This window comes from Meiothermus ruber DSM 1279, from assembly GCF_000024425.1.
GTDB classification, from domain to species: Bacteria; Deinococcota; Deinococci; order Deinococcales; family Thermaceae; genus Meiothermus; species Meiothermus ruber.
Window position 1 is genome coordinate 1 of the sequence record NC_013946.1, and the last position, 52622, is coordinate 52622.

Annotated in this window: 61 protein-coding genes and 1 CRISPR repeat array (1 of these 62 running past the window's edge); of the genes, 37 read left to right on the forward strand and 24 right to left on the reverse strand. The window is 64.0% G+C overall.

The window, feature by feature from the left end; translation table 11 throughout:
• Window positions 1–36: 36 nt before the first annotated feature.
• From dnaA to MRUB_RS00045, 9 genes are all read left to right on the forward strand, one after another.
• On the forward strand, window positions 37–1356 hold the full coding sequence (gene dnaA, locus MRUB_RS00005) for a chromosomal replication initiator protein DnaA (protein WP_013012302.1): 1320 nt from the start codon (window positions 37–39) through the stop codon (window positions 1354–1356).
• A 505-nt stretch (window positions 1357–1861) separates the two neighbouring features.
• Complete coding sequence (gene dnaN / locus MRUB_RS00010; RefSeq protein WP_013012303.1) at window positions 1862–2947, forward strand: DNA polymerase III subunit beta; 1086 nt, start codon at window positions 1862–1864, stop codon at window positions 2945–2947.
• A 166-nt stretch (window positions 2948–3113) separates the two neighbouring features.
• Window positions 3114–4388 carry a phosphopyruvate hydratase gene (gene eno, locus MRUB_RS00015; protein WP_013012304.1) on the forward strand — a complete coding sequence of 425 codons (1275 nt, stop codon included), beginning with the start codon at window positions 3114–3116 and terminating at the stop codon, window positions 4386–4388.
• A gap of 17 nt (window positions 4389–4405) precedes the next feature.
• Complete coding sequence (gene pyk / locus MRUB_RS00020; RefSeq protein ID WP_013012305.1) at window positions 4406–5830, forward strand: pyruvate kinase; 1425 nt, start codon at window positions 4406–4408, stop codon at window positions 5828–5830.
• A gap of 24 nt (window positions 5831–5854) precedes the next feature.
• Entirely contained in the window at window positions 5855–6997 is a 1143-nt protein-coding gene (locus MRUB_RS00025) for an alpha/beta hydrolase family protein (RefSeq protein WP_013012306.1), read from the forward strand.
• 106 nt (window positions 6998–7103) lie between these two features.
• Complete coding sequence (locus MRUB_RS00030; RefSeq protein ID WP_013012307.1) at window positions 7104–7295, forward strand: hypothetical protein; 192 nt, start codon at window positions 7104–7106, stop codon at window positions 7293–7295.
• On the forward strand, window positions 7292–8032 hold the full coding sequence (locus tag MRUB_RS00035; RefSeq protein ID WP_013012308.1) for an AzlC family ABC transporter permease: 741 nt from the start codon (window positions 7292–7294) through the stop codon (window positions 8030–8032). Before MRUB_RS00030 ends, MRUB_RS00035 begins: the two co-directional genes overlap by 4 nt.
• Before the next feature lie 54 nt (window positions 8033–8086).
• Window positions 8087–8410 carry an AzlD domain-containing protein gene (locus MRUB_RS00040; RefSeq protein ID WP_013012309.1) on the forward strand — a complete coding sequence of 108 codons (324 nt, stop codon included), beginning with the start codon at window positions 8087–8089 and terminating at the stop codon, window positions 8408–8410.
• A complete protein-coding gene (locus MRUB_RS00045; RefSeq protein ID WP_013012310.1) occupies window positions 8407–9276 on the forward strand; it encodes a DMT family transporter in 870 nt (289 codons plus the stop codon). Before MRUB_RS00040 ends, MRUB_RS00045 begins: the two co-directional genes overlap by 4 nt.
• 5 nt (window positions 9277–9281) lie before the next feature.
• Here MRUB_RS00045 and MRUB_RS00050 read toward each other — a convergent pair whose 3' ends face one another.
• Both MRUB_RS00050 and MRUB_RS00055 read right to left on the reverse strand, forming a co-directional pair.
• On the reverse strand, window positions 9282–10352 hold the full coding sequence (locus tag MRUB_RS00050) for an LLM class flavin-dependent oxidoreductase (protein WP_013012311.1): 1071 nt from the start codon (window positions 10350–10352) through the stop codon (window positions 9282–9284).
• Window positions 10353–10410: 58 nt separating this feature from the next.
• Complete coding sequence (locus tag MRUB_RS00055) at window positions 10411–11421, reverse strand: polyprenyl synthetase family protein (protein ID WP_013012312.1); 1011 nt, start codon at window positions 11419–11421, stop codon at window positions 10411–10413.
• Window positions 11422–11833: 412 nt separating this feature from the next.
• Window positions 11834–12306: direct repeats of the CRISPR family, unit length 35 nt; unit sequence GTTGCAAACAAAAAGCCCCGTAAGGGGATTGAAAC.
• Window positions 12307–12400: 94 nt separating this feature from the next.
• Between MRUB_RS00055 and MRUB_RS00060 the strand changes: the two genes are divergently transcribed.
• Together MRUB_RS00060 and MRUB_RS00065 are read left to right on the forward strand one after the other, a co-directional pair.
• Complete coding sequence (locus MRUB_RS00060; protein WP_013012313.1) at window positions 12401–12622, forward strand: hypothetical protein; 222 nt, start codon at window positions 12401–12403, stop codon at window positions 12620–12622.
• Window positions 12623–12796: 174 nt separating this feature from the next.
• Window positions 12797–13459, forward strand: a complete 663-nt coding sequence (locus MRUB_RS00065) for a PspA/IM30 family protein (RefSeq protein WP_013012314.1) — start codon at window positions 12797–12799, stop codon at window positions 13457–13459.
• 78 nt (window positions 13460–13537) lie between these two features.
• On the opposite strand, the gene MRUB_RS00070 is transcribed toward MRUB_RS00065, so the two are convergent.
• Window positions 13538–14296 (reverse strand): hypothetical protein, encoded by a 759-nt coding sequence (locus MRUB_RS00070; protein WP_013012315.1) that lies wholly within the window; start codon window positions 14294–14296, stop codon window positions 13538–13540.
• Between the two features lie 25 nt (window positions 14297–14321).
• On the opposite strand from MRUB_RS00070, the gene MRUB_RS00075 reads away from it, so the two are divergent.
• The 5 genes from MRUB_RS00075 (at window position 14322) to MRUB_RS00095 (ending at window position 18491) form a co-directional block, all read left to right on the forward strand.
• Window positions 14322–14795 (forward strand): hypothetical protein, encoded by a 474-nt coding sequence (locus tag MRUB_RS00075; protein ID WP_013012316.1) that lies wholly within the window; start codon window positions 14322–14324, stop codon window positions 14793–14795.
• 9 nt (window positions 14796–14804) lie between these two features.
• A complete protein-coding gene (locus MRUB_RS00080; protein WP_013012317.1) occupies window positions 14805–15485 on the forward strand; it encodes a hypothetical protein in 681 nt (226 codons plus the stop codon).
• A 104-nt stretch (window positions 15486–15589) separates the two neighbouring features.
• The gene (gene dxs / locus MRUB_RS00085) at window positions 15590–17449 is read left to right on the forward strand and encodes a 1-deoxy-D-xylulose-5-phosphate synthase (RefSeq protein WP_013012318.1); all 1860 of its coding nucleotides are present in this window, start codon (window positions 15590–15592) and stop codon (window positions 17447–17449) included.
• Window positions 17450–17644: 195 nt separating this feature from the next.
• On the forward strand, window positions 17645–17830 hold the full coding sequence (locus MRUB_RS00090; protein ID WP_013012319.1) for a hypothetical protein: 186 nt from the start codon (window positions 17645–17647) through the stop codon (window positions 17828–17830).
• 37 nt (window positions 17831–17867) lie between these two features.
• Window positions 17868–18491 carry an MBL fold metallo-hydrolase gene (locus MRUB_RS00095; protein ID WP_013012320.1) on the forward strand — a complete coding sequence of 208 codons (624 nt, stop codon included), beginning with the start codon at window positions 17868–17870 and terminating at the stop codon, window positions 18489–18491.
• Window positions 18492–18501: 10 nt separating this feature from the next.
• On the opposite strand, the gene MRUB_RS00100 is transcribed toward MRUB_RS00095, so the two are convergent.
• Complete coding sequence (locus MRUB_RS00100) at window positions 18502–18861, reverse strand: rhodanese-like domain-containing protein (protein WP_013012321.1); 360 nt, start codon at window positions 18859–18861, stop codon at window positions 18502–18504.
• Window positions 18862–18964: 103 nt separating this feature from the next.
• Between MRUB_RS00100 and pdo the strand changes: the two genes are divergently transcribed.
• Genes pdo through MRUB_RS00115 form a run of 3 tightly spaced genes read left to right on the forward strand, consistent with a single transcriptional unit; the run spans window position 18965 to window position 20308 of the window.
• Complete coding sequence (pdo, locus tag MRUB_RS00105) at window positions 18965–19642, forward strand: protein disulfide oxidoreductase (RefSeq protein ID WP_013012322.1); 678 nt, start codon at window positions 18965–18967, stop codon at window positions 19640–19642.
• Window positions 19639–20007, forward strand: a complete 369-nt coding sequence (locus MRUB_RS00110) for a rhodanese-like domain-containing protein (RefSeq protein ID WP_013012323.1) — start codon at window positions 19639–19641, stop codon at window positions 20005–20007. Before pdo ends, MRUB_RS00110 begins: the two co-directional genes overlap by 4 nt.
• 13 nt (window positions 20008–20020) lie before the next feature.
• Window positions 20021–20308, forward strand: a complete 288-nt coding sequence (locus tag MRUB_RS00115; protein ID WP_013012324.1) for a metal-sensitive transcriptional regulator — start codon at window positions 20021–20023, stop codon at window positions 20306–20308.
• 151 nt (window positions 20309–20459) lie between these two features.
• Here the strand turns inward: MRUB_RS00115 and MRUB_RS15680 are convergent, their stop codons facing one another.
• On the reverse strand, window positions 20460–20921 hold the full coding sequence (locus tag MRUB_RS15680; protein WP_041654022.1) for a GGDEF domain-containing protein: 462 nt from the start codon (window positions 20919–20921) through the stop codon (window positions 20460–20462).
• The gene (locus tag MRUB_RS15685; protein ID WP_013012325.1) at window positions 20909–22066 is read right to left on the reverse strand and encodes a hypothetical protein; all 1158 of its coding nucleotides are present in this window, start codon (window positions 22064–22066) and stop codon (window positions 20909–20911) included. Before MRUB_RS15685 ends, MRUB_RS15680 begins: the two co-directional genes overlap by 13 nt.
• 139 nt (window positions 22067–22205) lie before the next feature.
• Here MRUB_RS15685 and MRUB_RS00130 point away from each other — a divergent pair, with 139 nt between their 5' ends.
• Window positions 22206–22688, forward strand: a complete 483-nt coding sequence (locus tag MRUB_RS00130; RefSeq protein WP_013012326.1) for a tRNA (cytidine(34)-2'-O)-methyltransferase — start codon at window positions 22206–22208, stop codon at window positions 22686–22688.
• Here MRUB_RS00130 and MRUB_RS00135 read toward each other — a convergent pair.
• A complete protein-coding gene (locus MRUB_RS00135; protein WP_013012327.1) occupies window positions 22681–23748 on the reverse strand; it encodes a [LysW]-lysine hydrolase in 1068 nt (355 codons plus the stop codon). The two genes, MRUB_RS00130 and MRUB_RS00135, sit on opposite strands and share 8 nt — an antisense overlap.
• Before the next feature lie 163 nt (window positions 23749–23911).
• On the opposite strand from MRUB_RS00135, the gene MRUB_RS00140 reads away from it, so the two are divergent.
• Window positions 23912–24151, forward strand: coding sequence for a ferredoxin (locus tag MRUB_RS00140; RefSeq protein ID WP_013012328.1), 240 nt, complete (start codon window positions 23912–23914; stop codon window positions 24149–24151).
• A 47-nt stretch (window positions 24152–24198) separates the two neighbouring features.
• Here the strand turns inward: MRUB_RS00140 and MRUB_RS00145 are convergent, their stop codons facing one another.
• Window positions 24199–25482 carry an MFS transporter gene (locus tag MRUB_RS00145; RefSeq protein WP_013012329.1) on the reverse strand — a complete coding sequence of 428 codons (1284 nt, stop codon included), beginning with the start codon at window positions 25480–25482 and terminating at the stop codon, window positions 24199–24201.
• Window positions 25483–25773: 291 nt separating this feature from the next.
• Between MRUB_RS00145 and MRUB_RS00150 the strand changes: the two genes are divergently transcribed.
• The 3 genes from MRUB_RS00150 to MRUB_RS00160 all read left to right on the forward strand — a co-directional run bounded on the left by MRUB_RS00150 (window position 25774) and on the right by MRUB_RS00160 (window position 28434).
• A complete protein-coding gene (locus tag MRUB_RS00150) occupies window positions 25774–26199 on the forward strand; it encodes a hypothetical protein (RefSeq protein WP_013012330.1) in 426 nt (141 codons plus the stop codon).
• Between the two features lie 268 nt (window positions 26200–26467).
• A complete protein-coding gene (locus MRUB_RS00155; protein WP_015586593.1) occupies window positions 26468–27142 on the forward strand; it encodes a response regulator transcription factor in 675 nt (224 codons plus the stop codon).
• A gap of 20 nt (window positions 27143–27162) precedes the next feature.
• Entirely contained in the window at window positions 27163–28434 is a 1272-nt protein-coding gene (locus MRUB_RS00160; protein WP_013012332.1) for a sensor histidine kinase, read from the forward strand.
• On the opposite strand, the gene MRUB_RS00165 is transcribed toward MRUB_RS00160, so the two are convergent.
• Window positions 28422–29762, reverse strand: coding sequence for a sensor histidine kinase (locus MRUB_RS00165; protein ID WP_013012333.1), 1341 nt, complete (start codon window positions 29760–29762; stop codon window positions 28422–28424). The genes MRUB_RS00160 and MRUB_RS00165 overlap by 13 nt on opposite strands.
• Window positions 29759–30421, reverse strand: coding sequence for a response regulator transcription factor (locus MRUB_RS00170; protein WP_013012334.1), 663 nt, complete (start codon window positions 30419–30421; stop codon window positions 29759–29761). Before MRUB_RS00170 ends, MRUB_RS00165 begins: the two co-directional genes overlap by 4 nt.
• Window positions 30422–30590: 169 nt before the next feature.
• Between MRUB_RS00170 and MRUB_RS00175 the strand changes: the two genes are divergently transcribed.
• From MRUB_RS00175 to MRUB_RS00200, 6 genes are all read left to right on the forward strand, one after another.
• Complete coding sequence (locus tag MRUB_RS00175; RefSeq protein WP_013012335.1) at window positions 30591–31055, forward strand: hypothetical protein; 465 nt, start codon at window positions 30591–30593, stop codon at window positions 31053–31055.
• A 110-nt stretch (window positions 31056–31165) separates the two neighbouring features.
• The gene (locus MRUB_RS00180; protein ID WP_013012336.1) at window positions 31166–31426 is read left to right on the forward strand and encodes an SHOCT domain-containing protein; all 261 of its coding nucleotides are present in this window, start codon (window positions 31166–31168) and stop codon (window positions 31424–31426) included.
• 95 nt (window positions 31427–31521) lie between these two features.
• Entirely contained in the window at window positions 31522–32235 is a 714-nt protein-coding gene (locus MRUB_RS00185) for an intradiol ring-cleavage dioxygenase (RefSeq protein ID WP_013012337.1), read from the forward strand.
• A gap of 80 nt (window positions 32236–32315) precedes the next feature.
• Window positions 32316–33224 carry an FAD:protein FMN transferase gene (locus MRUB_RS00190; RefSeq protein ID WP_013012338.1) on the forward strand — a complete coding sequence of 303 codons (909 nt, stop codon included), beginning with the start codon at window positions 32316–32318 and terminating at the stop codon, window positions 33222–33224.
• Window positions 33221–33757, forward strand: a complete 537-nt coding sequence (locus MRUB_RS00195) for a DUF2271 domain-containing protein (protein ID WP_013012339.1) — start codon at window positions 33221–33223, stop codon at window positions 33755–33757. The genes MRUB_RS00190 and MRUB_RS00195 overlap by 4 nt, the downstream gene beginning before the upstream one ends.
• The gene (locus MRUB_RS00200) at window positions 33741–34367 is read left to right on the forward strand and encodes a PepSY-associated TM helix domain-containing protein (RefSeq protein WP_013012340.1); all 627 of its coding nucleotides are present in this window, start codon (window positions 33741–33743) and stop codon (window positions 34365–34367) included. Before MRUB_RS00195 ends, MRUB_RS00200 begins: the two co-directional genes overlap by 17 nt.
• Here the strand turns inward: MRUB_RS00200 and MRUB_RS00205 are convergent.
• The 6 genes from MRUB_RS00205 to tsaE all read right to left on the reverse strand — a co-directional run bounded on the left by MRUB_RS00205 (window position 34357) and on the right by tsaE (window position 40051).
• Window positions 34357–36069, reverse strand: coding sequence for a glycoside hydrolase family 125 protein (locus MRUB_RS00205; RefSeq protein ID WP_013012341.1), 1713 nt, complete (start codon window positions 36067–36069; stop codon window positions 34357–34359). The two genes, MRUB_RS00200 and MRUB_RS00205, sit on opposite strands and share 11 nt — an antisense overlap.
• A gap of 8 nt (window positions 36070–36077) precedes the next feature.
• Entirely contained in the window at window positions 36078–36269 is a 192-nt protein-coding gene (locus MRUB_RS00210; protein ID WP_013012342.1) for a hypothetical protein, read from the reverse strand.
• Window positions 36270–36339: 70 nt separating this feature from the next.
• Entirely contained in the window at window positions 36340–37152 is an 813-nt protein-coding gene (locus tag MRUB_RS00215) for a carbohydrate ABC transporter permease (protein WP_013012343.1), read from the reverse strand.
• The gene (locus MRUB_RS00220) at window positions 37152–38066 is read right to left on the reverse strand and encodes a carbohydrate ABC transporter permease (RefSeq protein ID WP_013012344.1); all 915 of its coding nucleotides are present in this window, start codon (window positions 38064–38066) and stop codon (window positions 37152–37154) included. Before MRUB_RS00220 ends, MRUB_RS00215 begins: the two co-directional genes overlap by 1 nt.
• Before the next feature lie 138 nt (window positions 38067–38204).
• Window positions 38205–39449 carry an extracellular solute-binding protein gene (locus tag MRUB_RS00225; RefSeq protein WP_013012345.1) on the reverse strand — a complete coding sequence of 415 codons (1245 nt, stop codon included), beginning with the start codon at window positions 39447–39449 and terminating at the stop codon, window positions 38205–38207.
• 176 nt (window positions 39450–39625) lie between these two features.
• The gene (gene tsaE, locus MRUB_RS00230) at window positions 39626–40051 is read right to left on the reverse strand and encodes a tRNA (adenosine(37)-N6)-threonylcarbamoyltransferase complex ATPase subunit type 1 TsaE (protein ID WP_013012346.1); all 426 of its coding nucleotides are present in this window, start codon (window positions 40049–40051) and stop codon (window positions 39626–39628) included.
• 74 nt (window positions 40052–40125) lie between these two features.
• On the opposite strand from tsaE, the gene MRUB_RS00235 reads away from it, so the two are divergent.
• Complete coding sequence (locus MRUB_RS00235) at window positions 40126–41331, forward strand: TCR/Tet family MFS transporter (protein WP_013012347.1); 1206 nt, start codon at window positions 40126–40128, stop codon at window positions 41329–41331.
• Here MRUB_RS00235 and MRUB_RS00240 read toward each other — a convergent pair.
• Window positions 41328–41819, reverse strand: coding sequence for a macro domain-containing protein (locus MRUB_RS00240; protein WP_013012348.1), 492 nt, complete (start codon window positions 41817–41819; stop codon window positions 41328–41330). The two genes, MRUB_RS00235 and MRUB_RS00240, sit on opposite strands and share 4 nt — an antisense overlap.
• A gap of 62 nt (window positions 41820–41881) precedes the next feature.
• Here MRUB_RS00240 and MRUB_RS00245 point away from each other — a divergent pair, with 62 nt between their 5' ends.
• Together MRUB_RS00245 and MRUB_RS00250 are read left to right on the forward strand one after the other, a co-directional pair.
• Window positions 41882–42160: a hypothetical protein gene (locus MRUB_RS00245; protein WP_015586590.1), complete on the forward strand. Its 279-nt coding sequence runs from the start codon at window positions 41882–41884 to the stop codon at window positions 42158–42160.
• Window positions 42157–42591, forward strand: a complete 435-nt coding sequence (locus MRUB_RS00250) for a PIN domain-containing protein (RefSeq protein WP_013012350.1) — start codon at window positions 42157–42159, stop codon at window positions 42589–42591. Before MRUB_RS00245 ends, MRUB_RS00250 begins: the two co-directional genes overlap by 4 nt.
• Here MRUB_RS00250 and MRUB_RS00255 read toward each other — a convergent pair.
• Together MRUB_RS00255 and MRUB_RS00260 are read right to left on the reverse strand one after the other, a co-directional pair.
• Window positions 42588–43682, reverse strand: coding sequence for a C45 family autoproteolytic acyltransferase/hydrolase (locus tag MRUB_RS00255; protein ID WP_015586589.1), 1095 nt, complete (start codon window positions 43680–43682; stop codon window positions 42588–42590). The two genes, MRUB_RS00250 and MRUB_RS00255, sit on opposite strands and share 4 nt — an antisense overlap.
• 19 nt (window positions 43683–43701) lie before the next feature.
• Complete coding sequence (locus MRUB_RS00260; RefSeq protein ID WP_015586588.1) at window positions 43702–44487, reverse strand: metallophosphoesterase family protein; 786 nt, start codon at window positions 44485–44487, stop codon at window positions 43702–43704.
• 25 nt (window positions 44488–44512) lie between these two features.
• On the opposite strand from MRUB_RS00260, the gene MRUB_RS00265 reads away from it, so the two are divergent.
• Both MRUB_RS00265 and MRUB_RS00270 read left to right on the forward strand, forming a co-directional pair.
• Entirely contained in the window at window positions 44513–45106 is a 594-nt protein-coding gene (locus MRUB_RS00265; protein ID WP_015586587.1) for a chromate transporter, read from the forward strand.
• Window positions 45093–45617, forward strand: a complete 525-nt coding sequence (locus tag MRUB_RS00270) for a chromate transporter (RefSeq protein WP_015586586.1) — start codon at window positions 45093–45095, stop codon at window positions 45615–45617. Before MRUB_RS00265 ends, MRUB_RS00270 begins: the two co-directional genes overlap by 14 nt.
• 10 nt (window positions 45618–45627) lie before the next feature.
• Here MRUB_RS00270 and MRUB_RS00275 read toward each other — a convergent pair whose 3' ends face one another.
• From MRUB_RS00275 to MRUB_RS00295, 5 genes are all read right to left on the reverse strand, one after another.
• The gene (locus tag MRUB_RS00275; protein WP_013012355.1) at window positions 45628–46428 is read right to left on the reverse strand and encodes a GNAT family N-acetyltransferase; all 801 of its coding nucleotides are present in this window, start codon (window positions 46426–46428) and stop codon (window positions 45628–45630) included.
• A gap of 129 nt (window positions 46429–46557) precedes the next feature.
• On the reverse strand, window positions 46558–47445 hold the full coding sequence (locus tag MRUB_RS00280) for a GNAT family N-acetyltransferase (protein ID WP_013012356.1): 888 nt from the start codon (window positions 47443–47445) through the stop codon (window positions 46558–46560).
• Window positions 47446–47644: 199 nt separating this feature from the next.
• On the reverse strand, window positions 47645–48610 hold the full coding sequence (locus MRUB_RS00285; RefSeq protein ID WP_013012357.1) for a GNAT family N-acetyltransferase: 966 nt from the start codon (window positions 48608–48610) through the stop codon (window positions 47645–47647).
• Window positions 48607–49599: a GNAT family N-acetyltransferase gene (locus MRUB_RS00290; protein WP_013012358.1), complete on the reverse strand. Its 993-nt coding sequence runs from the start codon at window positions 49597–49599 to the stop codon at window positions 48607–48609. The genes MRUB_RS00285 and MRUB_RS00290 overlap by 4 nt, the downstream gene beginning before the upstream one ends.
• Window positions 49600–49618: 19 nt before the next feature.
• On the reverse strand, window positions 49619–50602 hold the full coding sequence (locus MRUB_RS00295; RefSeq protein ID WP_013012359.1) for a GNAT family N-acetyltransferase: 984 nt from the start codon (window positions 50600–50602) through the stop codon (window positions 49619–49621).
• 271 nt (window positions 50603–50873) lie between these two features.
• Between MRUB_RS00295 and MRUB_RS00300 the strand changes: the two genes are divergently transcribed.
• Both MRUB_RS00300 and MRUB_RS00305 read left to right on the forward strand, forming a co-directional pair.
• Window positions 50874–52025, forward strand: coding sequence for a GAF domain-containing protein (locus MRUB_RS00300; RefSeq protein ID WP_244403982.1), 1152 nt, complete (start codon window positions 50874–50876; stop codon window positions 52023–52025).
• Window positions 52026–52053: 28 nt separating this feature from the next.
• On the forward strand, window positions 52054–52622 hold the start of the coding sequence (locus MRUB_RS00305; protein WP_013012361.1) for an HD domain-containing phosphohydrolase. 829 nt of this gene lie beyond the right edge of the window; only the first 569 of its 1398 coding nucleotides appear in the window; the start codon lies at window positions 52054–52056; its stop codon lies off the right edge, out of view.

The following is a 52622-nucleotide window of genomic DNA, read 5'->3' on the forward strand; positions in this document are numbered from 1 at the left end:
GTAAAATGTACAAACTTGTATAGGGGAGGAGCGGCCTTGACCCAAAACACTGTCTGGCAGAATGTGCTCGAGTACGTGCGCCAAAGTATCACCGAGGTGGAGTACCACACCTGGTTCGAGAAGATTCAGCCGCTGGGGGTGGTCAACGGCTCACTCGAGCTAGGGGTACCCACCAGCTTCTTCAAAGGCTGGATTGAGGACCACTATGCCGAGCTGCTCACCGAAGCACTGGCCCGTCTGGGGGCCCAGGCACCTCGCTTCGAGCTCAAGGTAATTCCAGGAAAGCCTGTTCAGGAGGATATTTTTTCTGCATCCACCCCCAACAAACCCCAAGAGGCGCGCGCCCGGCTCAATCCCAAGTACATCTTCGAGAATTTTGTGGTGGGGCAGAACAACAACCTTGCCCACGCGGCGGCAGTCGCGGTCGCCGAGTCTCCCGGTAACGCGTACAATCCGCTATTCATCTATGGTGGCGTAGGCCTCGGCAAAACCCACCTGATGCACGCGGTGGGGCACTCGGTAGCCCAGCGTTTCCCTGATAAAAAAATCGAGTATGTCTCCACCGAGACCTTTACCAACGAGCTTATCAATGCCATCCGCGAGGACCGCATGAGCGAGTTCCGCGACCGCTACCGCTCGGTGGATCTGCTGCTGGTAGACGATATTCAGTTTATCGCCGGCAAGGAGCGCACCCAGGAGGAGTTTTTCCATACCTTCAACGCTCTTTATGAGGCCCGGAAGCAGATTATTCTGTCGTCAGACCGGCCCCCTAAAGATATCCTGACCCTCGAGGCCCGCCTGCGCAGCCGCTTCGAGTGGGGATTGATTACCGATATCCAGCCCCCCGACCTCGAGACCCGGGTAGCCATCCTCAAGATGAACTCCGAGTATCGCAATATGCGCGTTCCTGAGGAGGTACTGGAGTACATCGCCAGGCAAATTACCTCCAACATCCGCGAGCTCGAGGGCGCCCTGATGCGGGTGATCGCCTACGCCTCACTCAACGGCGTACAGCTCAGCAAAGCAGTAGCCATCAAGGCTCTGTCCGATGTGTTTGCAGCCACTGAGAGTGGCCTGGCTCCAGAAGAAATCCTCAAAGCTGTGGCCGAGCATTACAACCTCAGGCCGGAGGAGATACGCGGTGCAGGCCGACGTAAAGAGGTCGTGATTCCTCGTCAAATTGCCATGTACCTGATCCGCGAAATGACCCATGCCTCGCTACCGGAAATTGGGCAGTTCTTCGATGGGCGCGACCATACCACAGTGCTGTACGCCATCCAAAAGATTCAGGAGAGCCTGGATACCGAGCCTAACCTCCAACAAACCCTCAAAAGCATTCGTGAGCGCTTGCGTTAGGTTAGCCAACTGCTTCTCGTATCGGCTGGGTAATTAAATAACATAATCACCAGGCCTGGAACTGTGGATAAATTAATTAGCCCTGTGGATAACTCTGTGGATAACTTGTGGATAACCCTGTGGATAGACCTGTGGATAAGTGCGTCTACGCCGAGCCTGTGGATAAGTGCCCTGTTTTTCCACAGCTTGTCCACAGGTTATGCACAATTTTCCACACCTTTTATCCACAGGCCAAATTCGATACCCATGCGGGTTTAGAAGCCCTTATCCACATATCCACAGCCCCTACTACTACTACTACTGATTTTAAAAATTTTTAAGAGAAGTAGGATTCTTAAATTTCAGCGTCGACCAGTTTTCACAAACCCATACCCACTCAAGAAGGCCCCGCAGGAAGCACCAACCCAATTTCGGCGAACAGGGTTGGCTGTTAGAATAACTAGGCTGACCGGGGCCGTACTTCACACCCAGCGCCCCGACCAGATCGCCCAGCACGGAGGCCAGCGTGGAAGTTCGCATCCCCAAACGTACCCTTGCCGAAGGACTATCCATTCTAGAGCGGATCATCCCCAGCCGCAGCTCCAACCCTATTCTGACCTATTTACCCATGGAACTTTCCGATCAGGGCCTAATTTTGCGCGGAACCAACGGCGAGGTGGATATCGAAGTTAAGCTACCCGCCGAGGTACAGGGCACGGGTCAGGTGCTGGTACCGGCCCAGACCTTTGTGCAGATTGTGCGCAGCGCCCCAGGTGAACTGGTGGAGTTGATCTTTGGGGGCAAGGAGCGCCTAGAACTGCACTCGGGGGCCTTCAACACCCAGCTTGCCACCACCGGCCCGGACGGTTACCCCGAGCTATCGTTTGGCCCGCCAGGCCCTGAAAAAATCGCGGCTTCTCGCCTGGCCCAGGCCATCACCCGTGTGCGCTACGCGGCCAGCACCGAGGAGTTCCGGGCCATCTTCCGTGGGGTGCAGATCGAGATGTCTCCCACCAGTTTGCGGGCAGTGGCCTCCGACGGCTACCGTCTGGCCTGTTACGACCTGCCCATGCAGCTTCAAACCCGCAAGCTGGTTATTCCGGCTCGGAGTGCCGACGAGATCGTGCGGGTTTTCAAGGATGCCCAGGGCGAGGTGGCCCTGGCGGTGGCCGAGGGCACCCTGACGCTGGTGGGTGAGGCGGTGCGGATGTCGGTGAAGCTGATGGAGGGCGAATTCCCCGACTATGGGCGGGTCATTCCGCAGAGCTTTGTACTGGAGGCCACCTTGCAGGCCGAGGCCTTGCGCGAGAGCCTAAAGCGGGTAGCGGTGCTGTCGGATCGCAACAACCACCGCGTCAATCTTCTGTTTAATCACAACAAGCTTGATATCGATGCCGAGGGCGATTATGGCCGGGGCAGGGAAGAGCTCGGCATAGAGGCCTCGGGTGAACCCCAGCTAATGGTGGCTTACAACGCGCAGTTCTTGATTGATGCCCTGGCCCCCATCGAGGGGGCGGTGCGGATCAAACTATCCGGCCCTACCAGCCCCAGCTTGGTGCAGGCGGTGGAGGATAGTGGCTACTTAGCGGTGGTGGTGCCGCTACGGGTCTGAATCCCTGTGCGAAGCAAGGGCAGGTCATCCCGAATTTTTGAGCCGTGTGTTGGTGGGATCGCCAGGTTTGCAGGTCTTTGTCATGTGAGGGCCCTCAGGCTTGGGTGTAAACTTGTAGGCGGCTTGTTAGGCAGTAGAAGCGTTTCCAGCAAGGAGGCACATACCAATGACCACAATCGTTGAGATCAAAGGACGGGAAGTACTCGACTCGCGCGGCAACCCCACCGTCGAGGCCGAGGTGGTGCTCGAGTCGGGGGCCCGTGGGCGGGCCATGGTGCCTTCGGGTGCCTCTACCGGGGCCCATGAAGCGGTGGAGCTACGGGATGGCGGGCCCCGCTTCGGGGGCAAGGGGGTGCTGCGGGCGGTGGCGGCCATCAACGAGCGCATCGCCGACGAGGTGATCGGGCTGGACGCGCTTAATCAGGAGGCCGTGGATAAAACCATGCTCGAGCTCGACGGCACCCCCAACAAAGGCAACCTGGGGGCCAATGCCATTCTGGCGGTCTCGCTGGCCACGGCCCATGCGGCGGCCAGCGGGCTGGGCTTGCCGCTCTACCGCTACCTGGGGGGGGTGCAGGGGGTGACCCTGCCGGTGCCCTTGATGAACGTGATCAACGGGGGCAAGCACGCCGATAACAACGTGGACTTCCAGGAGTTCATGCTGGTGCCCGGTGGGCTGCCCACCTTCTCGGAGGCCCTGCGGGCCGGGGTCGAGACTTTCCACGCCCTGAAATCGGTCTTGAAAGCCAAAGGCTACAATACCAATGTGGGGGACGAGGGGGGGTTCGCCCCCGATCTCAAGTCCAATGAGGAGGCGGTGGAGGTGCTGCTTACGGCCATCGAGAAGGCCGGCTACAAGCCTGGCCAGGAGATCGCCATCGCCCTCGACCCGGCCAGCTCGGAGTTTTACCAGGAGGGCCGCTACGTGCTCGAGGCCGACGGCAAGTCGCTCTCCGGCCCGGAGATGGTGGCCTACTGGGAAAACTGGGTGAACCAGTACCCCATCGTCTCCATCGAGGACGGGCTGGCCGAGGATGACTGGGAGACCTGGAAACTCCTGACCGAGCGGCTGGGCCGGCGCATCCAGCTCGTGGGCGACGACCTTTTTGTAACCAACCCAGCCATCCTGAAGCGCGGCATCGAGCTGGGGGTGGGAAACTCCATTCTGGTCAAGGTCAACCAGATCGGCACCCTCTCCGAAACCCTGGAGGCCATCCGGCTGGCCCACCGCTCCGGCTACACCACCATCCTCTCGCACCGCTCGGGTGAGACCGAGGATAACACCATTGCCGACATCGCCGTGGCGGTTAATGCCGGCCAGATCAAGACCGGCTCGGCCAGCCGCTCGGATCGCCTGGCCAAGTACAACCAGCTTTTGCGCATCGAAGAGGAGCTGGGCACGGGGGCGCGATTCCTGGGCTTTGGGGCCTTCAAAAAATAAGGCCTGAGACCGAGATTATGGGACTCTTGAAACGAACCAAAATTGTGGCCACCCTGGGGCCCGCCTCGCGTTCGCCCGAAGTGATACGGGCCCTGATCGAGGCCGGCGTCGATGTTTTTCGCCTCAACTTTTCGCATGGCGTGCCCGAGGACCACCGGGCCTCGGTGCAGATGATCCGGGAGGCCTCGAGCGCCCTCGGCCGCACCGTGGCCATCCTGCAAGACCTGCAAGGCCCCAAGATTCGCTGCGGGCGCTTCCGCGAGGGGGCGGTGGAGCTTCAGCCAGGGCAAAAATTCATCATCACCGCCGAGCCCGTCGAGGGGGATGAAACCCGGGTCTCGACCACCTACCGGGGTCTGCCCAACGATGTGACCCCAGGACAGATTCTGCTTCTGGATGATGGGAACATCCGACTGCGGGTGGACGAGGTTCGCATCAACGACATCCACACCACCGTGCTGGTAGGGGGGCGGCTTTCCAACAACAAGGGCATCAACATCCCCGGGGCCGACCTTTCGATCCCAGCCCTGACCGATAAAGACATCGACGATATCGCCCTGGGCGCCGAGCTCGAGGTGGACTGGGTGGCCATTAGCTTTGTGCGCAGCCGCGACGACCTGCTGCTGGCCCGCCACTACCTGACCCGCCACAACTCCCGCGCCCGGCTGATGGCTAAGATCGAGAAGCCCAGCGCGGTGGCCCGCTTCGACGAGATCCTCGAGGAGGCCGACGGCATCATGGTGGCCCGCGGCGACCTGGGGGTGGAGATGCCGCTGGAGGAGGTGCCGGCGGTGCAGAAGCGCATCATCCTCAAGTCGGTGCAGGCTGGCAAGGCCGTAATTACCGCCACCCAGATGCTGGAGTCCATGATCAAAAACCCCAGCCCCACCCGCGCCGAGGCCTCGGATGTGGCCAACGCCATCTTCGACGGCACCGATGCGGTGATGCTTTCGGCCGAGACCGCTGCGGGCCAGTACCCGGTCGAGGCGGTCTCGTTCATGACCCGGGTGGCCAAGACCATCGAGGCCACCCAGGAGTACAAAGACCGCCTCAACGCCCTGCGCCCGCCGGCCACCCGCACCGTGCAGGACGCCATCGCTCGAGCTGTGGACGATGTGGTGGAGTCCACCGGGGCCAAGGCCGTGGTGGTGTTCACCTCCAGCGGCGGGGCGGCCCGCCGGGTGGCCCGCACCCGGCCCCCGGTGCCGATTCTGGCCCTGACCCCCAACCCCCACGTGCGCAACCAACTGGCCCTGGTCTCGGACGTGCTGCCCCTGCTGGCCCCCGACCCCAAAGACACCGACGATATGGTGCAGATTGCGGTGGCCAAGGCCAAGGAAACCGGCCTGGCCGAGGTGGGCGAGTATGTGGTGATTGCCGCCGGGGTGCCCTTTGGGGTGCGGGGTACCACCAACATGATCCGGGTGGAGCGGGTTAGCTGAAGCCGGAAGGAATCTGTGCAAGGGATGCTGAAGCGCCTGGCAATGGTGCTGCTTTTGAGCGGCATCGCGATGGCCCAAGGAGTGAACGTGAAACGCCCGGATGCCCCACCCCTGGCAGCTCGAGGCAGTGCGGTGGTGGGGGTCAGAACCCTGCAACTCACCGACCCAGGCCGCCAAAACCGAAGTATTACGGTTGAGGTCTGGTACCCTGCCAGCGGAATCCAACAAAACACGGTCTACCCGAGCGTGATTGGGCAGACCCCGGTTCAGATTGCCGGGCGCGCCAACCGGGACGCCGCGCCTGCCAGTGGTAAGTTTCCACTGATTGTGGCCTCGCACGGCCAGCCCGGTACCCGCTTTCAGTTTGCTTATCTAAACGAGCACCTGGCCAGCCAGGGCTTTGTGGTGGCCGCGCTCGATCACCCCGGCTCGACCTACCAGACCCTGACCCAGCCAAACTACATCAGCAGCATTGTGGACAGGCCGCTGGATATTCTGTTTGCCATCGGCGCGGTGGCCCAGCAGATTCCGAACGCAGACGCTGGCAACGTGGGGCTGCTGGGCTATAGCTACGGCGGCTACAGCGTAATCAATGCGGCCGGTGCGGGGCTGGACGGCGCGGCCCTGAGCGAATACTGCCGGGCCAGCAACAACGAGGGGCCCTGTTTTGCCCTGCCCTTCTTTACCCAGCTCGAGGCCCAGCGCGGCCTGAACGCTGTCAAGCCCGATGCCCGCATCAAAGCGGTGTTCGCCATGGCCCCCTACGGCCAGCCCTGGATAGGGGCCCGCTCGCTGGCGAACCTCAGGGTTCCTTTGTTTGTGGCGGCGGGCGAGGACGACGATGTGGCCACCTACCGGCGCGACGCGCTGGAGTACTTCCGCCAGGCGGGTTCGCAGGATAAGTACCTCCTGAGCCTGGCCGCCGCCCAGCACAACCCCTTTGTGGAGTGCCCCCCCGAGGTGCGGGGTAGGGAAGAGGACTACTGGCGCTGCTTTGAGCCGGTGTGGGACATGGAGCGCGCCCACGACCTGGTCAAGCACTTTGCCACCGCTTTTTTCAGACGCTTTTTGCTGAATGACAACGAGGCAGGGCGCTTTTTGAACCCCAGTCTGCCCGGATTCAAACCGCGCACCACCGTAGGGGTCAGGCTGGAAACCGCGAGGTGAGGGGGCTGCCGACGCCCTAGCGGCAGGGCGCTGGACTTACGCCTGGCTGTAAAGCGTGATACAACAGCTTTAGGGGTCGGAGGGCCTTGAGTTGGGAGCACCAGCCATGTCACACCACCTGCAAATCGAACGCCTCCTCGAGGCCAGCCGCCGCATCGATCCGGTTTTCCTGCACACCCATGCCGGCGCGGCAGGCCTGGCCGTGCCCTTCCAGTACGACCATCTCAAAGGCCGGCGGGTTGCTGCGGTGCTGTGCGGCTCCAACCTGACCCCAGCGCAGATGGAGGCGTGGCTGTGAACCCTTCCCTCAACAGCCCGAAAGCCGCCTTCTGGCGGGGTTTTGTGGAGATACTGCCGATGACCATCGGAGTGATTCCCTTTGGGCTGGTCACCGGCATCGCCGGGCTCCGGGCGGGGCTGAGCACCCTCGAGATCACCCTTATGTCGGCCCTGGTGTTTGCGGGGGCCTCGCAGCTGGTGGCGCTGCAGCTCATGCACTCGGGGGCGGCAATCCCCCTGGTGTTGCTGGCCGGGTTGGTGGTGAACCTGCGCTACGTGATGTACTCCTCGGCCATCGCCCGGCACCTGGAGCCCTTCCGGGGCTGGCTCAAACCCCTGGCGGCCTTCCTGTTGGTGGATCAGAACTTCGCCCTCACCATGGAGCGCTATCAACGGCTGGGCCCCCGGTGCACGCCGTGGTACTTTCTGGGCGGGGGGGTGCCGCAGTACATCACCTGGGTGAGCAGCACCTACCTCGGCGCGTTGCTGGGGGCGCGGGTTCCCGAGCGCTGGGGCCTCGAGTTCGCCATCCCCCTGGGTTTTATGGTGCTCCTGATCCCTGCCCTGCGCGACCGCCCCAGCCTGGCTGCCGCCCTGGTGGGCGGTCTGGTGGCCACCGCCCTGGTCAGCCTGCCCTACCGCTTGGGCCTGTTTATTGGCGCGCTCGCGGGCATCGCGGCGGGGGTGTGGCTGGAGAACCGCAAGAGGGGCCGGGCGTGGGAAGATGCCCCGAAAGAGATCAAAGAAGGGCCCTGACGAAGCAAAAACCCTAACGGCTTCAGAGCACGGCTGCTTTTACCTGAATAGGACATGACCTCGCTCGATATCTGGCTCAACATCCTGGGGCTCGCCCTGATCGCCTTCGCGGTGCGCTACTACCCCATGGCCCTCCTCGAGCGCTTCAGGCTGCCCCCGCTGGTGCGGCAAGGCCTGCGCTACGTGCCTGCTGCGACCCTGGCGGGGCTGGTTTTCCCGGCCTTGCTTACGCACAACGGCCGGTGGGCCGGGCTGGCACACCCCGAGTTGTGGGCCGGGCTGGTCGCTGCCTTGGTGGCCTGGCGCTTCAAGAACGCGCTGCTCACCATTGGGGTGGGGCTGCTGGCCCTGTGGCTGCTGCGCTCGGTGGGGTTATGAGGCTTGCGTTTTGGGCCCCGATTATCTTTGTGCTGCTGTGGAGCACCGGCTTCGTGGGGGCCAAGTTTGGGCTGCCCTACGCCGAGCCCTTCACCTTTTTGTGGGTGCGGATGCTGATTGTGGCGGGGTTGCTTTCGGCGCTGGCCGGGGTGCTGCGCTCGGCCTGGCCCAGGGGCTGGGCCCTGAACCTGCACATCGGGGTCTCGGGGCTGCTGCTGCACGCGGGCTATCTGGGCGGGGTGTTTTTTGCCATCTCGAGGGGGATGCCGGCCGGGCTGGCGGCCCTGATTGTGGGTTTGCAGCCCATCCTGACCGCCCTCCTGGCCCAGCCGTTGCTGCGTGAGCGGGTGAGCGCGGTGCAGTGGGCCGGGTTGCTGCTGGGCTTTGGCGGGGTGGGGCTGGTGGTGGGGGAGAAGGCCCTGAGCGCCCGAATCCTGCACATCGAGCCCTCGGCGTTTGTGGCCATCGTCCTGGCCCTGCTCTCCACCACCCTGGGCACGCTGTACCAGAAGCGCTTTGCTGCGCAGATGCCCCTGATTGGCGGGACGGTGGTGCAGTACCTGGCGGCGGCAGCGGGGTTATTTGTCCTGTCCCTGCTCTTTCGCGAGACCATGCAGATCCGGTGGACGCCGCAGTTCATCCTGGCCATGGCCTGGCTGGTGCTGGTGCTCTCGGTGGGGGCCATTCTGCTCCTGATGTACCTGATCCGGAACAACTCGGCCAGCCGCGTGGCCAGCCTGTTTTACCTGGTGCCCCCGGCCACCGCGCTGGAAGCCTACGTTCTGTTCGGCGAGCGGCTCGGGGTACTGGCCCTGCTAGGGATGGGCCTGACCGCACTGGGGGTGGCCCTGGTGGTGCGGCGCTGAAGCGTTCAGGTCGTGGCAACGCTGGGGTTGCTTTTGGAGGCGATCTCCTTGCGCACCACCGGCGCTACCTCGGTGCCGAGCAGCTCGATGGCCCGCAGAACCTTGCGGTGCGGGAGGGTGCCCACGGTGAGCTGGAGCAGGAAGCGCTGGTGACCAAAAATTTTGTGCTGGAACAGGATTTTCTCGATTATCTGCTCGGGGTGGCCCACAAAGTTGGCCCCGCGCAGGCCGGTGGAGGCCTCGTACTGGGCGCGGCTCTGGGGGGGCCAGCCGCGCTCCTGTCCGATGCGGTTCATGATGTAGCTGCTGCTGGTGTAGGCCAGCTCGAGGGCCTCCCGGGGGTCGTCGGCGATAAAGCCGTGCGAGTTGATGGAAAGGGGCTGGGGGGCGTGGCCCAGCCGCCGGGCGGTCTGGCGGTAGAGGTCGAAGAGGGGGGCAAAGCGCTCGGGCATCCCGCCGATAATGGCCAGGGCCATGGGCAAACCCAGCGTGGCGGCCCGTACCACCGACTGGGGCGTGCCGCCCACCGCCACCCAGACCGGCAGGGGGTTCTGCACCGGACGGGGGTAAACCGGCTGGTCGTGCAGGGCGGGGCGGAACCGGCCGCTCCAGGTGACGCGCTCCTGCGCGCGGATTTTTAGCAAAAGCTCGAGCTTCTCTTCAAACAGCGCGCTGTAATCGTCCAGGTCGTAGCCAAACAGCGGAAACGACTCGATAAAAGAACCCCGCCCGGCCATAATCTCGGCCCGGCCCCCTGAGAGCAGGTCCAGGGTGGCGAACTGCTGGAAGACCCGCACCGGGTCGTCGGAGCTGAGCACGGTGACGGCGCTGGTGAGCCGGATGCGCCGGGTGCGCGCGGCAATGGCGGCCAGAACAACCGCCGGGGCCGAGGCCAGGTACTCCTCGCGGTGGTGCTCGCCCACTGCAAACACGTCCAGCCCCACCTGATCGGCCAGATGGGCCTGCTCGAGCAAGTCCCGCATGCGCTGGGCGGGGTCTTGAAGCTGACCGGTGTAGGGGTCGGGGGTGTTTTCTACGAAGGTGTAGAGGCCAATTTCAAAGGGTTTGGGTTCCATGCTGGCAGTTTACTTTTTATAGCACTAGTAAACCTGGACTGGATTACCATGGGCGGGCTCAGGCCTCCCGCCGCACCAGGCTTTGCAGGATTTCCAGCACCAGCGCCCCATACGCGCCCCGTGGGGCCCCGCGCAGCACCGGCTCGAGCGCCTCCAGCCCCTCGGCCAGCAGCCGCTCGGCCACCTGCTGGGCCTGGGCCACCGCCCCCGACTGCAACAGCCGCTGGTGCAGCCACTGCACCTCCGGGGCGGGCTTTTGCTCCCTGGGAATGCGCAAAAGGGCCTCGGCCCGGCGGCGCTCCTCGGGGCTGGCCTGCTGCAAAAAGCGCAGCAAAATAAGGGTGCGCTTGCCCTCCCACAGGTCGCCGGCAATTTCCTTGCCGTACTTGGCGGGGTCGCCCATCAGGTTGAGCACGTCGTCCACAATCTGAAACCCGATGCCGAGCTTCAGCCCGGCCTCGCTGAAGATAGCGGGCGGCTCTGCCCCGGCGGCCAGTGCCCCCAGCCGCAGCGGGGCCACCGCGGTGTAGTAGGCGGCCTTCTGGCCCACCATCTCCAGGTAGTCCGGCTCGCCTAGGTCGAAGCGCTGCCCCTCCATCCAGCTCATCTCCAGGTGCTGGCCCTGGGCGGTTTGTTCCACCATGCGCACAAACTCGAGCAACACCGCCCGGGAAGCCCCCGCCTCCACCAGCAGGGCCCACTGCCGGGCGTGCAGCGCGTCGCCCGCGTTGAGGGCCAGCGGCACCCCGTACAGCTTGTGCAAAGCCGGTTTGCCGCGCCGTTCGTCGGAGGCGTCCTCGATGTCGTCGTGAATCAGGGCCCAGTTCTGGAAAAGCTCGAGCGCCGCCGCAACCGGCAGCACCCCCTCCAGCGAAGCCCCGTAGGCCAGCCCGGTGTACACCAGCAGCGTACCCCGCAGCATCTTGCCGCCGCGCTCGGGGTAGTCGCGCAGCATCCGGGCAAACTGGGCCAGCTCGAGGCGGGTAGCCGCCTCGGGCTTGGGCAGCGCGTCCAGCAGGTACTGCTGAATGGCCGCCCGCACCTGGGCCGGAGAAATATCGGCAACCATGCCCAAATACTACCCCCACCCGCCCCCGCCCGACACCCGTTACAAAGAGCGTAAACCCCGCCCAACCCGCCAAAAATGCCTGCGCGATCGCACCCCACCTCACACAAAACCCAACCCGAAGCCAGTCCAGCACAGCACGGAAACCCTTTCACCAAATAACCCATTATGTTTTGCGCAAAATGCTATAATACTTTCGTCGAGCAATTCGACAGCGCACTTTGAAAGCCAGGTTTTGCGATGAATAAGGCAAACCCACGCCACAAAAAATCTAAAAGTGCGGGAAAGTAAGCCCTCATCGCAAAAAACGCACTTTTTACCCCAGTTATCCACAGGGGGGCTGTGGATAACTCCAGTTTCTCATAAATACCCCCTCCAGCACCCCTGTACAGCACGGTGTTTAACGGGGTATGCTGTTGCAAACAAAAAGCCCCGTAAGGGGATTGAAACGCATCCATCACGCCCAACTTGTTGATTTCGATTTGCACTAGTTGCAAACAAAAAGCCCCGTAAGGGGATTGAAACGAATTGCAGGTGAAGCCTGTGTACTTTGGCGACCTTTTGGGGTTGCAAACAAAAAGCCCCGTAAGGGGATTGAAACGATGGTTAGCAGCGCCAGGCGAATATTACACTATGGCACGAGTTGCAAACAAAAAGCCCCGTAAGGGGATTGAAACGTGGCGTGAACGCGTTTGCACGTGCCCTTGGTTCCGTTGCAAACAAAAAGCCCCGTAAGGGGATTGAAACAGATAACGCAGTTTGCTCTTCATATCTCCTTCCTCCTGTTGCAAACAAAAAGCCCCGTAAGGGGATTGAAACGCCAGCCCGCCTGCTCGCCGCTTGCTGCTGCCAGGTTGCAAACAAAAAGCCCCGTAAGGGGATTAGAGTCACTCCCAAATGGCTGCCTTGGTGAGCTCGGCTGCTGTTTGGGGATTTGGCTTTATTACCAACAAAGCTTCTAAAAATGGAGTAAGTTTTAAAAATGGCAAAATTGGTTCGGAAATACAACCCCTACACAAATAAATTCGAGATGGTTCCAGAAGACTGGGTTTTGCGGTACAACCCTTTCCAAAACCGCCACGAGTTTGCCCCAGCGGACAACAGGTTCTCGTATCTGCCAACCAACGGCGAGTTTTCGGCCATTCCTGCGCCGCCGAAATACAACCCGCACCAGGAGACCTTTTCTCCCGGCAAGCGGGACTGAGAGCCGGTGTACAACCCGCTCGAGGGCGAGTTTGAAATACGGCCAACAAAAAAGGACGACCCCGAGTGGTGAAGTGCCGTTTGGGGCGTTTGTCCGGCAAAACCCGGCTTTGTGCGCGGTGGAGGTTGTGAGGGGGGTGGGGGTGCGCTACACTGGGTTACAGGAGGAACCAACATGGGCATTCTCGACCGCCTTTCCCGCCTGATTCGGGCCAATATCAACGATTTGATAAAGCGGGCTGAAGACCCGGAAAAAATTGTCGAACAGGCCCTGGAGGATATGCGCTCTGCGCTGCGCGAGGCCCGGATGGAGGTGGCCGAGGCCATGGCCGAGCTGAGGAAGCTCGAGCGCGAGCAGCAAAGCTACGCCGAGCAGGCGCGGGCCTGGGAGCAAAAAGCCGCCGAGGCCCTCAAGGGCGGGCGTGAAGACCTGGCCCGTGAGGCCCTCAAGCGCAAACAGCAGGCCCAGGCCCTGGCCGATGGCTTTGCCCAGCAGGTGGCCCAGCAACAGACCCTGGTCAACCAGCTCACCACCCAGCTCAAGGCCCTGGAGGGCAAAATTCAGGAGTCCGAGGCCAAGAAAGCCCTGCTCATAGCCCGCAAGAAAGGCGTGGAGGCCGCCGAGACGGTGCGCAGGTTCGAGTCCAAGGTAGACGCCCACAGCGCGGTGGAGGCCTTCGAGGACATGGAACGCCGCATCGAGGCCATGGAGGACAAGCACGCGGCCCTTTCGGAGCTGGATAAAAGCGACGTGGAGAAGGAGCTGGAAAGCCTGGGCAGCAACAAGGCTGTCGAAGACGACCTGGCCCGCCTCAAGCGCGAGCTGGGGATGGCGTAGGGCGCTTTACATTCACCGATTGCGGATAGTTGAAAGCAGGCAGAACCCCCGAGCAAATCGGGGGTTATTGCTTTTGGACTAGCTAGAGTTGTGGGTGGTGGCTTCGGCTAAAGCTAAAGCCAAACCGGCTTTAGGTGAGAGTCCCAGCGGCGGGTAGCCCAGGGCCTGCGCGGCAGGGTCGCCCTCGAGGGCTACCAGCAGGGTGGGGTAGTGGGTGCTGTCCAGGTGGGGCTCGAGCACCGCCCGCGTGTAGGCCAGCTCCTCGTCGTCGAGCCACTGCACCGCACCAGCAAACCGCAGGGCCTGGCCCTCGTAGACCAGGATTTCTCGTAGCGTTTTCGGTATCGCCTGGTGGTACGACCAAGCTGCTTGATAGAGGTGCAGCCGGGTCTGCTGGCGGATGTACTCGGGGGAGGGCTTCTCGGAAGTCCAGCAAGGAATTGAGACCCAGCCGTAGCGGTGGGCGAGGGCCAGCTCCCGCTCGCTCAGCCCCCATAACCCTTTTTGGGTGGTGTAGCGGTGGGTCCAGCCGCCCCTGGCATCGTCCAGCACCGTGAGCGAAACCTTGAGCTGGGCCTGAACTGGGGGTAGCTGCTGGGCGGCTTCCTCCATTGCAGCCTGGGCCAGGGCCTCGGCCTGCAAGGCCAGCAGTTCCTGCACATAGGCCAGCGCGTGTTCTTTGGCCATGGGGTTGGCGGCAATCAGGGGCACCAGCTCCACATCGTCGCCCTGGGCGTTCAGTACCTTGGCGAGATAGGCCCGGAAGCGCGTGAGGTCTCGAGGCTTCCGATAGAGCTCCTCCAGGTGGTGCAGCAGGGGTACGTACTGCCAGGGCATACCTATAGCGTATCCTTAAGGCACCATGGCCGGTATTGCCCTGTTGGAGCTGATGCTCTTGTTGCTGGCGGTGGGGCTTTTGCTCTGGGTGTTTGGGGCCAGCCGGAACCTGCCGCCCGCGCAGGAAGAGCAGGCCCACCGGCTGGAGGCGGCCCTGGCCGAGATTGGACGGCTAGGGGGGCGGCTGCCCCATCTGCACGATGCGCTCAAGCCGGCCCAGCAGTACGGGCGAGACCTGCGTAAGCTGCTGCCGCAACTGGCCGAGCTCGAGCGCTTTTTAGCCAAGCCCAGCACCGAAGGCCCCACCCGCGACCGCCTGCTGGTGCGCCACCACGAGCTTTTGCAGGGCTTTGAGCGGGGTGTGGAGTACCTCGAGCGCCTGGGGGCCGAGCTGTTGCTGATCTCGGGTTCCGAAGAGCCCCCGGCCCTGGCCGAGCTGCCGCAGCTCTTAATCGAATTGCGCGAGATTTTACATCCACTAAGCCCCACCCGAGGGTAAATTGGGGCGATGCGACGAATCGCGCTGCTGCTACTGCTGCTGCTGGGGGCCTGCGCGCCCCGCGCCACCGAACCCCAGAGCAATACCGCCCTCATTCAGGGCCCGGTGGGCTTCTACCCCTCCCAGCCGGGGCTGGACTGGGTCTATCTCCCGCCTCGGGCTTCCCTGGGCGACCCGCCGGTGCGTTTATCGGTGCTGGGCCCCACCACCTTTGAGGGCCAGCCAGCCATCCGCTACCGCCTGAGCGGACGGGGCCTCGAGCGCTCCTACTACCGCCAGGTGGATGCCGCCGGGGTGCGGCTTTTGGGCATGGAAGACTTCGACCGGCTGCAGGTGACCCGCTACACCCCCCCCATCCAGGAATACCCCCCCCAGGCCAGCCTGGTGGTGGGGGCCCGCTGGGGCGGTCAGACCCGCGAGGTTATCGAGCTGCGCGCGGGTAACAACGTCACCCGGGTGAGCGACCGGGTGCTGGACTACACCTACACGGTGCTGGGTAAGTCCAACGTGACCGTACCGGCGGGCAGCTTCGAGGTGTTCCGCATCGCCTGGGAGGTGCGCGATCCCCGGAACCCCAACCTGCGCGAGGGCTTCGAGATCTGGTTTTACCCTGGGGTGGGCGAGATCTACAGCTCGGTGAACTTTGGCGAACAGGGCGGGCTCTCGCTGATTGACCGCAACTTCAAATAGGCCCCTTTGTTCCCTGGGGTACTGCAACCGACCCACGAACCCCTAAAGTTTAGAACAATGCGCGCGGCGGTCGGGTCATCGCCGGGTCGTTTTGGGAGGCGCCTGTGATATTGCAAAAGGTCAACCAGCCGCAAGACCTCAAAACCCTCACGCAAGAAGAGCTGCTGCAACTGGCCCAGGAACTGCGCAGTGAGATTATCCGGGTGTGCGCCCAGAACGGCGGCCACCTGGCTTCCTCGCTGGGGGCGGTGGAGCTGATTGTGGCCCTGCACCGGGTGTTTGACTCGCCCAGGGATCGCCTGTTGTTCGATGTGGGTCACCAGGCTTATGCCCACAAAATCCTGACCGGGCGCAAGGAGGTCTTCCACACCATCCGCCAGGAAGGGGGCATCTCGGGCTTTACCAAGGTCTCGGAGAGCGAGCACGACGCCATTACGGTGGGCCACGCCTCCACCTCGCTGGCCAACGCCCTGGGCATGGCTATTGCCCGCGATACCCTGGGCGAAAACTACCATGTGGTGGGCATCATCGGCGACGGGGCCCTGACCGGCGGGATGGCCCTGGCCGCGCTCAACGTGATTGGCGAGCGCAAGCCCAGGCTGCTGATGATTCTGAACGACAACGAGATGTCCATCTCCGAGAACGTGGGGGCCCTGAACCGCTACTTCAAGGAGTATCAGACCAAGAAATGGGTACAGGACACCCAGAAGTGGGGTAAGCAGGTCTTGGAGGGCATCTCACCCCGGCTCTTTAGCCTGGTAGACCGGGCCAAGGAGGCCGCCAAGCTGATGCTGCACCAGGAGAACCCCTTTTACGCCTGGGGCATCCGCTATGTGGGGCCGGTGGACGGGCACGACCTGCCGGGCCTGATTCACATCCTCGAGCAGATCAAAGAACTCGACGGCCCCACCCTGCTGCACATCGTGACCCAGAAAGGCAAGGGCTACGGGGTGGCCGAGGAAGACCCCATCTACTGGCACGGGCCGCCCGGCTTCAACCCCCAAAAACCCGAGAAGGTGAGCAAGGGTTACTCCTGGTCGGCGGCCTTTGGCGACGCGGTGACCGAGCTGGCCCATAAGGAGCCCCGGCTTTTCGTCATCACCCCGGCCATGCGCGAGGGTTCGGGGCTGGTGAAGTACTCCCAGACCCACCCCGAGCGCTACCTGGACACCGGCATCTGCGAGGATGTGGCGGCCACGGTGGCGGCGGGCATGGCCCTGCGGGGCCTCAAGCCGGTGCTGGCTATTTACTCGACCTTCATGCAGCGGGCCTACGACCAGATCATCCACGACATCGCCATCGAGAACCTGTCGGTGGTGTTTGCGGTGGATCGAGCCGGGATTGTGGGGGGCGACGGGGCTACCCACAACGGCGTTTTCGACATCGCCTACCTGCGCACCGTGCCCAACGTGCAGATTGCCGCCCCCAAGGATGCTCTGGAGCTTCGGGCCATGCTCAAGAAGGCCCTGGAGCTGGGCGGGCCCATCGCCATCCGCTACGCCCGCGACAACGTGGAAAAAGCCCCCGAGGGGGTCTGGCCCGAGATCGAGTGGGGCCGCTGGGAGGTGCTGAAGGAGGGCTCCAAGGCTTATATCCTGGCCTTTGGCAAGACCCTAAAGTATGCCCTCGAGGCCGCCCAGGATCACCCCGAGATTGGCGTCATCAACGCCCGCTTCCTCAAGCCGCTGGACAAGGGGATGCTGGAAGCGCTGGCCCTGGAGGGCTACAAGCTGGTGACCACCGAAGACCACCAGAAGATGGGGGGGTTTGGCAGCGCGGTGCTGGAAGCCCTTAATGAACTGGGCCTGAAACCCGATATCCGCGTGCTGGGCCTGCCGGATGTCTTCTTTGACCATGGCTCCATTCCCCGCATGCACCGCGAGGCCGGCATTGACGCTGCGGCCATCCGGGCAGCCCTGGCCGGGATGGGCCTCGAGGTCAAGACGGCCACCCGCCGGGTGTGAACCCCCTCATCCAGGCTTGCCCTGGCTTTGCTATCCTGAACTTGGTTGGGGAGTAGCTGACCGCAAACGCGGGTGTCGGGGCCGTCAGTACAGGGCTAAAACCCTCGGTCAAGACAAGTCGAAAAACTTCAGCGAGACCACCACGGCAAAAACCCGTGGTGGTTTTTGCATGGTGAAAGGAGCAGACAAGACGCGATGAAAAAAATCTTTTTCAAACTGCTGGCTCTGCTGGTTGGGAGACTGTTAGCCAGGCGCTTTGGTTATGGCCGGCCCTACTACCCGGCCCATTACGACCCCCACTACCGGGGCGGGTTTTTCAAGCCCTACAAGTACAAGAGGAAAAAGAGCTGGCGCAAGAAGCTATTGGACTGGCTGGACTAGCCCATGGCTTTATGCACCGGGTGGTAGGCTGGGCTGGATGAAAGTCTTTGCGCTGGCGGCCAACACCTACCTGCTGGACACACCGCAAGGCCCGCTGCTGGTGGACTCGGGGCTGCCGGGCCAGCGGCGCAGGCTCGAGCGCTATCTGGGTAGTGTGAAGCCTGCTGCCCTGCTGCTCACCCACCACCACCTCGACCACGTGGGCGGGGCCCAGATGCTCTGGGAGCGCTACGGGCTGCCCATCTATGCCCATCCGCTGGATATCCCCTTCATAAGCGGGGAAGCGCGCCGCCCACCTTTTCCGCCCATTCCCGGGCTGGGTGACTGGATTGCCAACAGCCCCCGGCCGGTACCCAAAGAGGCCCTGAGGCCCGTTGAAGAAGGCGCGGAAGTGATGGGCTGGCAGGTGGTGCACCTGCCCGGCCATACCCCCGGTCAGATTGGCCTGCTGCGTGAAGGGGTTTTGCTGGCTGCCGACGCGCTGCGGGTGGGTGTGAAAGGCCCCTGGGTTCCCCCGGCCATGGTCAACCACGACACCCAACAGGCCCGGCGCACGGTGGGGAAGATCGCCCGCCTCGAGGCCCAGAAGATCTACGTGGGGCACGGGCCGCCCACCACTGCCCTGGCGGTGCGCGCCCTGGCCGAAAAGCTGGGGGTCTGAGCGCTGCAAACTAGCGCTGCAAATCCCCCTTCTTCACCGGCAACCCCGCGGCCTGCCAGGCCGAAATTCCCCCGGCCAGGTTGTAGACCTCGAGGCCCTTCTCGGCCAGAAACTCGGCGGCCTGCTGGCTGCGGCTGCCGCTCTCGCAAAAGCAGATGATGGGCCGGTCTTTGGGCAGGCTTTCCCAGCGCCTGGCCAGCTCGGCCAGCGGCAGGCCCTGGGAGCCCGGTATTTTGCTTAGTTTGCGCTCGAGGGGGGTGCGCACGTCAATCAGGAGTGCCCCGGCCCTGAGCTTTTCCTGGGCTTCCAGCGCACTAATCCGGGGCACCCTTGGCCCCAGCCCCAGCAGATTTTTGAACCAACCCCACATACTTTTCAGTCTAGAGGTCAACCACCCTTGCGAAATATATCCCCTGGGGGTATACTGAACATACCGGTGGGGGTATATGTGGCCCCTCGCCAAAGGAGAAACCATGTTTTTAGACGAGAAAATTCAAGCCCAGGTGCGCGAGATGCTGGCCCCCATCCAAACCCCTGTGGAGGTGGTGGTCTTTACCACCGCGGGCCTCGAGCTGCCCGGCCAGGAAGTGGGGCTGCAGGACGAAACCCTGGGCCTGCTCAAGGAAGTGGTGGCCCTGAACCCCCACCTGAGCCTGGAGCAGCGCTCCATCCACTCCGACCCCGAGGCCCAGGCCTTGGGCCTGCGCTATGCGCCCACCATCCTGCTACGGGAAAAAGGCTCGAACCGCAACAACATCCGCTTTTTGGGGCTGCCGGCCGGCTACGAGTTCAGCACCCTGATCGAAACCTTGCTGATGCTGGGCACCGGCGAGAGCAAGCTGGGTGAAAAGTCGCAGGCCGATCTGCAAAAAGTTGCCTCGCCGGTGCGCATGCAGGCCTTCGTAACCCCCACCTGCCCCTACTGCCCGCAGGCCGTGCTGGCGACCTACAAGCTGGCCTACCACAACCCCAACATCATCGCCGAAGGGGTAGAGGCCAGCGAGTTCCCTCTGCTCTCGAGGCGCTACAACATCTCGGGGGTGCCCGATACCATCATCAGCGGCGCAACCCAGCAGCGCATTCTGGGTGGGCAGCCCGACCGGGTCTTCGTGGAGGCGGCCATTAAGGCCAGCGCTGGGGTGGTGGTATGAAGGCCATAGCCAGCCTGGTGGTTTTTCTGGTGGCCTCCGCGGGGCTGGCCCAGGGCTTCAAGGTCGTAACCGTGGACGACCTCTACCGCGCGCTGCCCGATCCCAAAACCTTCGTTATTGATGTGCGCACCCCGCAGGAGTATGCCCGGGGGCACGTTCCCGGAGCGGTTAACTGGCCCCTGCAACAGATCGAGCAATGGTGGAGCAAAGTCCCCAAGGATCGGGTGGTCTACGTCAAGTGTAACACCCAGAACCGCAGCAGGGTTGCCGTGCAGTACCTGCTCTCCAGGGGGTATCGGAATCTGAACCTGGTTACCGGGGGCATTCAGGCCTGGATGGCCCGCGGGTATCCCACCACCCGATAAAGGAGCTTTTGCCATGACCACCGTCCCTGAAGCACCCCCGAATCTTCGCTTTGACGTGCAGGATAAAACCCGGATCATCCACCGGCTGCGCCGCCTGGAAGGTCAGGTGCGCGGTCTGCAAAAGATGGTGGAGGAAGACCGGGAATGCCGGGAAATCCTCACCCTCCTGAGCGGGGTTAAGCGTGCACTGGACTCGGTGGGGGAGGAGATCCTGGAGGCCTACCTGGCCCGCTGCCAGGCTGGCCCAGGGCAGCCCCAACCCGCCCAGGTGATCGAGGTGGTGCGGCTTTTGCGGAAGTAATACCGTTTCCGCTTGAATCCTTCACTGTTGAACGCAGTCAGAGGTGAAGTATTCAAGCCGACCGAAGGGAGTAGAAAAGCATTTCGGTAGTATCGTTTAGGCTTGCCGAAGTGAACGATACTACCGAAATGCGTATAAGACCACCAACTGGCTAATCTTCTGCAAGCTGACTGGAGATCAGGGCAGGGTGAATTCGGTCGCGGCCCGCTTGTTTTGCTTTGTAGAGGGCCTGGTCGGCTTGCTCGAGCCAGCGCTGCACGGTGGCCATCGAGGGGGGGATTTCGCCGCCGGCCAGACCGGCCGAGATGCTTAGCTGCCAGGCGATGGGGCTGATCTGCAGGGCCCGCACCTCGCTCTGGATGCGCTCCAGCACCCGGTAGGCGTCCTCGAGGTCGGCCCCGAACAGCACCAGCGCAAACTCCTCTCCCCCCAATCGCACCGCCAGGTCGTCGCTCCGGCTGGCCTTGCGCAATACCTCGGCCAACTGTTTAAGCAGCTTGTCGCCGACCGGGTGGCCGTAGGTGTCGTTGACCTGTTTGAAGCGGTCGAGATCCAGCAGGGCCAGGGTGATGGGTTTGCTGCGCTCGCTCGCCAGGCGAATCAGGCGCTGCATCTGGCGCTCAAAACCCCGGTGAGCGGGTCGGTGTAGGCCTTGCTGCGCCATTCGTTGAGGGTCAGGGAGAGCCGCAGCCGCTCGGTGAGCAGGGGGGCCAGGGCTTCCAGCCTGCGGGTGTCTTTGGGTGCGCTGGAGAAGTAAAGCCGTCCCTCGGTGGGGGTGTCCAGGGCCAGCTCGAAGGTATAGACGTAAGGGCCGTTCTGCCCTGCCCGAATGGTTACGTCGGAGCGCACCTCGATCCCCACCAGGTTGCCGTACAGAGGTTGGAGCCCCTCCATCACGCTGTGCAGCACCCCTTGGGGCGTGAGGTTTTGGGTGGACTGGGCTTTGCTGGAGAGGCTCTCGAGCAGGTTGATCCAGAGCTCGAGCTGCCGCTCGGCTTTGATAATCCGCTGATAGACCCCCCAGCCCACGCCGCCCAGGGTGACCAGCACCACATAGCCCCATCCCACCAAGACCATGCTGTGGAACGGGTGCGCAACCTGGGAAGGCCATCCCAGCAGCACCAGGCTGCCCAGCAAGCCACCCAGCACAAACCCCAGCAAACCTTTGCCCAGGCGGGCCTCGGTGGCCTCGAGGTAGCCTCCCCAGCCGATCAGCACGAAGCCCAGGGCCCAGACCGGATACACAAACCCGCCGGGGGGCCAGCCCAGCGCCAGGGCCCAGCTACCCCCGGCCTTGAAGATCAGCCCCAGGCCCCAGATCAGGCGGCTTTCACCAGCCTGTCCGTGCAAAGCCGATTCTAGAAGGGGCAGGGCCAGCAGCACCGGTAGCAGGTCGGTTAGCCACACCATCTGAGAAGAGCGGTTTGGAAGAACAGACAGGGCAGTTACCAGGGCGGCCAGTGCAAAGGGTAGCAGGGCCAGGGTCAGGCGGGGGGGTTCGTACAGGGGCAGTTGGCGCAGGGTGGCGGCCCAGGTCAGCGCGGCGGCGAACAGCAGGACGCCAGAGGGTGTCAGCGGGGCCTCGAGGCCCCCCTGGCGCTCGAGGAGCCAGACCGCAGCCTGCACGCCCCAGAGCAGCGTTCCCAGACTGGCCCAGCGCCAGACCGGCTCGGCCCGGGCCGGCCAACAAAGCGCCAGACCAGAGGCAACAGCCAGCAACAAGAGCCCGACTTCGGGGTGTACTCCCATCACCTTCATGAAAGTAGCATTGACATGGAAGGAAGTATCCGAAAAATGCACATTACTACGTTAATTTTGTTCGAATTTCCCGTTAACTGAAGCGGGCTTTCTTAATCTCGTGGGTTCACGGGCCAACCCAACCCGATAAATTCGGGCTATGTTCAAGGTGGTGCTTTACCAACCCGAAATTCCCCAGAACGCCGGCAACATCGCCCGTACCTGCGCGGCCACCGGGGCCGAGCTGCACCTGATTCGCCCGCTGGGCTTCCAGTGGAACAGCGCCAAACTGCGGCGGGCCGGGCTGGATTACTGGCCCGAGGTAGATTACGTTTTGCACGACTCCTGGAGGGCTTTCCTGGAAACCCTGCCCCCGGATGGCCGGATCTGGGCCTTTAGCAGCAAGGTGTCACGGCTGTACACCGAGGTGCGCTACCAACCCGGCGATTACCTTTTGTTTGGGCCGGAAAGCCGCGGGCTCCCCAGCGAGGTATTAGAGCGCTTTCCCGGTGTGACCATTCCTATGCCGGGCAGGGGCGGGCGCTCGCTTAACCTGGCGGTGGCGGTGGGGGTGGGGCTGTACGAGGCGCTGAGGCAGGTAGGATGGGGCTTCCGGGCCGCCCGAAACCTTGGCGCTACTTAGCCAGCCGGGTGAGTGCGAAGCGCAGCGCCTCGATGGCTTTCAGGAACTCGGGGATTTCCAGGTGTTCGTTGGGGGTGTGGTCGAGGGTGGAGTCCCCCGGCCCGTAGGCCACCATCGGCACCTTCCAGTGCGGGGCCACAATGTTCATGTCCGAGGTACCGGTTTTGTACTTGAACACCGGCTCGCCCCCGGCCTGGCGGATGCCGATGCGCAGGGCGCGGGTGAGGGGGGTGTCCTTGGGGCCCACATAGGGCACCTCGCGCCCGGAGAAGTCGAGATCCAGAACCGGCGGGGCGTAGGCCGAAAGATGCCGGACGGCCTCCTCGACCGAGAGGCGGGGCGGGAGGCGCAGGTCGAACTTCATCTCGGCGAGCTGGCGGGTGTCGGGGTGCTCAATGCGGAAGTCGCGCAGGTTGTACTGCACCTGGTTGAAGGGCCCCTGGCCGCTGTTCATGGCCTCGGCCCAGGCCTTGATGCTCACGAAGTAGCTGATGAGCTCCTCGGCAGCGTTGGGCTCGTGGTGAGCCGAGTGGAAGTTATCCTTCTCGCGGCGCACCCGTACCAGCAGGCGGCCCTTGTAGCCCAGGGTGATGCCCTGCCAGCTCGAGGGTTCCCCAATCACCACGTAATCGGGCTTGAGCTTGTCCACCACGTAGCGGGCGCCCTTGGAGCTGGGCACCTCTTCCTCGGTGGCGCCCACCAGGTGGATGGTGAGCTTCTGCAAGACCTCCGGCGGGAGGCTGGCGGCAGCCAGAATGAAGGTTACGAAGGGCCCCTTGGCGTCCACCGAGCCGCGGCCAAACAGCTTCTGGCCCTCGAGGCGCACCGGTACCTCGCCGGGCACGGTGTCGATGTGACCCAGAAGCACCACCTGCACCGGCCCCGTGCCAATCTGACCGCGGGCGTTGTCGGCTTCGTCCACCCAGGCTTTGGTAAAGCCCAACCTTCGCATGCCCTCGGCCAGGTATTGGGCTACCGCGCGCTCCTGCCCCGAGACCGAGGGGATCTCCAGGGCGCCTTTCAAAAACTCAACGGGGTCTAGGCTCAGGCCAGTATTCATAACAGTTTCGCTGGTCTTGCGGGCCTTTTGCAGGCCAAACGCTTTTAGAATAGCACCTGTGGGTGGCGTGGGGCCTCTTGACTTCTTGCAAAATTCCTTAGAATAAAGACCAGTTTGGCGGCTCTGTCCATCTGCCCAAGCCCAACCAACGGAGGAAAAAGCCATGCCCCACGTGATTGTTGAACCCTGCATCGGCACCAAGGACAAGTCCTGTGTCGAAGTCTGCCCGGTGGAGTGCATCTACGACGGCGGTGACCAGTTCTACATCCACCCCGACGAGTGCATTGACTGCGGGGCCTGTGTGCCGGCCTGCCCGGTCTCGGCCATCTACCCCGAGGAAGACGTGCCCGAGCAGTGGCAGGACTACATCGCCAAAAACCGCAAGCTGGCGGGACTCGAGTAGATCCTTTTGCTTCGACGGGCCGGGGCAACCCCCGGCCCTGGTTTTTTTCAAGCATCAGATGCCTTGTTTTCGACGGACGACGGGGGCTCTGCTGTCGACTCCAGCAGGGCCCTTCGTTTATCGCGCCGGATGCGCCACCCCAGGTAGTACACCGCCACCATCCGCAGCCCCATGGAAGCCAGAATGGGCAGGTGGTAGGGACTGGGAAAGAGCTGGTGATTTTTGTGCAGGTTGCCCAGCGCCCCGCCCAGCAAAGAGCCCAGCATGCCCCCCACCGCGTAGGCCGTCCAGTACCAGGCCAGGTAGAGGTTGCGTTTTTGCGGTGGCGCGCTTTGCAAGGCCACGTTGGTCAGGGCGGTGCCGATTCCACCCCAGGCCACCGCATCAAAGACCGCAGCCAGCCAGATGGTCTCGAGGCGGCCTGGCCCACCGGCCAGCCACAAAGGGGGCAGCACCAGGGCGGCCACGCTGCTGCTGAACAACAACACCTGCCAGTGCCCAATCCGGTCGGCCAGCCGACCCCACAAGGGGCTCAGCACCAGCCCACAGCTTGCGGCGATCACCGTCCAGAGGCCCACCTGGGTAAAGCTCATGCGGGCGTACTCGAGGAAGAGCGGAAACACGAAGGGCCCTCCCACGCTCACCGCGCCCAAAAACAGCACCACAAACCCCAAAAAGCCCCGGAAGCGCCGGTCGGAGAGAGGCTGGATGTACTCGGCCAGGCGGGGCGGGCTGCTGGTCATGGGCGGTTCAAACTGCCGTCGCAGGATGAAGGTGGCCCCCACCCCGGCCCCCACCGCCAGGCCCAGCACCAGCAGGAACCCCCAGGGTTTGCCCAGGGCGTCAATCAGGGCGCCAGCGGCCAGGTTGCCCAGGGTGCCCACCAGGCCCAGCAGCCCGTTGCGCAGCCCAAAGTAGCGGCCCCGTAGTTGATCTGGCACCAGGTCGGCCATCCAGCTTGTCCACAGCACGCTAACTGGAGCCAGGATGAGCTGTGAGAGGGCGGCAATGGTCAAAAGGCCTGGTATGCGCCAGGCTTCGGGCATCAACGGCACGAACAGAGCCAGCACGAACAGCCCGCGTCCGAACACCGAGAGGTTGGCGCTCAGATCCTTCCGGCTGCCCCGAAAAAACAGGGCCAGCGGCGCGGCCATCTGTCCGACCATGGGCAGCGCCCCCAGGATGGCCAGGGCCACCGGGGGCGCCCCCAGCCACAGCGCATAGCCGGTCATGACCATGCCGGTGCTCCAGTTGATGAATAGAATCGCGAGCACGCCCTCCCAGATGGCTAGGATTTGCGAGCGACGCGGTTCACCAGGGGGCGGTGTCACGAGAGTCCATTATTGACCTGGGGGTCAGTTTTGCAAAGGGCGTCCTTATCGCACCAACCCGGGGGAGGGGCTCGGCTGGGTAGCCAGAAGAAGGGGGTGAGAACTGCCCGAATGGTCTGGATATGTATTTTGCGTGAAGCCATGGGTTGGTTTATTGCTCCAGAACGGCAAATTTTTTGATGGCCGACTTAATGCTGTCTACACACGAGCCACCCGGTTCTTACACACCCCTCGCGCATACTTCCTTTCAGGAACGGGCCCAGGCCCTTCCGAGATCGAAAGGAGAACAGTATGAAGAAGTCCATCCTGATTGCTAGCCTCACTGCTCTGGCCCTTAGCTTTGCTACTGCACAAGATGTGCGCATTGACCAGGGCGATCCCTCGGCGGTTCTGGTGCAATGGGTCAGCTTGCTGCCCCAGGAGGTGCAGTTGGACGCCTTGAGCCAGGGCCAGGCCCGGCTGCTCTACGATGCCCTGAGCGGCCTGTCCTATGCTTTTACGCCGGCCCAGGCGCAGGAGGTGGTGCAGGCCATACGCCAGGCTTTGCCCCAGGATGAGGTGCAGGCCCTCGAGCGCGCCGCGGCTCAGACCGCCAGCCTCAGCGACTCGGACAAGGAAGCGCTGGTCTATTTCTCCGGAGCCCAGTTTGAGGACAGCCTGCGGACAGCCCTGGCCCAACTCTCGGTGGCGGTTACCCCAGACTACTCAGGCGAATAACCGGGTTTATACGCCTTTCGGTAGTATCGTTTAGGCTTGTCAAAGTGAACGATACTACCGTAATGCTTTTCTACTCCCTTCGGTCGGCTTGAACCCTTCACCCCTGACTGCGTCCAAAGCTGAAGGATTCAAGCGGAAACGGTATTATTCAGACCGAAGACCCTCAGTTTTGGGGGTCTTTTTCAAATCTACATAAAGGCCACCCGAATCCTTCACAGGGCTCTGCCAGGCTATACCCATGTCGTCCACAGCCGATACACTGGATTCGATGGCGCTGGTACTGGTGGTGGAAGACGAGCCGGAGATCGCTGAGATTCTGGAAGGTTACCTGCGCCGGGAGGGGTTCCGCACCGAGCGGGCCTCCGATGGCCGGCAGGCCCTGAACCTGGTGCGAGCGGCCCGGCCCGACCTGGTGCTGCTGGACATCATGCTGCCGGAGATGGACGGCCTCGAGGTGCTGCGCCGCATCCGCAGCAGCGGCCACACCCCGGTGATCCTGGTGACGGCCCGCACCGAGGATCTGGACAAGCTGCTGGGCTTAGAGCTGGGGGCCGACGACTACGTGACCAAGCCCTTCAGCCCGCGCGAGGTGGTGGCCCGGGTCAAGGCGGTGCTGCGGCGGGTGGTGCTGGCCGAGGCCCCTAAAGAGGTTCTGCGGGTGGGGCCGCTGGAGATTGATAGCGAGAAGGTGGTGGCCCGGCTGGGCGGGGTGCGCCTCGAGCTCACCCCCACCGAGTTTCGCCTGCTGGAAGCCCTGGCCCGCACCCCCGGCAAGGCCTTCAGCCGGGCCGAGCTGCTGGAGGCCGCCCTGCCCGACTCGGACGCGCTGGAGCGGGTGGTGGACGTGCACCTCAAGAACCTGCGCAGGAAGCTCGAGGCCGCTGGGGGCGCGGGACTTCTGGAGACCGTGCGGGGGGTGGGGTACCGGCTCTGGACGGAATAGGCGCGCCCCCCTGAAAACCTATGCGCTTTTTCAATCGTATCGAGGTTCGACTAAGCCTGCTGATGGCGCTGGTGGTGGTGGCGACCAGCCTGCTCACGGTGGGTCTCAACACCTACCAGCGCGAGCGCACCTTCCGGGAGCTGCCCGCCGAGGTGCGCGATATCCTGCGGCGCAGCGATAGCCGCCTGCCGGCGCTGGGTTTCCCTTCGGAGCTGCGCGATGTGCTGCTTTCCGGCCAGGAGATTCGCGTGCGGCTCGAGCCCAACCCCGACCCTGAGAACCCCAACCCGGTCTTTGTGCTGAGCCTGCCCGATGGTTCGGGCACCGAGATTCGGGTGCAGCCGCCGCCCCGCCTGCGGCGGCCCAACCTGGAGACCCGGTTGCAGCAGAACCTGCTGATTGCGAGCCTGGCCGCGACCGGCCTGGGGGTGCTGCTGGCGCTGATCTTTGCCCGGCGGATTGCGCGGCCCATCGAGGCCATTTCCGATGCCGCAGGCCGCCTGGCCCAGGGCGACCTCAAGGCCCGGGTGGGCCCCCAGCCGGGCGAGGACGAGGTGGCCCGGCTGGCCCGCAACTTCGACCAGATGGCCGAGGCTTTGGAGCGGCTCGAGGCCGAGCGCCGGGCCATGATTGCCGATATTGCCCACGAGCTGCGCACCCCCCTCACGGTGATGCAGGGCCGCCTCGAGGCCATCCAGGATGGGGTCATGCCCCTGGAGATGAGCGAGGTAGACCGGCTGCACCAGCAGGCCCGGCTGCTCTCGCGCCTGGTTGAAGACCTGCGCACCCTTTCGCTGGCCGATGCGGGGCGGCTCAACCTGACCTTGCAGCCCCTCAACCTGGCTGAGCTGGCCGACCGGATGGCCGACACCTTTCAGGCGGCTCTGGAGGCCAAGCGGATTACGCTCGAGCGGCGGCTGCCCGAAGGGCCCGTCCTGGTGCGGGCCGATTCTGACCGGCTGGCCCAGGTGATCGGGAACCTGCTCTCCAACGCCCTGGGTCACACCCCGGCCGGGGGGTGGATTGGGCTCGAGGTGGCCGCCGAGGCTGCGCAGGCCCGCTTGCGGGTGCTGGACAGCGGCCCGGGCATCCCCGCGGAAGCCCTGAACAAGGTCTTCGACCGTTTCTACCGGGCCGAGGCCTCGCGCTCCAGGGCCACCGGCGGCAGCGGGCTGGGGCTCTCCATCGTCAAGGCCCTGGTGGAGCTGCACAAAGGAACGGTGACGGCCCGCAACCGTCCCGAGGGCGGGGCAGTTTTCGAGGTGCGCCTGCCGCTTCATCAGGCCGGTTGAATCCGGATCCACAGCTCGGCTGCAAGCCCGCGGGGCTCGAGGTTCCTGAGCTCCAAGCGGCCCTCGTGTACCTGGGCTACCTGGGCCGCCACACTCAGGCCCAGGCCGTTGCCCGGCACCCGGGTGCCGGGGGCGCGGTAGAAGGGCTCGGCGGCCCGTTTGAGCACCTCGGGCGGCATGCCCGGCCCTTCGTCCTGTACCCGCAGAATGGCGAACCGGTGGTCGTCGGAGTGGGCCAGCTCGAGCCGCACCGGGGCCCCCGGGGCGTACTTCTGGGCGTTGGAGAGCAGGTTTTCCAGGGCCTGGCGCAGCAGAAAGGGGTCGCCGGAGGTTTCCAGGTGAAGGGGCCCCTGGTAGGGCACGCCCGCTTTTTGTGCGACCTCCTGGGCTAGCTGGGCCACGTCCAGCCCCACCCGCTGCCCCCGGCCCTCCCGCGCCAGGGTCAGGAGCGACTCGCTCAGGTGGGTCATGCGCTCCACCTCCTCCCGCACCACCGATAGGGTCTCCTCGGGCGAGGCCAGCCCCTGTTGCAGTGCGTCGAGCTGCAAGCGCAGCGAGGTCAGGGGGGTGCGCAGCTCGTGGGCAGCGTTGCGGGTGAACTCGGTCTCGCGTTGGCGGAAGGCCGAGAGCCGCTCGAGCATCTGGTTGAAGGTCTGGCTCAGGTGCAGGAGCTCCCCGCTGCCCTCGGCGGGCACCCGCAGGCTCAGGTCGCCCGAGTCGGCCACCCGGCGGGCGGCCTGCTGGAGGTGGCGCAGGGGCCGCAGGGCCGGCCCGCTTACCAGCCAGGCCACCCAGGCCCCCAGGAGTGCCACCACCAGGGCGGTGAACAGCACGGTCTGCTGGTAGCCGGCCAGGCTGGCCCGCACCTGGCTGGCCTCGAGCGCCCCCTGCAGGTAAAGTTCGGGGCCCAGGCGCACGCTACGGTAGAGCCAGTTCTGCTCGAGCCGGGCCTCGGGGCGGTTGTCCAGCGGTATTTCGTCGGGGAAACTCCCCCACTCCCGCAGCACCACCTGCCCCTGCACCAGCCGTGCATGGGCGATGGTGCCCACCGGCGCGGGGTTGGGAAGGGGAAGCGGGGGCGTGTTGTCGCGCAGGCGCTCCATCCACTCGGTGCCGGAATCGCCGTCCCGATCGCGCCTAAATAGCCGCGGGGGGCCCCGGCGGCCCTCGAGCTGGTCGGCGATGCGGGCCAGGTAGGCGTTCAGGTCGCGCTCGAGGTTGCCCATCTGCAAGCGCTCGAAGCTGGCGTACCCTAAAAACCCCTGCACCAGCAGGGCCAGGGCAATAGCCAGGGCGATAAACAGGGCCAGGCGCAGCCGCAGGCTCATGGCTCCACCCCCAGCCGGTAGCCCCCCGGCACCGTGCGCACCACGCGGCTATCCAGCTTGTTGCGCAGGTGGTGTACACACACCTTGACCACCCCGGTATCGGAGGCTTCCTCCCCCCAGATCAGGTCGAGCAGCTCCTCGGGGCTGTAGACCCGGCCCGGAAACAGGGCCAGCCGTTCCAGCAGCGCGTACTCCCGCCCGGATAGCTCCACCAGCCGCCCCTCCCAGCGCACGCTGCGGTCGGCGAGGTCGAGCTCGAGGGGGCCCAACTGCACCCGGCTTTGTTTGACCTCGCTCATCCGGCGCAGCAAAGCCCGCACCCGCGCCAGAAGCTCGGGCAGGTCGAAGGGTTTGACCACGTAGTCGTCACCGCCTTCGTCCAGACCCATCACCCGGTCGGCCAGGGCGTCGCGGGCGGTCATGAAGAGAATGGGGCCTTTGTAGCCGGCGGCGCGGGCTTCACGGGCCAGAATAAACCCCCCGTCCTCCGACTCGGGCAGGCGCACGTCCAGAATCATCAGGTCGGGCTCGGCCTCGGCCAGCAGCGCACGGGCCGTGGTCAGGTCGGGCGCATGGCGCACCTGGTGCCCCTGGGCCTCCAGCGCCCGCAGAACCGGGCGGGCGATGTTGGGCTCGTCTTCGACCAGCAAGAGCCGCATGCCTATAGCTTGCATTGTAGGGGTTATGGGTGGGTTATAGGTCAAAACTGCTTAGGCACGGGCTTCTTGTAGATGAGAGAGCCTCTCAGCGAGCCGTAACTGCTCCGTAACCGCCCTGCCCCAGACTTCTTCTCGGGAAAGCCAGAGGGCTTTCCGCAAGGAGGAGAGTATGAACAAAACGCTAAAAACCCTGTTGGTGGTCTCGAGCCTGGCGGTAGCGGGCGCCTTTGCCCAGCAAACCCCGGCGCCCCAGCCCACCCCGATGCAGCCCAGGGCCATGCAGCGCATGGCCGCGCCCAAGGGCCTGATTGGCAACCTGTACTGGAGCGCGGCCCAGTTCCTGGGGGTCACCCCCGCCGAGCTGGCGGTGCTGAGCGGTGGTACCAAGACCCTGGCCCAGGTGGCCACCGACCTCGGCAAGACCCCAGCGGCCCTCGAGGCGGCCCTGGTCACCGCCCGCAACCAGGCCATTGACCAGGCCGTGCAGGCCGGGCGGCTTACTGCCGAGCAGGCCAATACCCTCAAGGCCAGCAGCCAGGCTGTGGCCAAGGCCTTTGTGGCCCAGCCGGTGCAACTGCGCATGGGCCTGGGGGGCCGGGGTGACTGGGACGGCCCCCGGGGGCGGGGGCGCTAGGCCCTGTCCGGTGGTAGAAGTCGGGCGTGTGGTTGAAGCTTCGGCCACACGCCCTTACTACAAAAGCAGAGGCTTACCCGAAACCACTTTTTTGCGGTGGGAGGCGCAGTATGTGGATGATGGATTACCGTGGACGTTGGGATGGCTTTGGCTACTACGGCTTTGGCTGGATGGACGATGTGCTGTGGGCCCTGCTGTTGCTCGGACTGATTGCGCTGGTGGCGGTGCTGATTGTGCGACTGTTGCGCAGCCCCACCAATGGCAGCAAAGCGGCCCCCGACCGGGCCCTGGAGATCGCCCGCGAGCGCTATGCCAAAGGCGAGATCAGCCAGGCCGAGTTCGAGACCCTCAAGAAGAACCTGAGCGGATAGCAGCGGGCGGGATTCGCTGTGCAAAGGTGAACCCCGCCTTCCTAACCCGTTTGCCACCGTTTATCTAGAAAATGTTGGAAAAAAGGAGGGCCAAAATGGATAACGACGATAAACCGATTGGAACGATTCTGAACCGCCGTAAGGTGCTGGCCGCCCTGGGCCTGGGCGGGCTGGCCGGGGTGGGTGGGCTAATGAATGGACAGAGGGCCGCAGCCCAGAACAACGCCCTGCCTTCCTGCATTGTGCGCCCGGCCCTGACCGAGGGGCCCTACTTTGTGGATGTCCAGCTCAACCGCTCCGATATCCGCTCCGACCCCACCACGGGGGTGGTGAAGCCAGGGGTGCCCCTGAGCCTGCGCTTTGTGGTCTCGAGGGTCTCGGCCAGCGGATGCACCCCACTGCCGGGGGCCATGGTGGACATCTGGCAGTGCGACGCCCAGGGCCTCTACTCCGGGGTACAGGATCGCTTCGCCGACACCCGCGGGCAGAAGTGGCTGCGCGGCTACCAGATTACCGATGCCCAGGGGGTGGCCCAGTTCACCACCATCTACCCCGGCTGGTATCCGGGCCGCACCGTGCACATCCACTTCAAAATTCGCTACCAGAACCGCGACTTCACCTCGCAGCTCTTCTTCGACGATGCCCTGAGCGACCGCATTTTTGCCAACCCGCCCTATGTGAAAACGGGCACCCGCACCCGCAACGCCAACGACAGCATCTACCGCAACGGGGGGAGCCAGCTTTTGCTCAACCTGACCCAGAGCGGGCAGGGCTATGCCGCTACCTTTGATATTGGACTGAACCTCTAGCCTTCACCAAAACTCCATCCTTTTTTTACGCAAACCTTATGCCGCACGGGGATACTTCCCCGCGGAAAGGAGAACCCGTGATGCCGCTGGCCCTGTTCAAACCGCGCCCGTACCGGCACCAGGCCCACTACGAGGGGGTGCTGGGCACGACCCTGACCCTTCAGGTGCGCGCCCGGGGTTCGCAGCAAGCCCGCGCCGCCGAGGCCGCCGTTCTGGCTGAGATCGATCGCCTCGAGCGCATCTTCAGTAGCTTTTCGCCCGAATCCGAGTTCGCGCGCTGGCAGGCCCAGGGCGTAGCCCAGCTTTCGCCCGAGCTCCAGGCCTTGCTGCGCGCCGCCGAGGGCTGGATGGCCCACACCCACGGGGCCTTTAACCCGGCGGCTGCGGCCATCCAGGCTTTATACAGGCAAAACCCCGAGCCCGCCGAGGGCGAACTCGAGGCCCTGCGCCGGGCCCTCCAGGGCCCCTTGTGGCGGCTGGAGGGCCGCACGGCCCACAAGCTCACCGCGCTGCCCCTCACCCTCAACGCCCTGGCCAAAGGGCATATCGCCGACCGCGCGGCCCAGGCCGCGGTGGCCCAGGGGGCCGAAGAGGTGCTGCTCAACCTGGGCGGGGAGATCCGGCATATCGGGTCGCAGCCGGTGCGGGTTGCGGTGGCCAACCCCTGGGCTGGGGCCGACAACGCCCTGCCGCTGGCCCGCCTCACGATCTGCAGCCAGGGGGTGGCCACCAGCGGGCGCTCGCAGCGGGGAGCGCATCTGTTCGACCCCCGCACGGCCCGGCCTGCCACCCAGGTGGTGCAGGCCACGGTGGTGGCCCCAGACGCGGCCACCGCCGATGTGCTGGCCACGGCTTTCTGTGTGCTCGAGCCCATGCTCAGCCTGGCCCTGGCCGAGGTATTTGGGGTGGGCTGCTTATTGGTGGAGGCCAACGGGCGCACCCACACCAACCCCCGCTTTGCACAAGAAGAAACCGAGGTGACCCGATGAAGCGTTCCTTGATCAGCCGTCGAAACTTTATACACCGCAGCATTGGCCTGGTGCTTACCCTGTGGGCCGGCCAAAGCCTGGCCCAGACTCGCTGGGCCGGCATGAAGCTGGACATTACCTTCGAGTTTGTGGGGAACGGTTTTCGCTACCGCCCGCCCTATGTGGCGGTCTGGCTCGAGGACGCCCAGGGCCTGCCGGTGCGCACCCTGGCGGTCTGGTTTGAGCAGTCCCGCAAGGGCCCGCGCTGGCTCAACGAACTCCGGCGCTGGTACCGCAGCAATGAGCCCACCGAGGCCGTCTCGGGCCCCACCCGGATGCCGGGGCGCTACACCCTGAGCTGGGACGGCAAGGACGACAAGGGCAACCTGGTTAATCAGGGTGACTATTACGTGTGCGTTGAGCTGGTGCGCGAGCATGGCCCCTACGAGCTGTTCCGCGAAAAAGTCATCCTGGCCCAGACCCCCTTCAAGCGCAGCTACAACGTGGCCGGCGAGCTTAAGGAGGTGAGCCTTTCCTATGACCGGCAGGGTTAGGATGCCAGTGGAAAAAGCGCAGAAACCACTGCGCTCGAGGGTTTATGCCCTGGCCCGCTGGCTGCACCTCTACGCTTCTATGTTGAGCCTGCTGGTGGTGCTGTTTTTTGCCGCTACCGGCATCACCCTCAACCACCCCGAGTGGGTATTTGGCAATACCCAGACCATCCACACCTACCAGGGCACCCTGCCCCAGGGCTGGCAGCAAGGGGGCGAGATCAACTGGCTCAAAGCCGCCGAGGCCTTGCGGGCTGCCCACGGCCTGAGGGGTCGGGTGAACGATACCCGCGCCGACGACCAGGAGGCTTCCATCAGCTTCCGCGCCCCCGGCTATGCCGCCGATGCCTTCATTAGCCGGGCCGACGGCAGCTATACCCTCAAGGTGGTGGCCCAGGGGCCGGTAGCCGTCCTGAACGATCTGCACCGCGGGCGCGATGCTGGCCCGGCCTGGGCCTGGCTGATTGACCTCTCGGGCGGGTTTTTGTTGCTGGTGGCGCTTACGGGCTTCGTGCTCTCGCTGTACTTCCGCAAAACCCGCAGCGCGGCCTTGACCGTGGCGTTGACGGGCCTTGGTGTTCTGTTGCTTCTGACCTGGCTGGCTATACGGTAGCCCCTTTGGGGTCTTTGCCCGCGGCCAGCGCGTAGGCAATAAAACCGGCCAGCGCAGCAAACCCCACCCCGGTGCGGGCCTGGCCGGTCTCGGGGTCGAAGGACTCGCAGGCGTAGCCCTGATCGAGGGGGGCCTGCTCGAGGATCATGAGCGCGTCCCCTGCCGGCCGCATCAGCCCCGAGAGAATCCGGTTGGCCAGGCCAAAGCCCGAGGGAAAGGGAAAATGGGCCGAGCCCTCGCCGGGGAAGCGCCCTTTGTAGTGGTGGGGGTTGTCGCTTCCCAGAATCCACAGCGCAGTGGCCTGCCAGATGGGGTCCTGGCGGCTGCAAAAGCCCAGGTGCGGGAGCAGCAGCAGGCTGCCCGCGGGTTCGTCGGCGAAGGTGTGGGGGCCCCCCGGCTCAAAGCTGAAAACGAAGCGTCCGTTGCGCTCGGCCTGGCGGTAGAGGGTCTCGCGGATGGCCCGGGCCTCGAGCCTGAGCGCCTCGGCCTCCGGCCAGAAGGGGGCCAGCCGTTCCAGCGCCACGCACCACAGCGCGTTGTCGTAGGTCAGGTAGGGCTCCCTGACCGGGTCGTCGGTGGGGGAGAGGAAGGTGCGGTAGAGGGTGAGGGAGGGGTGCTTTTCCTCGGCCACCCGCGCCAACACCCAGGCCAGGGGTTCGCGCAGCTCGGCCACCAGCTCGGGGTTGGGGCCGGTGGCCTCGAGGTAGCGGGCCAGGGCCAGGGGGTAGGCCGCGGCCTGGTCGAGCTCGAAGCCGGGATACAGGGGCGGCCCGCCCAGGTACTGGGCGTGCTCCCCCGGCCAGCGGGCGTAGCGCTGGAAAACCGCTTTCAGCACCGCCCTTGCCCGTTTGCGGTCGGCCTTGAGCAGGGCCGGAAAAAACCACAAAAGCGCGTCGCGGGCCCAGTAGGCCCCCGAGACGTAGTAGTGGGGGCTCCTCGAGGTGAGCACCACGGGCTCGCCCTCCAGGGTGTCGGCCTGGGCGTAGAAATAACTGAAAATCAGATGCCGCCGGTAGACCTCGTAAAGAGGGCCAGCGTAATTGGTGCTCAGCAGGGCCAGTTTGTGCAGGGTTTTGCGCAGCAGGTTTTCCCAGCCCACCCGCCGCAGGTGCAGGGCGGTGGTGCGGGCCCCGTCAGCCTCGGGGGCCAGGCCCAGGTAGAGCGTGACCGGGCCGGCGTCCCACTCGAGCACGAACTGCAGGCCCCAATCTATGTGGCGCGGCGGGGGGTCGGCCTGCAGGCCCAGGGCCAGCAACGTACGCTCGGCGCGGGCTTCCAGCACATGGCTCCCCGTCCAGGTATCGTGCCCGCTGCGAAAAAGGCAGTCGAGCGGCTCCTCCCGGAAGCGCCGCAGGCCCAGGTACTCCAAATTGCCGGCCACTTGAATGGGCCCCGGCAGGCGGGGTTCGATGTGCAGGGCCACCCCCCGTTCACCGTAGGGGGCCAGCAGCGTGACCGTGAGGTGCTCGTTCTCCCAACAGGGAATCCAGTCCGCGAGGCGCGAGAGCTGCCAGCCCTGCCCGGATACTTCCAGAAGCGGCGCCCCCACCCAGTCCAGCAGGCCATTGAGCCCCAGGGAGGCCACCCCAATGCGCGCAATCGAGGGGGCTTTGGGGCTGGCTTCTAGGTGCACCTCGAGGTTCCCGGTGGGCAGGTGCTCGGGGGGTGCGTCCAGGATGGGGGCGGGCGTCATCAGCTCCATAAGGCGGCTCACTGCTTCTTGAGGTTATCGAAGTAGACCCAGATAAAGTACAGCGCTAGCAACACCAAGAGCACAAACAACGCCGTCACGATGCCCCGCAGCCAGTCGGCGAACATCACGCCCACCAGCACCCCTGCAGCAAAGCTGACCAGATGCGTGCGGTACTGCCGCTGTATCCTGCGGCCCAGGCTTTCCTTCATCCAGTCCAGATTACCAGGAAACCCATCCTATCGCGCTTCCCTCTGTTTTTGTCGCCCGCCCTGGAGGGCCCTAGCCCTTGACCCCGGTCAGTACCACGCCCTCGATAATCTGCCGCTGGAAGAATAGGAAGACCAGCAACACCGGCAGCACCGCCAGGCTGCTGGCCGCCATAATCAGGTTCCAGGCGGTGCCGGCCTCGCTTGAAAACAGCGCCACCCCCACCGGTACGGTGCGCATATCAGCGGTTTGCACCACAATCAGGGGCCACAAAAAGGCGTTCCAGTTGCCCAGAAAGGTAAAGATGCCCAAAGCCGCCAGGGCCGGACGCACCAGCGGGAAGGCGATGCGCCAGAACACCCCAAACTCGCTCAGCCCGTCTATTCGCCCGGCATCCAGCAGGTCGGTGGGCAGGGTATCGAAAAACTGCCGCATCAGAAACACCCCAAACGCACTGATGAGGCCCGGAAAGAGCAGACCCCAGTAGGTGTTGCTCCAGCCGTACTCGGTGCTCATCACATACCAGGGGATGATCAGCATCTCGGTGGGCACCATCAGGGTCGAAAGGATTAGCACGAAGATAAACCCCTTGCCGGGGAAGCGCAGCTTGGCCAGGGTGTAACCCACCAGCGAGTCGAAGAACAGCACCGAGGCCGTGGTGATGATCGCCACAATCAGACTATTCAGGAACCAGCGGGGGAACTGCGTATCGAACAGCACCTCGCGGTAGTTGTCCAGGGTGGGGGCCTGGGGCAGCAGCCGGAGCTCGAAAATCTCGGCGAAGGGTTTGAGGGAGGTCAGGAACATCCACACAAACGGAAAGAACATCACCAGGCTGCCCAGGGTCAGCAGGAGATAGATTAGGAAGGTAGACAGGCGTTTCATCAGTACTCCACCCGTCGCGACAGCAGCCGCAGTTGCACCAGGGTGATGACCAGGATAATCACGAACAGCAGCACCGTGATGGCGGCAGCATAGCCCAGGTCAAACCGGGCAAAGGCTTGCTGGTAGATGTACAGAGCCAGGGTGAGCGTGGAGCCCAGCGGCCCGCCCTGGTCGGTGAAGTTGAGGTTGACCACCTGGGTGAACAGCTGCAAAAAGCCGATGGTGCCGATTACCGCCGAGAAGACCATCACCGGGTTCAAAAGCGGAAGGGTGATGTGGCGGAAGAGCTGCCAGTTATTGGCCCCGTCAATCCGAGCGGCCTCGTAGTAGTCGCGGGGGATGTTTTGCAGACCCGCCAGAAACAGCACCACCTGAAAACCCAGGTTTTGCCACACCACCACCATCGTCACTGTGGCCAGGGCCTGGGAGGGGCTGGTCAGGAAGGGCTGGGGCGGGATACCAAACACCCCCAGAATCTCGTTAACGATGCCAAAGTTGGGTGATAGCATCCAGCTAAACACCCAGGCGATGGCAGCCGCAGGGGTGACGTAGGGCGCAAAGTAGATGGCCCGGAACACGTCCCGAAAGCGCGTCACCGCGTTGAGCAAGAGGGCGATGCAAAGCCCTAGCAGGAGCTGCAGCGGAACGCCCAGCAGGGTGTAGGCCAGTGTGTTTTGCAGGGCTTTGAGCAGGAGCCGGTCGTCCAGCATCTGATGGTAGTGCTCGAGGCCCACAAAAGGCCGTTGGCTGGGGTCGGCGTGCCAGTCGAAGAGCGAGAGCCACAAAGCCTGGAAGGCTGGCCAGATGCGGATAAACAGGAAAAAGGCCAGCGGGACGATTAAGAAGGCCAGGGCCCAGAGCGCCTCACGGTGGGCCAGCGAGACGCCGCGTCGGGCGGGTTCAGACGGTCTCATAAGAGAATGCCATTTCGGACTCAAAGGGGCTGCTTTGAATCCTGAGATCCCTTACGGGCGTTCGGTCTTGGGAGGGCCGGGGTTCCTCACCGCTGGGCGAGGAATCCCCGGCTCGGGTATTGCAGGGTTTCAGTCCTGCTACTTCCAGAAGGCATCCAGCAGCTTCTGCTCCTCGGCGGCGGCTATGCGCCAGGACTCTGCGGGGTCTCTGTTCTCCAGGAGCACCCGGTTGATGGCATCGGTCATGACCTTGCGCTGCCCAATTTCATCCACAAAAGGCGTGGCCTTGGCATAGGACAGCGAGAGCACGAAGGGGCCAAAGATCCTGTCCAGCGTGAGCTTGGGGTCTTTGATCAGGCTCTTGCGGGCCGGCAGCTCACCCACCTTCTCGAGCCAGTAGCGCTGGGTTTCCTCGGAGACTAAAAACTCCAGAAACTTGAGCGAGGCCGCCAGCTTGGGCCCGGTGGCCAGGGGGGTCAGGCCGTGCATCCAGAAGGAGCCGTAGTTTACCTTGCGACCGCCAACTTTTTCTACGGGCAGCTCGGCCACCCCCCAGTTGAACTTGGCCCCGCTGCGGATGGTGCCGATGGCGAATGAGCCGTCAACAATCATGCCCACCCGGCCGGCGATAAAGGCGTCGCGGTAGGCGTTGTTGCCGGGGAAGAACTGGTTGCCCAGGGTGCCCACGTTGTACTTTTTGAACCAGTCGGTGTAGAAGGTGAAGGCCCTGAGGCCGGCGGCATCGCCGTAGAGCACCCGGCGCCCGTCGTCGGAGTAGGGCCGCCCGCCAAACTGCCGAACCAGTACCTCGCGTACCAGGTGGTGATCCTGCCCGTCGGGGGCCATGGCGTAGCCCAGCTGGCTGAACCGGTTGCCGTCCTTAACGGTGAGTTTGGCTGCGATGCTCAGGAACTCGTCCCAGGTTTTGGGGGGGTTCTTGAAGCCGGCGGCGTTCAAGAGGTCGCGGTTGTAGAACAGGGCCAGCGAACGCACCGCGGTGGGCATGCCGTAGAGCCTGCCCCCTACCTTGGCGGCCTGGGCCAGGCTCGAGAACTCGTTGTCCAGCACCCTGGTGTACTCGGCGGGCAGGGGTTGCAGATACCCGGCCTTGACCCAGGTGGGCAGCCAGCCATAAAACAGGTTGACCACATCCGGTCCCTGGCCCGCGGGAATCGAGGAAGCCACCTTTTGCTGATAGGCGTCGAAGGGGAAGGTCTGATGCAGCACCTTGATGCCGGGGTTGGCGGCCTCGAATTTTTTGATCAGCTCATTCACCGCCTCGACCTTGCTTTTGAAGTCGTACTGCCAGTAGGTGATGGTGACCTGACCCTGGGCCAGTGCCGCTCCCAGCAAAACGGTCAGGATGAACAAGGCTTTTCGCATCAACTACCTCCTTTAACCTCGATGGGTCATACCCATTATATGACCAACCGGTCACCCGTCCAAAAAGAGCCCCACGACCCACAGCGGATTTTTCCTCATCCTGGGGCGCAAATGGTTTTTTGAACAGGAAAACCTGGCTGGCTGCGACGGGTTCTGGGGCGAGGCGGCCCGGATGCTCAGGCCAGCTTCGGAAGTGATGCGCGGCCGTGGGGGATGAGCTCGAGCCTCCGCCCGTGCTCGGTAGGGGTCAGGCGGATCTCCAGGCTGTCCGGAAACACCTCGGGCTTCCCCCACTCGATCAACACCAGGCGGGCCTCGGGCAGGTAGTCCTCGAGGCCCAGATTAAAAAGCTCCTCCTGGTCGGCCATGCGGTAGGCATCAATGTGCACGATCAGGCCCTGCGGGCTGGGGTATTCGTGAATCAGGGTGTAGGTGGGGCTGGTCACCTCGCCCCGAAACCCCAGGGCCTGGGCGATGAACTGCACCAGGGTGGTTTTGCCCGCGCCCATAGGCCCCGTAAGCAGCACCAGCGCCCCTTCGGGCAGGCTGTGTGCGAGCCGGTGGGCAACCGAACGGGTGTCTTCCAGATGCTTCAGCAGCACGCTTACTAGCTTATCGCCTAGATGAGCCTGTGCTTCCAATCCGCCCAGGCCGCGGGTGTCATAATGGCGCGGTCATGTCGAAGAGCGCCTCTATTCCCTTCATCCTGATTTCGGTACTTATCAACGTGATGGGCCTGGGTCTGGTCATTCCGGTCTTGCCCAAGCTCATCGAGACCCTGGCCGGCGGCGTGGAGGCCGGGGCCCGGCTCAATGGCCTGTTTTTTGCGGTGTACGCCGTAATGCAATTCGCCTTTGGCCCCATCCTGGGCATGCTCTCCGACCGCTACGGGCGCCGCCCGGTGCTGCTGGCCTCGCTGGTGGGCACCGCCGTGGATTACTTGATTGCCGCCCTCACCCAGTCCATCTGGGTGCTGTTTGCGGCGCGGGTGATTGCCGGGGCATTGGGGGCCAGCCTCTCGACCGCCAACGCCTACATTGCCGATATTTCCAAACCCGAAGAGCGGGCCCGCAACTTTGGCCTGATTGGGGCTACCTTTGGGATGGGTTTCGTGCTGGGGCCGGTGCTGGGCGGGCTACTGGGCAACATTGACCTGCGCCTGCCTTTCTACTTTGCGGCGGGACTGGCCTTCCTCAACTTTTTGTATGGCTACTTTGTGCTGCCCGAGTCGCTCAAGCCGGAAAACCGCAACACCCAGGCCCGCTCGCTCAACCCGTTTGTGGCCCTGGGGATCTTGCGCAAGACCCCCATCCTGCGGGGGTTATCCCTGAGCCTCGCGCTCATCTTTCTGGCCTTCGGGTCTTTGCAGAGTGTGTGGGTGCTGTACACCGCCTACAAGTTTGGCTGGGAGCCGCTCGAGGTGGGCTTCTCGCTGTTTCTGGTGGGCTTGGGCGGGGTGATTGTCCAGGCCGGGCTGGTTCGGCCCGTGGTGGCCCACCTGGGGGAGCGCCGGGCCCTGACCCTGGCCCAGAGCATGGGGCTGTTCTCCTTCACCTTGTACGGCCTGGCCACCCAGGGCTGGATGATGTACGCCATCATCGCCCTGGCCGCCCTGAGCAACCTGGGCCAGCCCCTCATTCAGTCCTTCCTGACCCGCGAGGTCTCGCCGCAGGAGCAGGGCACCCTGCAAGGGGCGCTGGCCGGGCTGCAAAGCCTGACGGTGGCGGTGGGCGGTCTTTTGGGTGGGTTCCTCTTTTCGGTGGTGGCGAGGCCCGAGGTGGCCCCCTGGCTGGTGGGGCTGCCTTTTTTTGTGGGGGCCCTGCTCTACGCCACGGCGGCGGCCAACACCGCCCGGCTGTTTCGCGGCCTGCGAGGCAGTTAGCGGCGCCGGGCCAGGGCCTGCCGGATGGCCTCGGCGTCGGCCTGGCTGTAGCCGTACAGGGTGATCTCCAGCGGGTCGGGGGCGGCCTCGAGCTCGTCCAGCATAACTTCTGCCACCTGGGGCACGCCCAGCCCGCCCACCCCGGTGCCCAGCAGGGGAAAGGCCAGCCGGTAGAGCCGGTGCTCCAGGGCCAGCCGCAGGGCGGCCTGGGTAGCGCTGCGGACGGTGTCCAGGGTAGCGGGCTGGTCGCCCAGCACCGCCGCGTGAATCACCTTGCGCACGGGTAGCTGGCCGGCCCCGGTGAGGGCCGCCTCGCCCACCCGGATGGGCCCGTGGCGGTCACACTCCCCCTGAATGCTGGGGCCGCCCCTGCGCCGGATGGCCCCGGCCACGCCACTTCCCAGAATGAGGTGGTTGTTGGCTGCGTTGACGATGGCGTCGCCGGCAAACTCGGTGATGTCACCCTGGGCCACCTGGATGCGGGCCATACCGTTATTTTAGAGGCCTACCCATCAAACGCCATGTGATGTATATAATGTATAATCGGGTCATGGTGCGTAAGCAGCTCTACCTGCGGCCCGAGCACGAGCGGCTTCTCAAACAAAAAGCCCGGGAGACCGGCCTTTCCGAGGCCGAGCTGATGCGCCAGGCCCTCGACCAATTTTTTCGAGATGTGGATGCGCCCCTACCAGGTCATGTGGAGGCCCTGGGGGCTTTTCTGAGGGAGGCCCAGCAGATTTCCAAACAGCATCGCCTGCCGGCAGAATGGCGCTTCAGGCGTGAGGAGGCCTACACCCGCGAGGCTCGCTGGGAGCGGGAGAAAACGTGAAATATCGCTATCTGGTGGATACCAACCTCCTGATCTACCCCCTGGATGCTCGAGACCCCCGTAAACAGCAGCAGGCTGCCAATGTGCTCCTCGAGCTAGTCCAGGAGGGTCGGGCAGCCCTACCGGTGCAGGCCCTGAGCGAGTTTGCCAGCGTAGCCCTGCGCCGCCTCGAGCCGCCCCTGAGCCCGCAACAGGTGGGGCTCGAGGTCGAGCGGCTGATGCAGGCCTTTCCGGTGCTTCCCCTCACCGCGCCGGTGGTGCTGGAGGCCCTGCGGGGCGTAACCCAGCACCGGCTCAGCTACTACGACGCCCAGGTCTGGGCCACGGCCCGACTCTACCAGGTGCCCCTGGTGCTTTCGGAGGACTTTCCCACGGGGGCGGTGCTGGAGGGGGTGCGGTTTCTTAATCCGCTGGAGGATGCGCTTGGCTAAACCTGGTAGTGCACGTAGGGGTTCTCGTGCGGGGGCCCGTCGGATATCCAGAGCTCCTTTGTTCCCAGGTTCATAATCACCGAAACGATGGTGCGGTAGGGCTCGCCCAGCGCGTATTCCTCCGGGCTGGCGGTGCGGCAGACCGCATAAGGGGCGCCATCCCGGTCGGATAGGGCCGCTTTGAGGTCTTCCAGGCCGGGTTTTTCCACCTCGCCCAGCCGCAGGGCCAGGCGCTCGGCCCGGTGGTGCGAGCGGTCGAGCCACTCGATGGGCGGCACCTCGATGCCGTAGCGCTCGGGGGCCAGGTAGTGGTTGGCGTGCACCAGCTGGCGCTCGTCCTGCCAGCGGCAGACGCCCTGGGGGGAGACCTCGATATCCACGGCCTGGGCCCCCTGCCCCAGCAGGAAATTGCCCGAGGCGGTGCGGGGTTCTTCCAACACCACGGCCTGGGCGGCCTCCAGGGTTTTTTGCCGCAACGCCTCGTAGGTGCGCAGGTGGAAGGGTTTGCCCAGCCCGGCCCAGTTGTCGCCCACCGAGACCAGCCCGTTGATGCACAGGCCCAGACCGTGGGAGTTGAGCCCGATCTTGCCACCAAAAATACCGGCCTCGGTAAAGGCCAGGATGCGGGTTCCGTCGGGCTCGGTGATGTGCTGCAAGGCCCCCTGTACCCCTTCCATCCAGTCCCAGTTCTGGCCCAGCCACAGGTGGCCGTCGGCGCTGTGGGCGGGCATCAGGGCAAAGGCGGTGCAGCCGTTGGGGGCCTCGCGGGCCGGGTAGACCGGGGGGGTGTCCTGGGCGAACTGATGATAGACGATCTCGTAGCGCACGTTGAGGGTGGCGATATCGACCAGGGGTTGCCCCGACCCCGCGGCGATGCCCTCGAGGCCCTGGGCGTAGGCTGGGTTTTGCTCCCGGATGGCCTGGAAGTAGCGGGCCCCCCGTTCGCGGGCCTCGCTGGGGGAGAGCTTGCACTCCACCTCGAAGCGGTGAAAGTAGAGCTCGAGGTTGTGGGCGATTTGCCCGGCCCAGGCGGTTCCTTGCTGATGGCCTTGCTCGTAGGGCGGGCCGGAGAGTTGCAGATAAGGTAGCATACCCTCTGCCATTATGGGCCTAGGGGCCCAGGTGGAATGTAAACCCCGGCCCACCGCGCCACAGGGCGTGATCCACGTTGAAGCACAGGCCATCGTTGTACTCCAGCGGGTAGAACACCCTCTGGGGCGGGTAGCCAATCAGGCTGTAGATAGGGGTGTGGCCGTGTACCAGCCGGTGGCCGCCCAGTTGCCCCAGAAATTCCTCGGTCAGGGCGGTGCCCCCCTCGAGGAAAGCAAACCGGCTGGAAAACTGCTCGGCCAGAAGATCCCATGTTTCAACCCTGTCCGAGTGCAGGATGTCGTACAGGTTGCGGTTGATCTGCGCCAGGCTCTCACCCCATTCCAGGTAAAACAAACTGTCGGCGTGCATCAGCAGGGTGTTTTCGACCAGGGCCAGGGCGGGGCGGTTGGAGAGCCACTCAATATGGGCCTCGTTCAGGCGCTCGAGATCCCGGGCCTGGCCGCCGACCTGTTTCCAGATCTCGCGAAAAGTCACGCTTTGGCCCTGGCGCTTGAAGCTGGGAATCTCGGTATCGGTAAAGTGGTGCGCGGCCAGCAGCATCAGGTCGTGATTGCCCAGAAGGGCGTGCACGGCACCGCCGGCAGCGGTAGCCTCGAGCTCCAGGCGCATCAAAAGCTCAATCACCCCCACCCCATCGGGGCCGCGGTCGGTGTAGTCCCCCAGGAACCAGAGCTGATTGGAACCCCCGATCCACTCAAGCCCCTCGCCAATGAAGCCCTCGCGTTGCAGGAGCCGGATGAGGGGCTGAAGGCAGCCGTGGATGTCGCCGACGACGTAGTGCACCGCCCGACAGTGTATCATCCAAAGGGTGAAGGTGCCGCGCAGCCGACTGTTTCTGGCTTTTTTGCAGGTGGGTTTGGTGGCTTTTGGCGGGGGTGGACAGGCCCAGATTTATCAGAGCATCGTGCTCAAGCACCGCTGGATGGAGGAGCGGGAGTTTCTGGAAACCACCGCGCTGTGCCGCATCCTGCCGGGGCCGGTGTTCGCCAACACCGCGGCCCACATCGGAACGCGCCTGGGTGGGGTGCTGGGGGGGGTGCTGGCCCTGCTGGGGGTCTTGACCCCGGGGGCCTCCCTGATGCTGCTGTTGAGCTTTGCCTATTTTCGCTTTGGGGCGGTGCCCGGCTCGCTGGCCGAACACGCCCTCAACGGGGTGGCGGCGGCGGCCATCGGGCTGATTCTGGCTACCATGCTGCGCCAGGCCCCCATCGCGCTGGACTCCCTCAAGGCCATCGGGCTGGCCCTGGTGGTGTTTGTGACCTATGGCCTGCTGCACTGGCCGCTGCTGCTGGTGCTGCTGCTCACGGTGCCGGTGGGGATGGGCCTGTACTGGTCGGAGGCCGCAGAAAATCCGGCCCACCATCGGGCAGGCCAGGGGATGGAGGCCGATGGCCGTGGGTGAAACCCTCGAGGTCTTCCTGGCCTTCCTGCGCTTTGGGGTGCTTAGTTTTGGCGGAGGCATGGCCAACCTGCCCGAGATGGCCCGCGTCATCATCGGCAACGGCTGGGTCACCCGGCAGGAGTTTGCCGATGGCTTTGCCCTGGGGCAGTTTGTACCGGGGCCCAATATGCTGGCGGTGCTGTTCTATGGCCTGAGCGCTGCGGGGCTGGGCGGGGCCCTGGCCGCTGCCCTGGGCATGTTCTTGCCGGGCGCGGTGGGGGCCATGTGGCTGGTGTGGGGCTGGGCCTGGATGTCCAGAGCCCAGTGGAGCCGGGCCCTGCGCAAGGCGTTGGTGCCCATCAGCATGGGCCTGGGCGCCAGCATGGTTCTGGTGCTGGTTCAGCTCAGCGTGGACTCACTCTTCTGGGGCCTGGGGGTGCTCCTGGCCTGTTACCTGATTTACCGCGGTGTGAGTGTGGTAATCGTAATTGCTGGAGGGGGGCTGTTGGGGCTGCTGACGGGGCTTTTGTAAGGCGCTGGTGTTATGCCAAGGCCCACTCGAGGGCGACCAGATGTTCGGTGGGTCGGAACCCCACCGAGGTGTAGAGGTCTTTGGCGAAGTAGTGCAGGTCGGCCAGGATCACCAAGTCTTTTGCACCCAGCTCACCAAAGCCGTATTGGGCAACGTGGTATAGCAGGGTTCCAGCCAGCCCCTGGCGGCGAAAGTCGGGATGGGTGTCCACGCTCTGAAAACGCCCCAGCCCGTCTTTGGCAAATAACCCCATCGAAGCTGCCAGTTGCCCACCCACAAACGCCCCGAACCAGTTTCCCCAACCTGCGGCAATCATGCGTCGGTACTCGGCAGCTTTGTGCTTCAGAAAGATTTCATACCCTTCGCCCTCACGTTCTTCGGCAGGCAGGGCGGCGTTTTGGATCAGCGCCATTTCCAGCCACTGCGCCCAGTCGGTGTCCGAATGGAAGGCGCGGCACTGGCAATGGGTGTTTAGGGTGCGGGGGGGATGAACCTTCTGCGTTGTTTGTACCACGGTTTGTTCCAACCAGAAACCCGCCTCGAGGAATTCCTGCGCTGCCCCTTGTTCACCGTTCACAAAATCCCAGGTAAACACAAAGTGGTTCAGCAAGCCCAACTCATCGTGAAAAATCTGCTTCCAGCGTTGCAAATCGCCGGGTTCGGGCGGCGCTTGGAAAATCAGGTAGTTGCCCCAGCGGTAGGTGGGGTTTTGCGGAGTGCGCACCACGATGTAGCTGGGCTTGACTTCGATATGGCTCTCGAAACTACGCAGCATCAGCTCGGTGCGGAGGCCCAGTGATTTTAGCTTCATAGCCGTTCTCGAAAAGAGATTTGGGTAGTACCCATTGCAAACCCCAGCTTCTTGTTGATGATCAACAGCGGGGCGTAGTTGGCGTAGCGGAGCGAAGCAGGGGGCGCGCTTGCATCGTGAAGGGGCGGATCAAAGCGTCTTGCTGAAGTCTAGCCATTGGTTGACCTCGGTGAATCCGGCGGACTGGTAGAACTCTAAAGTATCTGGCTCGCAGGCGACGCAAGCGGTCTTTGCCCCCAGCGCCTTCAGGCGGCGGAAACCTTCGGTCAGCACCGCCCGCCCCAAGCCCCTGCCCTCGAAGGTCGGGCGGGTGCCCACCGGCTCGAACTCTCCGATCCTATTAACCGGGTCGTACCAGATGATGCAGTACGAGGCGAATCGGCCTTCGGGGCTGACCGTCACCAGATCCAAGTCGGGGCGGTAGAGGGGGGCGGAGCGGATGTTGAGGTAACTCTGCATGGAAAACCGCGAAGGGTGCCAGACCTCGAGGTGGATGTCCACCCGCTCCCCCATTTCATGTGGCTCGAGGTGGCGCACCACGAAGCCCTCGGGCAGCCTGGGTGGGGGGATGTCCTTGTCCAGCGGGCGCTCGAGGAAGTACATCATGAAGGGGCTCTGGGCGTACCCGAGGGCTTGTAGGGTCTGGATGGTCTCGAGGTTGCTGCGGGCCGCGCTGGTGCTGACCCTAGCCGTGGGATCGAGACCAAGGGCGTGTGTCTCGGCGTGGGTGACCATCGCTCGAAGCAACTCTGACCGTTCCTCCGGCGAGAGCCACGGGGCCATGTAGAGGTCGAACTTGGCTCGCTTCTGGAGCACGAAGCCCACCACCGCGCCGCCCTGTTCCCAAATGCGAATCCCCTCCTCGGGTTTGTAGCTGGCATTTTGAAGCACGCCCCAGACAAAGTCGCCGGGGCACATAAGCTCGCTGGGTGTGGGGGTGCGGCGCCAGCACTCGATCACGAAGGCGGTCAGCGGCTCTAAGTCGGCAGGCCTGTAAGGTCTCGAGTCGAAGGTCATTCAATAGCCCCGTGAATGCTTTGTACAAGGTTTGGAACTCATACTAAATCTGCGCTTGAGTGGCGCATAAAGCGCCACTCACTTGCCGCACCGAATAGGTTCCGGCTTCGCCGGAATCGCGCAAGCGACTTGGCCTGAGGGGCGACCGAGGGTCTTTTCCGTTGCTTTTCGGTCAGTTATAAGCAGAATCGGTAGCACACTAGTTTTCCTCGCGCAGAACCTTTACCAAATCAATCCACGCGGGCATTTTCTCGAAGCCCAGGGCTTCGTTAATACCGAGCATCGAGCGGTTGGTCTGGGCGTTCTCGGTGCGGACTGCGGTTTTACCCAGATTTTTGGCGTGGGTCAGCGCTGCGACCTTGAGCGCCAGCGCGACGCCCTTGTGCCGGTGCGCCCGCTTTACTGTGGTGAAGCCGGTATTCAGGTCGTTGTCGGCGGGGCGGTGGAAGAGCATCGAGACGCCTGCGTACTCGCCGTCCTTCACCGCCAGGAACCACAGCTCAGGGCGGAAGTCTGGGTTGGAACGGACGTTCTCCCAGTAGCGTTCCATGTCAGGAAAGGTGAAGCTCTCGCCGGGTGGCAGCGGTACGTCGTGGCTGCCCTCCTTGTCCAGCTCGTACATCTTGTGCTCCCGCTCCGGGTCGGAGGCCAGCTCGGCAAAGCTCCTGACCTCGTAGCCCTGAGCCAGCACCTTTTCCACGGCCTTGGCCCACTGCGCGGGGTCGAACTTGGCCAGCTCGAGCTTCGATTCCCAGGTCCGGAACTCCTCGCGAAAGCCCCGTTTTTCTGCAAAACGCAGGGCCTCGGGTTTGTCGGCGCGGGTGGAGGCCAGCAACTTGATGGGGTCGTGGGGTTGCAGTTCTTGCATCATGCGCTCGTAGAGGGCAGTGCCGATGCCCTGGTTCTGGTGCGTGGGATGCACCGAGACTCCCACCCCGAACTTCTGCGGGTGATAGATCCACTCCATGTGAAAGAACGACGCCCAGCCCACCACCTCCCCGTTTTTCTCGGCCACCAGGCGGCGCAGGATCAGGCCGGGTTTCCTGCGCTCGTCGCTGGCCTTGAGGGTCTCGGCTAGCACGGGGTTGTCGGGCCAGATGAGGTTGCGTACCCGGGCCATTTCGGGGTAGTCGGCGGGCGTAAAGGGTCGAATCGAAAAGCTCATGATAACTCCTGTTCAGCGGGGCTCGAGGTCTCTTCCCCAAGCGCCAGCACATAGTCCGTCCAGATGGGCTGCTTCACAAAGCCCAGGGCCTCGTTGATGGCAAGCATGGCCCGGTTGTTCGACTCGTTGCCGGTGCGGATCTCCCGGATGCCCATGGTCTGAGCGAACTGGATGGCTTTGAGCTTGAGGGCCAGGGCCAGGCCCTTACGGCGGTAGGCCCGGCGGGTGCCGGTGAGGCCGGTTTGCAGATAGTCGCCGTCGGTTTTCCAGAGGGTGCTCAGGGCCGCGTACTGCCCGGTGTGGGGGTCTACGGCCACGAAATGGCCCTCGGGCAGGTAGTACTGGCTCTCGAAAATCCATTTGCAGTAGTCCTCGAAGCGCACCTCGCTCAACTCCCCAGGGCGGGGGACATCCTGGCGAACCTCGAGCCAGAGGTCGTAGAGTTTCTGCCGGTGCTGGGGGTCGGCCTCCAGCTCCTTCAGGCTTCTGAGCTGGAAACCGGCGGCCTCCACTGCCTCGATTTTGCCGGCCCAGGAAGCGAGGTCGAAGTTCCGCACATCAAGGCGCGACTCCCAATACCTCATCTTCTCCACGTAGCCCAGCTTTTTGAGCCAGGCCATGGCCTGGGGCTGGTCTTCGCGGGTGGTGCTCAGAATCGAGATGGGGTCGTGGGGCTTTAGGGCCTCCATCGCCTGCCGGTACAGCGCTTTCCCGATTCCCTGGCTGCGAAACCTCGGGTGTACCGTGACCCAGACCGCAAACTTTTGGGGGTGGTACATGCCTTCAAACTGGGTGTAATGGGCCACCCCCACCACCTGCCCATCCTGCTCGGCCACAAAGCGCCCCCACTTAATTTCCGGGGCGTGGCGGTCGCCCTCGCGCAGCCCGGCTACGCTATGGGCCTCGTCGGGCCAGGCCGCCTTCAGTACCTCAGCGATGGCCGGGTAATCGTGTTCTTCAAAGGGTCGGATCGTAAGATTGGGTTTCATGGATTCCTCGGATGCGGGGCTAGGGCTGCGGGTCAGAAGACCCGCCAAAAGCAGGCTGGCCAGGTTTTAGGGGTACGGGGCTGAGGCGCAGCAGCACCCTGGCCGGCTCCTTCACAAAGCCCAGGGCCTCGTTGATGGCGAGCATGGGGCGGTTGATCTGATGGTTGGAGGTGCGGATGTACCGGGCCCCATAAACCCGGGCGAATTCCGCTGCCCGCAGCTTGAGGGCCAGCGCCAGGCCCCGCCGGCGGTGGCTTCTGCGCACCCCGGTGAGGCCGGTTTGCAGGGTCTGGGGGCGGTGGGACTTGAAAAGCATGGTCAGCCCCACCAGATGCGTACCCTCGAGGGCCACGAAGAACCCCTCGGGCAGCAGGTTGGGGCCTTTGAGGCTGCGCTCCTGCCAGACCTCGAAGGGCCAGGGGGTGATGGGCTCGGCGGTGGGCACATCTCCCAGCAACTCGATTTCCAGTGCATACAGGTCACGCTGAAAGGCTTCCTCTTGCCAGGGCAGGGCGCTCAGGGGCTGGATGGTGAGGCCGGGCGGCAGGGGGCGGGCCAGGGGGCTGGGGTCGAAGTGGGCCAGGTCGAGCACTGAGTCCCAGCGGCGCTCCACCTCGACAAAGCCCTGGGCGGTTAGAAAGCGGTACTGGGGCCAGTCTTCCCGCACCGTGGTCTGCAGCGCATGCGGCTGGTGTGGGGCGATGCGCCCCTGCAAAAACTGCCACAAGGGCCCTTCCAGGGCCTGGTGGTGGGGGTGCAGGTAGTACTGCACCTCGAGCACCCCCGGCCTGGGGTCGTAGTAGGGGGTGGCGTACTCCAGCACCCCTACGGCTTCTCCCGCCACTTCAACCACAAAGCGCGCCAGCACATCGCCCTGGGTTCGAGTGCGGTCGAGGTGCTGCAGCCCGGCCAGGTCGGGCGGACTTTCGGGGTGGGCGGCCTGCCGCACCGCTGCGTAGGTCTGATAATCGGCCGCCGAAAACAAAAAAGGCCGAACCTGCATTGAACAATTCCTCCTTTAGCTACAAGCCCTGGAACAGCCAATAACCCTGTGGCCCCGACTGCGTCCACCCGACACTGTAGCAGAGAAAGGCCCCTGCCGCACGTAACGCCGCGGGGCCTCTTTTGGTGCAAATGTCCTGCGCGGGTGGGGGCTGGGTGGATATGCTGGGCGCGCTGTGTGGATGTGGGGGGTGGTCATCTCGAGCTTGCTAACCACCTTGCTGGTGGTTGTTTTTAGCCATCGAGGGCGCTGGGGACATACGCCTTTTTACATGCTTCTTGGGGCAGTGGGCCTGCTGGTCTGGTCGAGCGCCTGGTTTCCGGGGCTTTACTTCGGTCTTTTGGCCCTGCAGGTGGGGCTGCTGCTGGCATCGCTGGATCAGCCGCCGCGCTGGGGCAGAACCTGGCGGGGCCTGCTTTTGTTGGGCGGGCTGGGCCTGGGTGTTGATTTTTTGCTGCGCGCGCTGGGCCTCCCGCTGCCATCCAGGGCCGGCCATCTGGTGGCCCTGGGGCTGGGGGTGCTGCTGGGCGGGGGGGTGGTGCGCTGGCTTTACCCAAGGCTGGCCCCCAAGGGCCCGGTTCGGGCCCTGGCCGTGGTGCTACCGCTGCTGGCGCTAACCAACAGCGGGCTGCTTTTTCTGGCGACCCAGGAGAGGCTGGACAGGCTGGTGCTGGGGTTTTTGCTACAGGTTATATCGGCCGGGCCCCTGCTGGCTTTTTACCTCGAGGCGCTGCAACACCAGCGGCGCAGCGCCTCGATTGAGTCGGTGTACGCGGCCCTGCTCGATACCGTGGCGGCGCTGCCCCACCGCTCGGAGGCAGAGCTATGGTCGCGGCTCCTGGCCTCGGCCGTGCAGGTGGTGCCCGGTGCCCAGGCCGGTAGCATCCGCCTGCGGCAGGGGGCCGATTTCGTCTTTGTGGCGCAGCAAGGCTTCGACGAAGGTGTTTTGGGGCTGCGCAGCAGCGCCCACGAAGCAATGGCCTGGCATGGAGACCCTTTACAGTGGCGCCGGGGGCAGCCCCGCATTGCCAACCACGCCGATTTGCAGCGAATCTGGGCCACCCAGGCGGCCAATTGCCGGCTTTATGAACGCCTGAACCGGGCCAGCCACCAGCGCATCCAGCAGATCCGCTCGACTCTCTGTGTGCCCATACCGTTGGGCGATGAGGTGATGGCGGAGATCAACCTCGACGCCTTTCACGACCGGGCCTTCGATCACCGATCGATCGAGGTGGCCCGGCAGTACGCCCAGCAGGTTCGGGCGCTTTTGGCCGTGCATCGCCAGCAAAGCGAGCTCGAGGCCCGGGTACGCGAGCTCGAGGTCATCGAAGCCCTGAGCGGGGCCTTGCGGGGACTCAAAGGCACCAGCGAGATCACCAGGCGGCTGCATAGCAGCGCTGCTGCTGCTAGATCCCGATGGTGAACAGCAGCGCTGCTATGCAGCCGCCGGGATGTTCCTGGAGATCAAGGACACCCTGGTGCCCAGGGGATGGGGCCTGGGCTGGGCGGCCATCGAGACCCGCGCGCCCATCTGGCTGGATCAGGCCCACCTCGATCAGCGGGCCTACGGACAGTTCAGGCACCCCCCAGAGGCTTACTCGGAGATTGTAATCCCCCTGCTCAACTCCCAGGGCCAGCCCCTGGGGGTGCTGATCTCCGCGCGCAACGGCGAGCGGGCTTACCTCGAGCGTGACGTGCGCCTGCTGCAAATCATCGGCAACATCGCAGCCAACACCCTGGAGCGCGTGCGGGCCAACGAGAGCCTCGAGGCCGAAATCGCCGAAAAAACCGCCCTGCTCGAACTCTCACAGATGCTGGGGGGCAACGATGCGGCCTTGTTGCCTGCGGCGATGGAGAAAATTCGCCAGATGGGTCACGCCGACGCGATCGCCTTGGGGGTGCAGGAGCCGGATGGATACCACCTGCGCTGGCTGACGGGCCATCTGGGGGCCGAGGCCAAGGAGTTTTTGCAGAAGCCCCTGCCCCTCGAGCACCCTTTGGTCAACCTAATCCCGATAGA

Excerpts from the sequence above, each read along its gene's own strand:
- eno (WP_013012304.1), top strand. The coding sequence starts at position 3,114 with ATGACCACAATCGTTGAGATCAAAGGACGGGAAGTACTCGACTCGCGC.
- pyk (WP_013012305.1), top strand. The coding sequence starts at position 4,406 with ATGGGACTCTTGAAACGAACCAAAATTGTGGCCACCCTGGGGCCCGCC.
- MRUB_RS00025 (WP_013012306.1), top strand. The coding sequence starts at position 5,855 with ATGCTGAAGCGCCTGGCAATGGTGCTGCTTTTGAGCGGCATCGCGATG.
- MRUB_RS00030 (WP_013012307.1), top strand. The coding sequence starts at position 7,104 with ATGTCACACCACCTGCAAATCGAACGCCTCCTCGAGGCCAGCCGCCGC.
- MRUB_RS00040 (WP_013012309.1), top strand. The coding sequence starts at position 8,087 with ATGACCTCGCTCGATATCTGGCTCAACATCCTGGGGCTCGCCCTGATC.
- MRUB_RS00045 (WP_013012310.1), top strand. The coding sequence starts at position 8,407 with ATGAGGCTTGCGTTTTGGGCCCCGATTATCTTTGTGCTGCTGTGGAGC.
- MRUB_RS00050 (WP_013012311.1), bottom strand. The coding sequence starts at position 10,352 with ATGGAACCCAAACCCTTTGAAATTGGCCTCTACACCTTCGTAGAAAAC.
- MRUB_RS00055 (WP_013012312.1), bottom strand. The coding sequence starts at position 11,421 with ATGGTTGCCGATATTTCTCCGGCCCAGGTGCGGGCGGCCATTCAGCAG.
- MRUB_RS00060 (WP_013012313.1), top strand. The coding sequence starts at position 12,401 with ATGGCAAAATTGGTTCGGAAATACAACCCCTACACAAATAAATTCGAG.
- MRUB_RS00065 (WP_013012314.1), top strand. The coding sequence starts at position 12,797 with ATGGGCATTCTCGACCGCCTTTCCCGCCTGATTCGGGCCAATATCAAC.
- MRUB_RS00070 (WP_013012315.1), bottom strand. The coding sequence starts at position 14,296 with ATGCCCTGGCAGTACGTACCCCTGCTGCACCACCTGGAGGAGCTCTAT.
- MRUB_RS00075 (WP_013012316.1), top strand. The coding sequence starts at position 14,322 with ATGGCCGGTATTGCCCTGTTGGAGCTGATGCTCTTGTTGCTGGCGGTG.
- MRUB_RS00080 (WP_013012317.1), top strand. The coding sequence starts at position 14,805 with ATGCGACGAATCGCGCTGCTGCTACTGCTGCTGCTGGGGGCCTGCGCG.
- MRUB_RS00090 (WP_013012319.1), top strand. The coding sequence starts at position 17,645 with ATGAAAAAAATCTTTTTCAAACTGCTGGCTCTGCTGGTTGGGAGACTG.
- MRUB_RS00095 (WP_013012320.1), top strand. The coding sequence starts at position 17,868 with ATGAAAGTCTTTGCGCTGGCGGCCAACACCTACCTGCTGGACACACCG.
- MRUB_RS00100 (WP_013012321.1), bottom strand. The coding sequence starts at position 18,861 with ATGTGGGGTTGGTTCAAAAATCTGCTGGGGCTGGGGCCAAGGGTGCCC.
- pdo (WP_013012322.1), top strand. The coding sequence starts at position 18,965 with ATGTTTTTAGACGAGAAAATTCAAGCCCAGGTGCGCGAGATGCTGGCC.
- MRUB_RS00110 (WP_013012323.1), top strand. The coding sequence starts at position 19,639 with ATGAAGGCCATAGCCAGCCTGGTGGTTTTTCTGGTGGCCTCCGCGGGG.
- MRUB_RS00115 (WP_013012324.1), top strand. The coding sequence starts at position 20,021 with ATGACCACCGTCCCTGAAGCACCCCCGAATCTTCGCTTTGACGTGCAG.
- MRUB_RS15680 (WP_041654022.1), bottom strand. The coding sequence starts at position 20,921 with ATGCAGCGCCTGATTCGCCTGGCGAGCGAGCGCAGCAAACCCATCACC.
- MRUB_RS15685 (WP_013012325.1), bottom strand. The coding sequence starts at position 22,066 with ATGAAGGTGATGGGAGTACACCCCGAAGTCGGGCTCTTGTTGCTGGCT.
- MRUB_RS00130 (WP_013012326.1), top strand. The coding sequence starts at position 22,206 with ATGTTCAAGGTGGTGCTTTACCAACCCGAAATTCCCCAGAACGCCGGC.
- MRUB_RS00135 (WP_013012327.1), bottom strand. The coding sequence starts at position 23,748 with ATGAATACTGGCCTGAGCCTAGACCCCGTTGAGTTTTTGAAAGGCGCC.
- MRUB_RS00140 (WP_013012328.1), top strand. The coding sequence starts at position 23,912 with ATGCCCCACGTGATTGTTGAACCCTGCATCGGCACCAAGGACAAGTCC.
- MRUB_RS00150 (WP_013012330.1), top strand. The coding sequence starts at position 25,774 with ATGAAGAAGTCCATCCTGATTGCTAGCCTCACTGCTCTGGCCCTTAGC.
- MRUB_RS00155 (WP_015586593.1), top strand. The coding sequence starts at position 26,468 with ATGGCGCTGGTACTGGTGGTGGAAGACGAGCCGGAGATCGCTGAGATT.
- MRUB_RS00160 (WP_013012332.1), top strand. The coding sequence starts at position 27,163 with ATGCGCTTTTTCAATCGTATCGAGGTTCGACTAAGCCTGCTGATGGCG.
- MRUB_RS00165 (WP_013012333.1), bottom strand. The coding sequence starts at position 29,762 with ATGAGCCTGCGGCTGCGCCTGGCCCTGTTTATCGCCCTGGCTATTGCC.
- MRUB_RS00170 (WP_013012334.1), bottom strand. The coding sequence starts at position 30,421 with ATGCGGCTCTTGCTGGTCGAAGACGAGCCCAACATCGCCCGCCCGGTT.
- MRUB_RS00175 (WP_013012335.1), top strand. The coding sequence starts at position 30,591 with ATGAACAAAACGCTAAAAACCCTGTTGGTGGTCTCGAGCCTGGCGGTA.
- MRUB_RS00180 (WP_013012336.1), top strand. The coding sequence starts at position 31,166 with ATGTGGATGATGGATTACCGTGGACGTTGGGATGGCTTTGGCTACTAC.
- MRUB_RS00185 (WP_013012337.1), top strand. The coding sequence starts at position 31,522 with ATGGATAACGACGATAAACCGATTGGAACGATTCTGAACCGCCGTAAG.
- MRUB_RS00190 (WP_013012338.1), top strand. The coding sequence starts at position 32,316 with ATGCCGCTGGCCCTGTTCAAACCGCGCCCGTACCGGCACCAGGCCCAC.
- MRUB_RS00195 (WP_013012339.1), top strand. The coding sequence starts at position 33,221 with ATGAAGCGTTCCTTGATCAGCCGTCGAAACTTTATACACCGCAGCATT.
- MRUB_RS00200 (WP_013012340.1), top strand. The coding sequence starts at position 33,741 with ATGACCGGCAGGGTTAGGATGCCAGTGGAAAAAGCGCAGAAACCACTG.
- MRUB_RS00205 (WP_013012341.1), bottom strand. The coding sequence starts at position 36,069 with ATGGAGCTGATGACGCCCGCCCCCATCCTGGACGCACCCCCCGAGCAC.
- MRUB_RS00210 (WP_013012342.1), bottom strand. The coding sequence starts at position 36,269 with ATGAAGGAAAGCCTGGGCCGCAGGATACAGCGGCAGTACCGCACGCAT.
- MRUB_RS00215 (WP_013012343.1), bottom strand. The coding sequence starts at position 37,152 with ATGAAACGCCTGTCTACCTTCCTAATCTATCTCCTGCTGACCCTGGGC.
- MRUB_RS00220 (WP_013012344.1), bottom strand. The coding sequence starts at position 38,066 with ATGAGACCGTCTGAACCCGCCCGACGCGGCGTCTCGCTGGCCCACCGT.
- MRUB_RS00225 (WP_013012345.1), bottom strand. The coding sequence starts at position 39,449 with ATGCGAAAAGCCTTGTTCATCCTGACCGTTTTGCTGGGAGCGGCACTG.
- MRUB_RS00235 (WP_013012347.1), top strand. The coding sequence starts at position 40,126 with ATGTCGAAGAGCGCCTCTATTCCCTTCATCCTGATTTCGGTACTTATC.
- MRUB_RS00240 (WP_013012348.1), bottom strand. The coding sequence starts at position 41,819 with ATGGCCCGCATCCAGGTGGCCCAGGGTGACATCACCGAGTTTGCCGGC.
- MRUB_RS00245 (WP_015586590.1), top strand. The coding sequence starts at position 41,882 with ATGGTGCGTAAGCAGCTCTACCTGCGGCCCGAGCACGAGCGGCTTCTC.
- MRUB_RS00255 (WP_015586589.1), bottom strand. The coding sequence starts at position 43,682 with ATGCTACCTTATCTGCAACTCTCCGGCCCGCCCTACGAGCAAGGCCAT.
- MRUB_RS00270 (WP_015586586.1), top strand. The coding sequence starts at position 45,093 with ATGGCCGTGGGTGAAACCCTCGAGGTCTTCCTGGCCTTCCTGCGCTTT.
- MRUB_RS00275 (WP_013012355.1), bottom strand. The coding sequence starts at position 46,428 with ATGAAGCTAAAATCACTGGGCCTCCGCACCGAGCTGATGCTGCGTAGT.
- MRUB_RS00280 (WP_013012356.1), bottom strand. The coding sequence starts at position 47,445 with ATGACCTTCGACTCGAGACCTTACAGGCCTGCCGACTTAGAGCCGCTG.
- MRUB_RS00285 (WP_013012357.1), bottom strand. The coding sequence starts at position 48,610 with ATGAGCTTTTCGATTCGACCCTTTACGCCCGCCGACTACCCCGAAATG.
- MRUB_RS00290 (WP_013012358.1), bottom strand. The coding sequence starts at position 49,599 with ATGAAACCCAATCTTACGATCCGACCCTTTGAAGAACACGATTACCCG.
- MRUB_RS00295 (WP_013012359.1), bottom strand. The coding sequence starts at position 50,602 with ATGCAGGTTCGGCCTTTTTTGTTTTCGGCGGCCGATTATCAGACCTAC.
- MRUB_RS00300 (WP_244403982.1), top strand. The coding sequence starts at position 50,874 with ATGCTTCTTGGGGCAGTGGGCCTGCTGGTCTGGTCGAGCGCCTGGTTT.